Annotated in this window: 39 protein-coding genes (1 of these 39 running past the window's edge); 26 read left to right on the top strand and 13 right to left on the bottom strand. The window is 73.2% G+C overall.

All coding sequences use genetic code 11. From position 1 onward, the window contains the following. Together ACFYVJ_RS14275 and ACFYVJ_RS14270 are read right to left on the bottom strand one after the other, a co-directional pair. Positions 1-1,651, bottom strand: partial view of an FAD-binding and (Fe-S)-binding domain-containing protein gene (locus ACFYVJ_RS14275; RefSeq protein WP_388890556.1) — the 5' portion only. 1,295 nt of this gene lie to the left of the window's left edge; only the first 1,651 of its 2,946 coding nucleotides appear in the window; the start codon lies at positions 1,649-1,651; the stop codon falls past the left edge of the window. Continuing rightward, positions 1,648-2,808 carry a pyridoxal-phosphate-dependent aminotransferase family protein gene (locus ACFYVJ_RS14270; RefSeq protein ID WP_388890554.1) on the bottom strand — a complete coding sequence of 387 codons (1,161 nt, stop codon included), beginning with the start codon at positions 2,806-2,808 and terminating at the stop codon, positions 1,648-1,650. The genes ACFYVJ_RS14275 and ACFYVJ_RS14270 overlap by 4 nt, the downstream gene beginning before the upstream one ends. A 106-nt stretch (positions 2,809-2,914) precedes the next feature. Here ACFYVJ_RS14270 and ACFYVJ_RS14265 point away from each other — a divergent pair, with 106 nt between their 5' ends. Together ACFYVJ_RS14265 and ACFYVJ_RS14260 are read left to right on the top strand one after the other, a co-directional pair. Next, positions 2,915-3,703, top strand: coding sequence for an IclR family transcriptional regulator (locus ACFYVJ_RS14265; protein ID WP_388890551.1), 789 nt, complete (start codon positions 2,915-2,917; stop codon positions 3,701-3,703). Positions 3,704-3,997: 294 nt separating this feature from the next. After that, a complete protein-coding gene (locus tag ACFYVJ_RS14260) occupies positions 3,998-5,401 on the top strand; it encodes an SLC13 family permease (RefSeq protein WP_388890549.1) in 1,404 nt (467 codons plus the stop codon). A gap of 68 nt (positions 5,402-5,469) precedes the next feature. Here the strand turns inward: ACFYVJ_RS14260 and ACFYVJ_RS14255 are convergent, their stop codons facing one another. From ACFYVJ_RS14255 to ACFYVJ_RS14235, 5 genes are read right to left on the bottom strand one after another with little or no spacing between them, the layout of a single operon-like run. Then, positions 5,470-7,278, bottom strand: a complete 1,809-nt coding sequence (locus tag ACFYVJ_RS14255; RefSeq protein ID WP_388890546.1) for a hypothetical protein — start codon at positions 7,276-7,278, stop codon at positions 5,470-5,472. Between the two features lie 43 nt (positions 7,279-7,321). Then, a complete protein-coding gene (locus ACFYVJ_RS14250; protein ID WP_388890543.1) occupies positions 7,322-8,311 on the bottom strand; it encodes a hypothetical protein in 990 nt (329 codons plus the stop codon). After that, positions 8,308-10,803 carry an Hsp70 family protein gene (locus ACFYVJ_RS14245; RefSeq protein ID WP_388890540.1) on the bottom strand — a complete coding sequence of 832 codons (2,496 nt, stop codon included), beginning with the start codon at positions 10,801-10,803 and terminating at the stop codon, positions 8,308-8,310. Before ACFYVJ_RS14245 ends, ACFYVJ_RS14250 begins: the two co-directional genes overlap by 4 nt. A gap of 41 nt (positions 10,804-10,844) precedes the next feature. After that, positions 10,845-11,405: a hypothetical protein gene (locus ACFYVJ_RS14240; protein WP_388890537.1), complete on the bottom strand. Its 561-nt coding sequence runs from the start codon at positions 11,403-11,405 to the stop codon at positions 10,845-10,847. A gap of 46 nt (positions 11,406-11,451) precedes the next feature. Beyond that, on the bottom strand, positions 11,452-12,915 hold the full coding sequence (locus ACFYVJ_RS14235; protein ID WP_388890535.1) for an Hsp70 family protein: 1,464 nt from the start codon (positions 12,913-12,915) through the stop codon (positions 11,452-11,454). Between the two features lie 154 nt (positions 12,916-13,069). Between ACFYVJ_RS14235 and ACFYVJ_RS14230 the strand changes: the two genes are divergently transcribed. The 12 genes from ACFYVJ_RS14230 (at position 13,070) to ACFYVJ_RS14175 (ending at position 30,678) form a co-directional block, all read left to right on the top strand. Further along, complete coding sequence (locus ACFYVJ_RS14230) at positions 13,070-15,025, top strand: AAA family ATPase (protein ID WP_388890532.1); 1,956 nt, start codon at positions 13,070-13,072, stop codon at positions 15,023-15,025. Then, positions 15,018-16,238: a serine/threonine-protein kinase gene (locus ACFYVJ_RS14225; RefSeq protein WP_388890529.1), complete on the top strand. Its 1,221-nt coding sequence runs from the start codon at positions 15,018-15,020 to the stop codon at positions 16,236-16,238. Before ACFYVJ_RS14230 ends, ACFYVJ_RS14225 begins: the two co-directional genes overlap by 8 nt. Next, the gene (locus tag ACFYVJ_RS14220; protein ID WP_388890526.1) at positions 16,235-17,494 is read left to right on the top strand and encodes a hypothetical protein; all 1,260 of its coding nucleotides are present in this window, start codon (positions 16,235-16,237) and stop codon (positions 17,492-17,494) included. The genes ACFYVJ_RS14225 and ACFYVJ_RS14220 overlap by 4 nt, the downstream gene beginning before the upstream one ends. Beyond that, a complete protein-coding gene (locus tag ACFYVJ_RS14215) occupies positions 17,491-17,799 on the top strand; it encodes a hypothetical protein (protein WP_388890524.1) in 309 nt (102 codons plus the stop codon). The genes ACFYVJ_RS14220 and ACFYVJ_RS14215 overlap by 4 nt, the downstream gene beginning before the upstream one ends. Beyond that, complete coding sequence (locus tag ACFYVJ_RS14210) at positions 17,783-18,352, top strand: hypothetical protein (RefSeq protein WP_388890521.1); 570 nt, start codon at positions 17,783-17,785, stop codon at positions 18,350-18,352. Before ACFYVJ_RS14215 ends, ACFYVJ_RS14210 begins: the two co-directional genes overlap by 17 nt. Continuing rightward, the gene (locus ACFYVJ_RS14205; protein WP_388890518.1) at positions 18,349-20,898 is read left to right on the top strand and encodes an Hsp70 family protein; all 2,550 of its coding nucleotides are present in this window, start codon (positions 18,349-18,351) and stop codon (positions 20,896-20,898) included. The genes ACFYVJ_RS14210 and ACFYVJ_RS14205 overlap by 4 nt, the downstream gene beginning before the upstream one ends. Positions 20,899-20,901: 3 nt before the next feature. Beyond that, a complete protein-coding gene (locus ACFYVJ_RS14200) occupies positions 20,902-21,300 on the top strand; it encodes a hypothetical protein (RefSeq protein WP_388890515.1) in 399 nt (132 codons plus the stop codon). Between the two features lie 24 nt (positions 21,301-21,324). Next, positions 21,325-23,547, top strand: a complete 2,223-nt coding sequence (locus ACFYVJ_RS14195; RefSeq protein ID WP_388890512.1) for a protein kinase — start codon at positions 21,325-21,327, stop codon at positions 23,545-23,547. After that, positions 23,544-25,598 carry a protein kinase gene (locus ACFYVJ_RS14190; protein ID WP_388890510.1) on the top strand — a complete coding sequence of 685 codons (2,055 nt, stop codon included), beginning with the start codon at positions 23,544-23,546 and terminating at the stop codon, positions 25,596-25,598. Before ACFYVJ_RS14195 ends, ACFYVJ_RS14190 begins: the two co-directional genes overlap by 4 nt. 78 nt (positions 25,599-25,676) lie before the next feature. Then, positions 25,677-26,528, top strand: a complete 852-nt coding sequence (locus ACFYVJ_RS14185) for a DUF4132 domain-containing protein (RefSeq protein WP_388890507.1) — start codon at positions 25,677-25,679, stop codon at positions 26,526-26,528. Then, a complete protein-coding gene (locus ACFYVJ_RS14180) occupies positions 26,518-30,207 on the top strand; it encodes a hypothetical protein (protein WP_388890504.1) in 3,690 nt (1,229 codons plus the stop codon). The genes ACFYVJ_RS14185 and ACFYVJ_RS14180 overlap by 11 nt, the downstream gene beginning before the upstream one ends. Before the next feature lie 174 nt (positions 30,208-30,381). Further along, entirely contained in the window at positions 30,382-30,678 is a 297-nt protein-coding gene (locus ACFYVJ_RS14175; RefSeq protein WP_101420587.1) for a DUF1876 domain-containing protein, read from the top strand. A gap of 121 nt (positions 30,679-30,799) precedes the next feature. Here ACFYVJ_RS14175 and ACFYVJ_RS14170 read toward each other — a convergent pair whose 3' ends face one another. Next, positions 30,800-31,669 (bottom strand): universal stress protein, encoded by an 870-nt coding sequence (locus ACFYVJ_RS14170; RefSeq protein ID WP_388890501.1) that lies wholly within the window; start codon positions 31,667-31,669, stop codon positions 30,800-30,802. Between the two features lie 182 nt (positions 31,670-31,851). On the opposite strand from ACFYVJ_RS14170, the gene ACFYVJ_RS14165 reads away from it, so the two are divergent. Then, on the top strand, positions 31,852-33,039 hold the full coding sequence (locus ACFYVJ_RS14165; protein ID WP_388890498.1) for a GAF domain-containing sensor histidine kinase: 1,188 nt from the start codon (positions 31,852-31,854) through the stop codon (positions 33,037-33,039). Between the two features lie 27 nt (positions 33,040-33,066). On the opposite strand, the gene ACFYVJ_RS14160 is transcribed toward ACFYVJ_RS14165, so the two are convergent. The 3 genes from ACFYVJ_RS14160 to ACFYVJ_RS14150 are packed head-to-tail and all read right to left on the bottom strand — an operon-like array spanning position 33,067 to position 35,471. Then, positions 33,067-33,774 carry a response regulator gene (locus ACFYVJ_RS14160; RefSeq protein ID WP_388890496.1) on the bottom strand — a complete coding sequence of 236 codons (708 nt, stop codon included), beginning with the start codon at positions 33,772-33,774 and terminating at the stop codon, positions 33,067-33,069. Then, positions 33,771-34,529: a CBS domain-containing protein gene (locus ACFYVJ_RS14155; protein ID WP_388890493.1), complete on the bottom strand. Its 759-nt coding sequence runs from the start codon at positions 34,527-34,529 to the stop codon at positions 33,771-33,773. The genes ACFYVJ_RS14160 and ACFYVJ_RS14155 overlap by 4 nt, the downstream gene beginning before the upstream one ends. Positions 34,530-34,565: 36 nt before the next feature. Next, on the bottom strand, positions 34,566-35,471 hold the full coding sequence (locus ACFYVJ_RS14150; RefSeq protein ID WP_388890490.1) for a peptidoglycan recognition protein: 906 nt from the start codon (positions 35,469-35,471) through the stop codon (positions 34,566-34,568). A gap of 163 nt (positions 35,472-35,634) precedes the next feature. On the opposite strand from ACFYVJ_RS14150, the gene ACFYVJ_RS14145 reads away from it, so the two are divergent. The 6 genes from ACFYVJ_RS14145 to ACFYVJ_RS14120 all read left to right on the top strand — a co-directional run bounded on the left by ACFYVJ_RS14145 (position 35,635) and on the right by ACFYVJ_RS14120 (position 47,692). Next, complete coding sequence (locus tag ACFYVJ_RS14145; RefSeq protein WP_388890488.1) at positions 35,635-39,069, top strand: S8 family serine peptidase; 3,435 nt, start codon at positions 35,635-35,637, stop codon at positions 39,067-39,069. 155 nt (positions 39,070-39,224) lie between these two features. Beyond that, the gene (locus ACFYVJ_RS14140) at positions 39,225-39,797 is read left to right on the top strand and encodes a GNAT family N-acetyltransferase (RefSeq protein WP_388890485.1); all 573 of its coding nucleotides are present in this window, start codon (positions 39,225-39,227) and stop codon (positions 39,795-39,797) included. A gap of 234 nt (positions 39,798-40,031) precedes the next feature. Then, the gene (locus tag ACFYVJ_RS14135) at positions 40,032-42,953 is read left to right on the top strand and encodes a glycoside hydrolase family 95-like protein (protein ID WP_388890483.1); all 2,922 of its coding nucleotides are present in this window, start codon (positions 40,032-40,034) and stop codon (positions 42,951-42,953) included. A gap of 107 nt (positions 42,954-43,060) precedes the next feature. Beyond that, positions 43,061-45,319 carry an alpha-L-fucosidase gene (locus ACFYVJ_RS14130; RefSeq protein WP_388890480.1) on the top strand — a complete coding sequence of 753 codons (2,259 nt, stop codon included), beginning with the start codon at positions 43,061-43,063 and terminating at the stop codon, positions 45,317-45,319. Positions 45,320-45,452: 133 nt separating this feature from the next. Next, positions 45,453-46,997: an alpha-L-fucosidase gene (locus ACFYVJ_RS14125; protein WP_388890477.1), complete on the top strand. Its 1,545-nt coding sequence runs from the start codon at positions 45,453-45,455 to the stop codon at positions 46,995-46,997. Continuing rightward, entirely contained in the window at positions 46,994-47,692 is a 699-nt protein-coding gene (locus ACFYVJ_RS14120) for a discoidin domain-containing protein (protein WP_388890475.1), read from the top strand. The genes ACFYVJ_RS14125 and ACFYVJ_RS14120 overlap by 4 nt, the downstream gene beginning before the upstream one ends. Positions 47,693-47,753: 61 nt before the next feature. Here ACFYVJ_RS14120 and ACFYVJ_RS14115 read toward each other — a convergent pair whose 3' ends face one another. Together ACFYVJ_RS14115 and ACFYVJ_RS14110 are read right to left on the bottom strand one after the other, a co-directional pair. After that, entirely contained in the window at positions 47,754-49,736 is a 1,983-nt protein-coding gene (locus ACFYVJ_RS14115; protein WP_388890473.1) for a DUF5107 domain-containing protein, read from the bottom strand. An 81-nt stretch (positions 49,737-49,817) separates the two neighbouring features. After that, on the bottom strand, positions 49,818-51,086 hold the full coding sequence (locus ACFYVJ_RS14110; protein ID WP_388890471.1) for an ROK family protein: 1,269 nt from the start codon (positions 51,084-51,086) through the stop codon (positions 49,818-49,820). A gap of 244 nt (positions 51,087-51,330) precedes the next feature. Between ACFYVJ_RS14110 and ACFYVJ_RS14105 the strand changes: the two genes are divergently transcribed. From ACFYVJ_RS14105 to ACFYVJ_RS14085, 5 genes are all read left to right on the top strand, one after another. Continuing rightward, positions 51,331-52,653 (top strand): ABC transporter substrate-binding protein, encoded by a 1,323-nt coding sequence (locus tag ACFYVJ_RS14105; protein ID WP_388890469.1) that lies wholly within the window; start codon positions 51,331-51,333, stop codon positions 52,651-52,653. Positions 52,654-52,658: 5 nt separating this feature from the next. Next, a complete protein-coding gene (locus ACFYVJ_RS14100; RefSeq protein ID WP_388890466.1) occupies positions 52,659-53,618 on the top strand; it encodes a carbohydrate ABC transporter permease in 960 nt (319 codons plus the stop codon). A gap of 9 nt (positions 53,619-53,627) precedes the next feature. After that, on the top strand, positions 53,628-54,500 hold the full coding sequence (locus ACFYVJ_RS14095; RefSeq protein ID WP_388890464.1) for a carbohydrate ABC transporter permease: 873 nt from the start codon (positions 53,628-53,630) through the stop codon (positions 54,498-54,500). Positions 54,501-54,568: 68 nt separating this feature from the next. Continuing rightward, positions 54,569-56,512 (top strand): hypothetical protein, encoded by a 1,944-nt coding sequence (locus ACFYVJ_RS14090; protein ID WP_388890460.1) that lies wholly within the window; start codon positions 54,569-54,571, stop codon positions 56,510-56,512. A 15-nt stretch (positions 56,513-56,527) separates the two neighbouring features. Beyond that, positions 56,528-57,421, top strand: coding sequence for a family 16 glycosylhydrolase (locus ACFYVJ_RS14085; protein ID WP_388890457.1), 894 nt, complete (start codon positions 56,528-56,530; stop codon positions 57,419-57,421). Positions 57,422-57,671: the final 250 nt, after the last annotated feature.

Below are 57,671 nucleotides of genomic sequence, written 5' to 3'. Positions count from 1 at the left end.
GCGGCGCGGGGGGCAGGGCGGCGTCGCGCAGGTTCTCGGTCATCGGCGGGGCGTCCACGATCTTGCCGGGATTGAGCACGTTGCCGGGGTCGAAGAGCTGTTTGACCTCGCGCATGGCCTCGTACAGCTCGTCGCCGAACAGCGACCGGTTGAACTCGCTACGGGCCAGCCCGTCGCCGTGCTCGCTGGAGTTGACGCCGCCGTACTCCGTCACCAGGTCCTTGATCTCCTCCGCGACGGCCCGCATCTTCGTCACCTCGGCGGGATCGGCGACGTCCACGAAGGGGCGGATGTGCAGGCAGCCGACCGAACAGTGCCCGTAGAAACCGGCGTTGAGCCCGTGCCGGTCCAGCACGTCCTTGAACCGGCGGGTGTAGTCGGCGAGCTGCGCCGGGTGGACGGCGGTGTCCTCGACGAACGCCAGCGGGCGCCGCGTGCCCTCGCTCGCGGCCATCAGCAGGCCCAGGCTCGACTTGCGCACCTTGAGCAGCGCGTGCTGCTGCTCAGGCGTGACGGCTTGCAGGACGTGGTAGCCGTGGCCGTGCTCCGCCCACAGCGTGACGAGCTCGTCGAGCCGGGCGTGCAGTTCGGCCTCGTCGTCCCCGGAGAAGTTCACGAAGAGCAGCGCGCCGGGGTCGCCGGCCAGCAGGGTGCCGAGGGCGGCGTACTCGATCTTCCGGCGCGAGAGGTCGAGGATGGTGCGGTCCATCAGCTCGACCGCGGCCGGGTCGCAGGCCAGGGCGTCCTCGGTGGCGGCGATCGCCGCGGGTGTCGAGGTGAAGTGCCCCACGGCGATGACCGTGCGGCGCGGCTTGGGCACGAGGTCGACCAGGGCGCGGGTGGTCACCACCAGCGTGCCCTCGGAGCCGACGACGAACTTCGCCAGGTCGGGCCGCTCCTGCCCGGCGGCGCGGTCCAGCCGGTAGCCGCAGGCCCGGCGCCAGAACGGGGGAAAGCCGTCCGCGACGGCGCCGGCGTGGGCCCGTACGATCTCCGGGAGGCGCCGGTGGATCTCGCCCGCCAGCGTGGGCAGGGCCGCGCGGCGGGACCACTCCGCCGGGTCGAGCGGCCCCAGCCGGGTCCCGGTGCCGTCGGAGAGCACCACGTCCAGCTCCCGGACGTGGTCGATCGTCATTCCGTAGCGGAGCGAGCCGCTGCCGGCCGAGTTGTTGCCGATCATCCCGCCGATCGTGGCGCGGTTGCTGGTCGAGGTGTCGGGCCCGAAGACGAGGCCGTGCGCGGCCGCCGCACGGTTCAACTGGTCCTGGACGACACCGGGTTCGACCAGGGCGGTGCGCCGCTCGGCGTCGATCGCCACGATGCGGTTCAGGTGCCGGGACAGGTCCAGCACCAGCCCGGGCCCCACCGTCTGCCCGGCCAGGCTCGTTCCGGCGCCGCGCGGGACCAGCGGCACGCCGTGGCCGGCCGCGACCCGTACCGCCGCCGCCACGTCCTCGGCGTGCCGCGGGAAGACGACGCCGACCGGGGTGATGGCGTACATGCTGGCGTCCCGCGAGAACACGTGCCGCGTGTAGTCGTCGAACCTGACCTCGCCTTCGAGGCCGGCCCGCAGGTCCCGCTCCAGCTCGCGGTGCGAGGTGCTCGCCCCCTGGGCCGGGGCGGCCCGGGGCCCGCTGTCCTGGGCGGTCATCGCAGCACGTCCAGCGCGGCGGTGAGACCGGCGGGATCGACGGGGACGCCGGCCAGTTCGAGCCCCATCTGCACGCCGGCGAGGGTGCCGGCCAGGGTCAGGTCGTTGAAGTGGCCCAGGTGCCCGATCCGGAAGACCCGGCCGCCGAGCCTGCCGAGGCCGGTGCCCAGCGACATGTCGAAGCGCTCCAGGATGATCTTCCGTACGGCGTCGGCGTCGCGGTCCTCCGGCATGAGCACCGCGGTGAGGGAACCGGAGTGCTCGCGTTCGTCCGCGCAGAGCACCTCGAGGCCCCAGCCGCGCACGGCGGCCCGGGTCGCGGCGGCGTGCCGGGCGTGGCGGGCGAAGACCTGCGGCAGCCCTTCCGTCCGGAGCATGTCCAGCGCTTCCGCCAGCCCGTAGAGGAGGTTGGTGGCCGGTGTGTACGGGAAGAACCCCCGCTCGTTCGCCGCGATCACCGGCTGCCAGTCCCAGAAGGACCTGGGCAGGGCGGCCGTCCGCGCGGCCTGGAGTGCCTTGGCGCTGACGGCGTTGAAGCCCAGCCCGGGCGGCAGCATCAGGCCCTTCTGCGATCCGGCGACGGTGACGTCCACCCCCCACTCGTCGTGCCGGTAGTCGATCGAGCCGAGCGAGGAGACGGTGTCGACGAGCAGCAGCGCCGGATGGCCCGCCGCGTCGATCGCCCGCCGCACGTCGGCCACGCGGCTGGTGACGCCGGTCGACGTCTCGTTGTGGACGACGCAGACGGCTTTGACGGAGTGGGAGGTATCGGCGGACAGCCGGCTCTCGACGGTCGCCGGATCCACTCCGTGCCGCCAGTCGCCGGGGACGAAGTCGACGTCGAGGCCCAGACCGCGGGCCATGTCCCGCCAGAGCACGGCGAAGTGGCCGGTCTCGAAGCCGAGCACGCGGTCACCGGGGCCGAGTGTGTTCACCAGCGCGGCCTCCCACGCCCCGGTGCCCGACGAGGGATAGATCACCACGGGGCCCGAGGTGCCGAACACCGGGCCGAGCGCCTTGAGCAGCCGCCGCGTCAGGGCGGCGAACTCGGGGCCGCGGTGGTCGATCGTGGGCGCGGCCATCGCGCGAAGCACCCGGTCGGGGACGTTCGTCGGCCCCGGGATCTGGAGGAAGTGGCGGCCGGTGCGCAGGGTCACGGTCGGGCTCCCGTCGGATTGCCGTCCTCGGTTGTGCCGCATCGTGGCACGCTGTACCGTCATGCGACACGGGGAGCATAGGAGCGGCCGGGAGGGGCGTCAACGGATGCAGAGCGTGCTCAATGCGCTGCGGGTGCTGGAGGAGGTCGCCGTCCGGCAGCCGGCCGGTGTCGCCGACCTGGCCAGGGCGCTGGGGATGCCCAAGAGTTCGGTGCAGCGCGCGCTCGTCACACTGCACACCGCGGGCTGGATCCGGCAGGTCGGGGAGGCGTCCACGCGCTGGGCGGTCACCACCAAGGCGCTGCACGTCGGGCGGCGCGCCACCAGCGAGTTGAGCCTCCGGGACACGGCCGTGCCGATCATGGAGGAACTGCGCCGCCGCACCGACGAGACGGTCCATCTCACGATCCCGGAGGGCGGCGACAAGGTGGTGCTGCTCGAACGGCTCCAGACGTCCAAGCCGGTGCGCATCGTCATGCCGCTGGGGATGAACCTCTCGCTCCACGCCTCGGCCAACGGCAAGGCCGTACTCGCCGCCAGCCCCGCGGACGTGATCGAAAGCTACGTCGGCAAGGGGCTGACCCGCTACACGGACGCGACGATCGTCGATCCGGCCCGCCTGCTGGCGGAGTTGCGCGACATCCGCGAGCGGGGTTACGCGGTCAACGGCGGCGAGTGGCGCGCCGACGTGTCCGCCGTCGCGGCGGCCGTCACCGGCGACTCCGGGCTGCCCGTCGCGAGCATCAGCGTCAACGTGCCGACCAGCAGGATGACCGGCGAACTGCGGGCCGGGTACGGCGCGCTCGTGCGTGACGCCGCACGGCAGGTGGCTGCGGAACTGGGCTCTCCCGGGCGCCCGGAGGCGGCGGGCGGGCCGGGCACCGACGGGGTGTGACGTCTTTCGGCGGCCGGGCGGCCTCACGTCCGGCGTCAAAAGCCCTGGCGGGAGCGGTGGTCGGCGTCCGGCGCGACGGCGGGAGCCCGTAACGGCGCGTGACGCGGACCTTGACCCCCGGCTGTGATGCAGCTCATACTCACCGCCAGCCGGAGGGCAGTAATGAAACCTTGATCTCGCATGGCGGAAACCTCGACCTGATCCGTGCGAGCCGTGGGTGGCGCGTTGGGCCCGGCGCACAGCCGTCCGGTGGAACGGAACAGACCCCTGCCATCCCCGTATCGGGAGGTTTCCTTGTCTGTTGAACTCGTCTCCATCCTGGTCCTCGCGGGCATCTTCCTCGTCGCCACCGTGCGGCCGGTGAACCTCGGGGTCCTCGCCATCGTCGCCGCCTTCGTCCTGGGCCTGTCCGTCCTCGACGGGGCGGATGCGGAAGAGAAGACCGACGCGGTCTTCGCCGGCTTCCCCGGCGACCTGTTCGTCATCCTGACCGGTGTCACCTTCCTGTTCGCGATTGCCAAGAACAACGGCACGGTCGACTGGCTCGTGCACGGCGCGATCCGGGCGGTTGGCGGGCGCATCGGCCTGATCCCCTGGGTGATGTTCCTGGTCACCGCCTGCCTCACGGCCATCGGCGCCGTGGTGCCGGCGGCGGTTGCGATCATCGCCCCGATCGGCATGGGCTTTGCCGTTCGCTATCGCATCAACCCACTGCTGATGGGCCTGCTCATCATCAACGGGGCCAGCGCCGGGGGCTTCTCACCCATGAGCATCTTCGGCGGCATCACCAACGGCGTCGTCGAGAAGGCCGATCTGCCCGGGAACCCCACGCTGCTGTTCCTGGCCTCCTTCGCGTTCAACCTCGTCATCAGCCTGGTCGCCTTCGCCCTGTGGGGCGGCCGGGAGTTGCTCGGCCGCCGCGCGGGAGACGGCGAGGACCCCGGTACGGAGCCCGGGGCGAACCCCGGGGGCACAGCCGCCGCCGGTCCCCGCGCCCCCGGCGCCACTGCCTCCGCCGGGCCGGACGGCACCGGCACGGCGACCGTCACCGCACCCGCGCCCGCCACGCCGGGTGTCGCACCGGATCCGGTCCTGACTCTGGACCGCGACCGGATCCTCACCCTGACCGGGCTGCTGTGCCTGGCGGTCGGCGCCCTGTTCTTCGACCTCAACGTCGGCATGGTCGCCATCACCGTGGCCGCGGTCCTGACCCTGCTGTCGCCTGCCTCGGCCAAGGGCTGCGTGAACGAGATCGCCTGGCCGACGGTCCTGCTGGTCTGCGGCATCGTGCTGTACGTCAGCCTGATGGAGAACATCGGCACGATCGAATGGCTCGGCAACGAGGTCACCGGGATCGGCGCACCCCTCGTGGCCGCCCTCGTCATCTGCCTCATCGGCGGCGCGGTGTCCGCCTTCGCCTCCACCACCGGCATCCTCGGCGCGCTCATCCCGCTCGCCGTGCCCTTCCTCACCGGTGTCGACGCCGTCGGCGCGGTCGGGCTCATCACCGCCCTCGCCATCTCGTCCTCGGTCGTCGACTCCAGTCCCTTCTCCACCAGCGGGGCGCTCACCGTCGCCAACGCGACGGAGGAGACGCGGGACGCGGTCTACAAGGGGCTCATGCGCTGGGGGTTCAGCATGGTGCTCGTAGCACCGGCCGCCACGTGGCTCATCCTCGTGGTCCCCGGCTGGCTCTGATCACCGTGCCGGGACGCCTGCTCCGTGCGCAGGGCTCACGGGGCAGGCGTCCAGCGGCACGGGCCCCTTCACCAGGGCTTCCGGAGTCGCGACAGGTACTCGGCCTGCTTCTCCGGCGGCATCCGCCGGATGATCTGCTGGATGGACGGGGGGAGGCTGCTCAGCCGGTGGTCCGTGTACCTGTGGAGGGACGCGGCGCGGTTCCTCATGATGAGCGCGCGCGTCTTCCGCTTCCTGGCCACCCGGTGCGCCACGGACAGGAGCCGCCTGCTCTCCTCCGGGGACGTTCTGACCGGGTCGAGCGCCAGGGCGCAGTTGTTGAGCAGGATCGCCGTCTGGTCGACGAGCCTGGCGGAGGGGCGCCGGAGCTTGCGGGCACGGTAGCCGGCCAGCTTGTCGATGTGCGGCACCACGTGGCTCTCGATCTCCGCGGCGGCGCGGGCCGGCTTGTTGTCGCGCAGCAGCCGCTGCGCGCGCTCCACGCCGGACACGGCGAGCCTGAACGCGTCGGAGTACGGGGCGATGCGTGCCTGCTTGGCGGCCTGGCGGCGGTGTTTCCTGACGAGCTTGAGGGTCCCGCGGGTCTCCGCCAGCTCCCATGCCTCGTCGAGGAACTCGGCACGCGTACGCACGGCGGCGGACGAGCTGTCGCCGGCGAGCGCCAGGGCGCAGTGGTCGAGCAGGATCGCGACCACGTCGGTGAACTTGGCCGCGTTGTCCCGCGTCTCCTTGTCGTCGCTCATCCGCAGCTCCATGAGCAGCGGCAGGACCTCCTTCCGCAGCGCTTCCGCGGCCTTCCAGCTCTCGGCCTCCTCCAGGAGCGAGTACACCCTGTCGATGGCCGGCAGGAGCGCCAGGTACTCCACATGCTCCCGGTTGTCCGCGACGAGTGCGCGCGTCTCCTCGGTCTCGGTCAGCCCGAGTGCCAGGTCGAGCAGCCGGGCCGCCTCCGCCGCGGGCAGCGGCGTGCCGCCGTCGGTGGAGATGGCGCAGTTGTTGAGCGTCAGGGCCGTCCGCTCCCGCAGCTTGGCGACGGAGCGGCGGACGCCCTCGCCGTCGAAGTCGCGCAGGCTGTCCAGCCGCGGCAGCACGTCTTTCTCGACGATCGCGGCGGCGGCCGCGGGGTCCTCGGTGTGCAGCGCGCGGGCGCGGTCCAGCGCGGTCCGCACGGACTCCATGACCGGCTCCACCCGGCCCTCGACCGCCTGCCCGAGCAGGTTGCCGCCGGCCCAGGACCAGGCGCCGAAGAGCGCCGTCACCCGCTGCGGCGCGCTTCCCCCGGTGGCGAGTTCCGCCATGGGGGCGACCAGGGTGCGGCGGACCTCGCCTTCGAGGACGGGCACGGCCGCGAGGCCGACCCTGACGTCGTCGAGCGCGGTGATGCGGTGCTTCACGTGACCCCAGAAGCCCGGGTGTGCGAGCGCCCGCCGCCAGCCCGCGGCGGCGGCCCCCCAGCTCGGCTCGCCCGTGGGGGGCGCCGCCCGGCCGTCCAGCTCCTCGTCCAGGGCCCAGGCGTGGGCCCGTACCGCGGAGTCGTGCGCCTCGTGCAGCGCGGGGTCGCAGCCGCAGCCGCCGTCCGGGGCGTCCCAGATCCAGAACAGCTCGTCGACTATCCGGCGCTGCGGATGGTCGATGACGTCGAACACCGCACCGTACCGCTCCGCGCTCCGGCGGCCGGGCACGGGAAGCTCGCCCGCGGCGGGGATGTCCACCCCGGCGCGTACGGCCGTGTTGATCCGCTGCCGGCACCGGCGGATCGCCTGGCGCGTGGCGGTGGTCGGGAGACCGGTCAGCCTGAACGCGTTGCGCCGGTAGAGCTCCAGGCCGGTGAGCTCGTGAAGGCGCTCGATGGCCACCGGTGCGGTGCCGCTCTGCAAGGCAACCTCCTCGGGCTGCTGGGTGGACGGCGCGGGCGCCGTGTCACGGGGCGGTGCGGGGGGTGAGGACGACCGTGACCGTGCGGTTCCGCGCGTCGGTCGCGTACGGGGCGTCCCGCTGCTCGGCGCTGGCGATTGTGAAGGCCGTCAGCGGCCGGCCGCTGGCGTCGCTGAGCGCGCGGGCGGCGACCATGGCCCGCCACACGGAGGTGTCGGAACCGCCGCTCGGGGGCGCCTCGCTGACGTCGGCGATGTGCCCGAACACCTCGATGCGCGTGTCCTCGTCCCGGCCGAGTACCGTGCCGAGCCGGGCCAGGTCCGCGGCGCCGGCGTCGGTCAGCTCCGCCGCCCGGGAGAACAGGCCCTGCTCGAAGACCACTTCCACCGAGTCCTCGTGCCGCACGGGCCGGATCCCGGGCGTACGGACCGCGTCGGCGAGGGCGTCGAGCGCTTCCTCCCGGCGGGCTTCCGCGGCGGCCGCGGTGCGCTCCCGCTCCGCGGCCAGCTCCTGCCGTGCGTCCTTCTCCGCACGCTGCTCCGCCCCGGCCACCGACGCCGAGACGTCGGCCGGCCGGTCGCCGGAGCCGTCGGCGGAGTCGCCGGGGAGCACCCAGGCCGCCGCCGTGACGGCTCCGGCGCACAGGACGACGGCCGCGGCGGGCAGGAGCCGGTGGCGCCTGCGGTCGAACGCGGCCATCGGGCCCGTCCGGCGGAACCGCCGGATCCGCTCCAGCCCGGCCGTGGCCGACGAGTCGTCCGGATGGTCGTCGAGCAGGCGCCGCCAGCAGCGTTCCGCTTCGTCCAGCTCGCCGCGCTGGGCGTGGATACGGGCCCGCAGGTCCGCCACCTCCCGGTGGCCGGTGACCGCCGGGTCGTCGTTCCCGGCCAGCTCCCGCAGCGCCGCGTCCAGATCGCCGGCCCTGGCCGCCGCGGTGGCGCGGGCCACGGTCAGCTCGACCCGCAGCGCGGTGTCGCCGGCCGGCTCCCGCCGGGGCCCGGGCAGCGGCTGCCGGGCGGGTTCCGTGGTGGTCACCGGAGCCCACCGCCCCGGGGGTCCAGCCCCTTGTGGGCCTGCGCTTCTCTGGCCTCCGCGGGCAGCATCGCGATGAGCCGGCGGTTCACGTCCGACAGGGCGGACTGGTCCCGCCCGGCATAGGCGCGCTCGCCCTCGGCGAGCAGGGCCTTCGCCTTGGCGCGCGGCTGCATCAGGTCGCTGGCGGCCGACAGATCCTCGAAGAGCGTGTACTCGAACTGGCCGGTGGTGTGGAGGATCTCCATGTACAGCTCCTTCGCCCGCTGCAGCAGCCGCTCCAACTCGGCGACGCGGTGGCTGTCGCCGCCCTGCATGGCCCGGTTCACCAGGCCGCGCAGCCGCTCCAGTTCCTGCCGCTCGGCCGCGCCGCCGCCGCGCCTGAGCCGCCCTTCGCACTCCTTGAGCACGTCTCCCAGCTCCAGCATCAGCCGCGGGACCTCGATGGACTCGCGCTCGATGTCGTCGAGCTGCGCGTGCAGGTTCCGCAGCCACTGGTCGCACTCCAGTGCCGTGCCCGGGTCGGTGCGCGCGTTGTCGACCTGCTTACGGAGCCGCCCCATGTCCTCGGCGATCTCCCGGAGGACTTCCCCGGCACCCGGGGACCCGGACTCCCGGGCCCGTACCCCGAGATCGGGCACCCGCTGCTCCAGCCGGTCCAGGCCGGCCACCAGTTCCCCGTGCTCCGGCCGGCCGCCCTGGAGCCGCACGTCGGCCTCGAACTCCGTGTCCATCGTCTCCACGATGGCCTTGGCCTGCCCGATGGTGCGGACCTCGTAGGTCACCTCGACCTCGCTGCCCTCCGGGAGGTCGTAGCGCAGGTCGCCGCGGCGGAACGAGACCTCGCCGACCTCCTTGTTGTTCTTGGCGTCGGGGTCCTCGCCCTCCAGGAGGGGGATGCGGATGACCGCGTCCGGGTCGGACCGGGTCAGGGCGATGGTCGTGCGGTACTTGTTGCTGCCGTTGACCGGCAGGGTCGCCCCCTTCCGCACGATCGGGCCGTAGGTGCCGTCGTACTTGCCGATGCCGAGCGAGTGCGTGAGGACGGGACCCGCCGGCAGGGTGCGGGTGTGGGTCAGGGACAGCGTGTCCGGCGTGAGCTGCTGGCGGACTCCGGCGGCGTCGGTCAGCTCCAGTGTGAAGCGGGTCGTGGTCTCCGACTCGATGGCGACGGTGGTGAAGAAGCCGCCGTTCGCGTCGAGGGAGACCTGCGCGCCCTCGAAGCCGCCTCCCGGGCTGCGCAAGGTGACGCTGTACCGCGTCCAGTCCACCGGGTCGGCGCTGCGCAGCTTGCCGGCGACGGGGACCCCGGTGGTGTCCAGCGACTGCGGTTCGTAGATCAGCTCGGCGGTGAACGCGCCGGCGGTGGGGCGCTGCGGCCGGGCCGGCAGGCGTACGCTGCCCGCGAAGATCGCGGCGCCGCGGGCGACCACGGTGGTGGGGTCCTGGCTGTGGTCGATGCCGATGCCGAGGCCCTCGCGCGGGTCGGCCAGCAGCTCGCGCAGCCCGGGCGCGAGGGTGGCGCCGCCGACCAGCAGCAGTTGGTCGATGTGGTCGGGACGCAGCGAACCTTGGGTCAGCGCCTCCCGGCAGAGTTTGACGGCCTGGGTGTAGAAGGGGAGGGCGAGGTCGTCCAGGGCGCCGCGGGTCAGGGTGTACGAGAACGTCTCCTCGTCGCCGTCGACCTTGAGGTCGACGAACAGCTCCGCCTCGCCGGCCCGCGACAGCTCGATCTTGGCCGCTTCGGCGGCGGCCTTGAGCTTGGCGAAGTTCGTGCGCCAGCGCGCGTTGCCGCGGGTGAAGTCCCGTAGCCCCAGCTCGCGTACGACGGCGGGGGCGAGCAGGTCGTCGACGATGGCCCAGTCGATGTTCTTGCCGCCCAGGTGCGGGTCGCCGGCGTGCTGGAGCAGTTGCAGCTCCCCGTCCCGCTTGCTCATCACCGCCGCGTCGAAGGTGCCCCCGCCCAGGTCGAAGACCATCCAGTACGCGGACTCCGCGGCGTTGTCCACGCCGTAGGCGAGCGCGGCGGCGTTCGGCTCGTGGATCAGCGGGCACTCCTCGCCGAGCCCGGCCAGCGCGGCCGCCTTGCCGGTGGCGTTGGACTGGTTCAGCGCGAACGACGCGGGGACGGTGATCACGGCCGCCGTCGGCGGCTCCCCCAAGTCGTGGGCGGCGTCCCGGCGCAGCGACTTCAGCACCTCGGCCGAGAGCTGCTCGGGCGCCAGGGAGACGCCCGCCCGGCGGAAGGCGAAGGCGGCGTCCGCGAGGCCCATCTGGAGCTTGAACTCGGCGTGCGCGTCGTCCGGGTCGGCCTCCACCCGCTCGCGGGCCCGCCGGCCGACGTGGATCATCCCCGGCTTGGGCATCCACACCGCGGACGGCGTGTAGTCCCAGTTCTCGTTGTTCTTGATGATCCGGGATCTGCCGTTCTCGAAGACCGCGATCTCACTGTTCGTGGTCCCGAGGTCGATCCCGAAGTCGATGGTTTCACGCATCTGTTCTCCCTGCCGGTCCGGCGGCCGGCGGCGCATGCGAGTCAGTGACGAGGCGGCCTGCCGACGACGACCTCGCCCATCTGGATGCGGTCGCCGCGGAAGTGGATCGTGGGCTTGAAGGTTTCGAGGACGACCTCGCGGGTGAGCGACGGGTCCTCCTCGAAGGAGAGGACCTTCAGCGGAAGACCGGGGTCGTAGTCCTCCCCGTCGTGGTCCTTGATCTTGAGCTCGATGCCGTCCTGCAGCGCCTCGCGCGCCGTGCGCACGCTCTTGCTGATCTGCCTGGAGGACTTCTGCGGCGCGGCGTCCTGCTGGTCCAGCTTGCGCTGCGCCTTCCACACCCCGGTGGCAGCCTCCGCGAGCCGGCCGGTGTCGAACTGCGCCGCGGGGTCCGGCGCGGCGACGGCGGCCTCGCGGGCGGCGGTTCTGGCGGCGGCGAGATCCGCGAGCGCGGCGTCGAGCGACGTGAGGTGGGCGGCGACCTGCTCGCGCTGGTCGGCGTCGAGCCGCTCCGGGGCGACGCGGAACTCCCGCGGGTGCTTCCACTGCCGCCACCAGTCGGCCACGCGGTCCCGCGGGTAGCGCTGTTGCACGATCCTCACCCACTCGTGTCTGCTGAAGGGGCCCCGTCGGTCGGGCGGGGCATGACTATGGCAGGACCGGTCCGGGACCGGTCCCAAGGGGTCCCGGTCTCCCGCTCTTACCGCAGGCGTCCCCGGTCAGCGCGTCGTGGAGTTCAGCCAGCCGGTCCCGTAGCCGGCGCAGCAGCGCGAGGGCACGGGTGCGGGAGGCGGGGGCGGTGTGCCACTCGGCGGCGGCACCGCGGCGGAGGTCGTCGTCGAGCCGGCCGACCGTCTCCCGCAACAGGGCCACCGCGGCCCGGAGTCGGTCCGGCAGGCCGGGACCGGCGTGGTCGAGCAGGCCCGTGCAGCGGCCGAGCGCGTCCCGGGTCTCGCGCAGCAGACCGGCGACCTCGTCCCGGGCGGGCGCCGGCGAAGCCGCGGGCAGGGGTACGGTGCCGGCGTGCAGGGCGGCGCCGCGGGCGACCACGGTGGTGGGGTCCTGGCTGTGGTCGACCCGGATGCCGAGGCCGTCGCGCGGATCGGCCAGCAGCTCGCGCAGCCCCGGGGCGAGGGTGGCGCCACCGGCCAGCAGCAGCCGGTCGACGTCCTCGGGGCGCAGCGAGTGCTCGGCCAGCAGGTGCCGGCAGAGCCTGACGGCCTGGGCGTAGAAGGGGCGGGCGAGGTCGTCCAGGGCCCCGCGGGTCAGGGTGTACGAGAACGTCTCCTCGCCGCCGTCGGTCCTGAGGTCGACGAACAGCGCCGTCTCCCCGGCCCGCGACAGCTCGGTCCTGGCCGCCTCCACGGCTGCCCTGAGCTTGGCGAAGTTCGTCCGCCACCGCACGTTGCCGCGGGCGAAGTCCGGGAGCGCGAAATCGCATGCGACGGCTGGCGCGAGCAGTTCGTCGACGATGGCCCAGCCGATGTTCCTGTCGCCCAGGTGCGGGTCACCGGTGTGTCCCACGAGCCGGAGTTCCCCGTCCCGCTCTCCGACGAGCGAGGCGGTGAAGCCGCTGCTGCCCAGGCTGAAGACCATCCGGTGGCCGCGGGGAGCGGTGCCGTCCGTACCGTACGCGAGCGCGACCGCGACCGGCTCGGGGAGCAGGGGGCAGTCCTCGCTCAGCCCGGCGAGCACCGCCGCCGCGCGGGTGGCGTCGTGCTGCTCCGGCGTGAACGACGGGGGCACGGTGATCACGGCCGCGGCCGGCGGCTCGCCCAGCTCGTGGAAGGCGTCCCGGCACAGCGACTTCAGCACTTCGGCGGTCAGTTGCCCGGCGGTACGGGTGACGCCCGCCCGGTGGAAACGGTACTCGCCGCCCGCCGTGCCCAGCGTGTCCACGAACCCGGCGTAGGCGTCATCCGGAGACGCCGCCAGCCGCTCGCGGGCCACGCGGCCGACGACGGTCCTTCCCGGGCGCGGCATGAACACCGCGGACGGCGTCCGTTCCCGGTTCTCGTTGTTCCTCAGGACCCGGACACCGCCGTCCTCGGCCACGGCGATGGCGCCGGCCGTGTTGCCCAACTCGATCCCGATGTCGATGGTTCCGCGCATCCCACCCGCCCTGACTCGATTGGTGCTCCGACCGGACTACCGGGTCCGCTCCGGGAAGGGTCCCGAGATGGCGCAGGTATAACTGGGTGTCACTAGATATAACACTGTCGGGAGCCCGACCGGGCCGTATGGACGAGGCGCTTCACTCGGGTAAGTGCTCTGGGAAGGCGTGGCGTTGGAGAACCTGGGGATCGACCGGCTGGACCCGGCGCTGCTGGCGGCGGCCGACGGCCTCGCCGGTGCCGTCGCCGCGGCCGTCGAGACCGGTGCCGCCCGGGTCGAGCCGTCCCACCTGGTGATCGCGCTCGCCCGGATGCCGGGCAGCGAGGCGGCGCGGCTCTTCGACCGGAGCGGGATCCCCGTGGAGGCGTTCGTCGAGGCGCTGCGCGCGAAGAGCCCGCCGCGCACCGGGCTGCCGCCGATGGCGCTGACCGCGGCGACGGCCGCCCCTGCGACCCGGGAACTCCTCGCCGCGCTGCCGGCCGGGGCGGGCGAGCGGCAACTGCTGGCCGCCGCCCTCTCCGGCTTGGAGCCCGCCGCCGCCGAACTGCTCGTCGAGTACGGCCGGGTGGACCTCGACCGGGCGATCGCCGGGCTGCGCGCCGAACCGGCCGCGCCGCGCGAGGTGTTCGGCGACGACGGCCGCCTGCTGCCCGATCGCTTCAGCCCGGGAGCACGGCGGGTGCTGGCCGTGCTGGCAGAACTGGCGGCGCAGGGCAGCGGCGCGGAGGCCGCCCCGCTGCCCACCACGCTCCTGTTGCAGGCCATGGCCGCCGTGCCCAACGGCCTGGTCGAGCAGGGGTGCGCCTTCCTGGGCCACGACGTGCGCGCGCTGCGCACGCAGCTCGTGTCCCTCACCGGCAACGGCGCCGGTCCCTCCGGCGTACCCGGCCCGGCCGGCGCCCGGCCGGCGCTGTCCCGCGACGGCGTCCACGAACCGCTCGCGCGCACGCTGGAGAAGGCGGCCGCGGTCGCCGCGCAGCGCCGCGGCGAACCGGTCGCCGAACGCGACCTGCTCGCCGCGCTGCTCGACACCCCCGTCGGCCTGGCCGCCGGGTTCCTGCGCGGCACCCGTATCGACCTCACCCGGCTGCGCCGCTTCGCCGACACCCTCTACCAGGAGCACGTGCCGCAGGAATCGGAAGGGGACTCCCGGGCGGACATGCCGCCCCTGCACGAGTCGCTCGCCTGGATGCACGAGCGCCTCGTCGGGCGCGAGTCGGTCATCGAGCGCCTCACCCCGTCCCTCGAAATGATCACCAGGTCGCTCAGACGCGGCCTGCGGCTCCAGGACCGGCCCCTGGCCAGGTTCCTGTTCTGCGGCCGGAGCGGCACCGGCAAGACCCTGGCCGCCCGCGTGCTCGCCAAGGTCGTGTACGGGTCGGAGGACGACGTGCTCTTCTTCGAGATGGGCCAGTTCAACACCAAGGAGTCGATGAACAACTTCATCGGCGCCGCGCCCGGCTACGTCGGCTTCGGCGAGGGCAAGCTCACCAACGGGCTCCGCGACAACCCCCGCCGGGTGCTGCTCTTCGACGAGGTCGAGAAGGCGGACGGCAGGGTGCTCGACGCGCTCCTGCGGCTGCTGGACGAGGGGCAGATCAGCGACCCGGCGGGACCCGTGCGCGACGCCCGGGACTCGGTGATCGTGCTCACCTCGAACCTCGGCACCACCGGCCCCGCGGGCGGCCCGGGGCCGTACGGTGCCGGCGAAGACCCGGACGACGCCGCCCACATGCGGCGGATCATGGAGGGGTTCTTCCGGCCCGAGTTCCTCAACCGGATCGACGAGGTGATCCTCTTCGAGGCGTTCCGGCAGGACCAGCTCGAAGCCATCGCGCTCGGCGGGCTGCGCCGCCAGGCCGCCCAGGTGGGCACCCAGCTCGGCGTGGAGCTGTACTGGCAGCAGGACGTGCCGGCGCGGATCGCGGAACTGGCGGTCACCCGCCGCGGCCAGGAGGCCGCCCGCGGCGTGAACCGTTACATCGACGGCGTCTTTCCCCCGCTGCTGCGGCTGCTGGACGAGGCCGACGCCCGCGGCGAGTCCGTCGAGCGGGCGCGGATCGTGGTGGACGGCGAGCGGCTGTCGGTGGTGAACGCCGGTGGCTGAGCTGCTCGACGGTCGCTACCTGCTGCACGAGAAGCTCGGCCGGGGCATGTTCGGCACGGTCCACCGGGCCGAACTCCGCGTCCTCGGGCACACGCTCCGGCAGGTGGGCGTCAAGCTCTTCCATGCCGAGCGTGCGGTCCCGGTGCCCGAACTGCTGGGCGAGGCACTGCGGTTGATCGAGGTGGTGGAGAAGTGCCCGGATCCGGTGGTCCGCGACCGCTTCCTCACCTGCCTCGACGCCGGCGTCGAGGGCGGCGCGACCGGACGCCCGTACATGGTGACGGAGCTGGCCAGGGGCGACCTGGGCTGGCGGCTGCGCGGCGGCCAGCTCCCCGTCGAGACCGTGCGCGACTACGCCCGCCAGCTCTGCCAGGGCCTCGCTTTCCTGCACGGGCGGGGCGTCGTCCACCTGGACCTGAAGCCGGGAAACATCCTCGTCTCCGCGGCGGGATCGCTGAAGATCGGCGACTTCGGGCTCGCCCGCCGTGTGAGCGCGCTGCTGCGCCGCGCCCCCGCCACCGGCGGCACGGTGTGGTACGTACCGGCCGAGGTGCTGCAGTTGCAGGAGGCGGGCCCCGAGGCCGACGTCTACGCGCTCGGCCTCATCTGCTACCAGATGCTCACCGGCCGCCTCCCGCACCAGGACCAGCTCCGCGCCGCCGCGCCGGACGAGGTCACCGCCCCCGACACCGACACGCTCGTACGGCTGAAGCTGCGCGAGGCGGAGCCGCCGGGCACCCGCAACCCGGAGGTGCGGGACCACCCCTTCGAGGCGGTCGTCATGCGGGCGCTCAGCCCGCTGGCCACCGACCGGTACCCGGACGCCGGCGCCCTCCTGCGTGCGCTGGACGCCCCGGCGGGGGCGCCCCAGCCCCGTACCCCGACGCCGAGGCAGCGGCTGGAGACGCTGACGGACCACCTCCGCGGGGCGCTGCGGCGCGGCGACCTCGATCTCGCGGACGAACTGCGCCGGGAGGCGCTCGACCTCAACCGGGCGCTGCCGGACACCGCGATGGTCCCCGAGGTCTACGCCCTCGCGACCGAGGCGGCGCTGCGCCGCGACGACGACGGCGGCGAGGCCCGCGCGCTGGCGATGGAGGGTCTGGGCAGGCGCCGCTGCCCGGCGACCTTCCGGGCGATGGCGGCGGCCTTCGCCGGCACCGAGCTGGGACGCGGCTTCGCCCGCCGGAGCGGGGAGGGGGCCGGCGGATGACGGCGGAGCCCGAGCTGGAGCGGCTGGCCGGCGAACTGGAGCGGTTGCAGGAGGAGTTGTCCGGGCTGGTCGCCGCCGCGGCGCCCACGTCCGCGGCCGCGTACGAGGCGCTGCGGCGGGACGGGGAGCTGCAGCCCTGGACGAGCACGGCCGTCCGGCTCTGGGAGGAGGCGCTGGCGGCCGGCGCGGACACCGGGGTCGTCCACCACCTCGCCATCGCCCACCACGCCCGCGCGTACGACCTGGAGGCGGCCGGCGACGACGCCGCTTTCGGCCATTTCGAGGAGGCCCTGCGGCACTGGGCCTCGCTGTACGCGGACCCGGACTTCTGGCGGCGGGCGCACGAGCGGCTCAACGGTGGGATGGGAGTCGCGGTGCCCGGCGAGGTCGTCGAGGAGGCGCGTGCCCGGCTGCCGCGCAACCTGCTGGAGCCCCATCTGACCCTCGCCGCCCGGTTCCGGCTCACCGACCCGCGCCGCGCACGCGCGCACGTGCGGCTCGTGACCGGCTCCGCGTTCCCCGCCGCGATCGTCGCGGAGGCCCGCGTGGACCTGGTGCGCGACGTGCTCGGCGGCGTCCCGCGGGCCGTCGCCGAGGGCAGGTTCGCGGAGACGCTCGACATCCTGGAGACCTGGCTGCTCCTGGACCCGGCCGGCCACGACCTCCTGCGTGCCGTGCTCTTCACCGGCAGGAGCTGGATGGAGCGGCTGCGGGAGGAGCGGTACGCGACGCGGCGGATGGACGACCTGCTCGTCCGTGTGGACCGGCTCGTCGGGCCCGGACTCGCCTCCGCCGGGACGCCCTCGGGAGAGCTGGCGAAGGAGCTGGCGCGGCACGAATTCCTGCTCGCGCTCCGGTCGTTCGGAGCACTCGGTACGGCCCCGCCGTCGCCGGACGCGCTGGGCTCGCGGGCGGAGGTGGAAGAGGCCCTGCGTGCTGCCTGGTCGGCGAGCCGGCACGTGGAGAGGGCACTCGAGCTGTATCCGGAGATGGCCGACGACCCCCGCTACGCGGAGGTCGGGGAGCTGCGGAACACCGTGCTGCCGCGGTACCGGGCGTGGCTGGGCGCGCTGTCGGCGCAGTTCCTGCTCACCGCCTTCGGCATCGGCGACCGGGAGCTGGCCCGGGCCCGTCAGCTCCTCGACGAGGCGGGGGAGTACACGGCGGCCGATCCGGAGCTGGAGAGTTTCGTCCGGTCCCTCGAGAACCTGCTCTCGATCCGGGAACCTCAGCCGACCAGGGGAGATGAGGTATGACCGACAATCCGTGGGCATGGCGCGACGGGCACAACCCCTATCGCGCCACCCCCTTCCAGGTACTCGCGCTCGGCCCGGAGGTGAGTGGGCGGGCGCAGATCCGCAACCACATCAGGAAGCGGCGGCAGCGCATCGAGCGCCGCGCCGACCGCTACCCGCTCTTCGGCCGCACCCTGCGGGTCGCCGAGGTGAACGCCGCGGAGGAACGCATCAAGGACCCGGCCGCGCGCCTCCTCGCCGAGTTGTGCACCCACCGGCCCGAGCAGCCGGCGGAGCGGGAGCGGTCCGATGACGCAGCCCGCTGACCCCATGCGCATCGACGAGCAGGAGCGCCTCCTCGCAGCCCGGCCCGAGCCCCCGCAGGGCGTCGTGTGGCGGCTGCTGCGGGAGCGGGCGCAGGCCGCCGACGCGGCGGTGGCGGAGACCCACCGTCGGGTCGGGGAGCACAAGAGCGTGTTCGAGCACTTCGCACGGGACGTCGCCAACGCGCTGCACGGGCTGCACGGCGTCACCCCGGCCACCGCGGCCGACGCCTTGCCGTCTCTCACCGCCAAGCTGGCGAAGGCCCTGGAGGGTGCGGGCGCGCGCTTCCTCGACCCGGCGGGCGAGCCCTACGAGGACGTCGAGATGTGGGCCGACGTGGTGGGTTCCGAGCAGCGGCCGGGCCTGGAGCGGGCGGTGGTGGCCGAGACGCTCCAGCCGGGACTGCTGATGGCCGACGGGAAGCTGGCCCAGCGGGCGCGGGTGTACCTGGCCGTCCCCGAACGGCAGGACGGGCAGGGCGAGCGGAAAGAACCGAGAGAACCGAAGGAACCGGAAGAACCGGAAGAGCAGGAGAGGAAGGGGGAGCAGGAGTGAGCCTCACCATCGGAATCGACCTCGGCACCACGAACAGCCTCGTCGCCGTGCCCGCCGACGCGGACATCCCGGGCAAGCAGGAGCTGATCAGGACCGGGCGGCTGAAGCCGGTCGGCGGCGCCCTGATCATCACCGACGCGTACCAGGCGCCCCTCACCCCTTCGGTGGTGTGGCTGGAGGAGGACGGCACGCCGGTCGTCGGCAGCCTGGCCAAGAGCAAGGTCAAGTACGACGGGCAGCCGCCGCCCGCGATGTTCTTCAAACGCACCATGGGCACCGACCAGCGGGTCACCGCGGGACACGCCTCCCTGACGCCGCAGCAGGCGTCCACGCACGTGCTGCGCCGGCTCAGGGAACTCGCCGAGGAAGTCCTTCAGGTCCCGGTGGGCCGGGCGGTCGTCACCGTGCCCGCGTACTTCGAGATGCGGGCGAAGAACGAGACGGTGCAGGCCGGCCTCGACGCCGGCCTGGCGAAGGTGGAGACCCTCATCGAGCCCTTCGCCGCCGCCCTGATGTCCACCCACGAGCAGCAGCCGGACGGGCCGCGGACCTTCCTCGTGTACGACCTGGGCGGCGGGACGTTCGACGTGTCCGTCGTGACCTGGAGCCCGGAGGCCGGTTTCGAGCACCTCGCCTTCGAGGGCGACCGCTATCTGGGCGGCTACGAGTTCGACAAGGCCGTCGTGCGCTGGATGGCCGAGCAGCGGCCCGCGTACGACCTCCGGCTCGACCCGGAGGAACCGGAGGAGGCCAGGCTGCTCGCCCGGCTGCTGGTCCGGGTGGAGTCCGAGAAGCACTTCCTCTCCCGGGAGACGCAGACCGAGATCTACGTGGAGGGGGAGGCGGACCGCGCCGGCATCCCCATGACCATCAAGCTGCCCTTCTCCCGCGCCGAGTTCGAGGACCTGATCCGGCAGGACGTGCAGCGCACCTTCGACCACTGCGACGCCGCGCTGCAGCGGGCGGGCCTCGGCCCCGCGGACCTCGACGAGATCGTCCTGGTCGGCGGCTCGTCGCGGGTGCCGATGATCAGCCGGCTGCTGCGGGAGAGGTTCGGCCGCGAGCCGCGGCTGATCGACCCCGACCTGTGCGTCGCGGTCGGCGCCGGTATCAAGGCGGGCGCCGCCGGGGTCCGGCAGGGCGTCCTCGAAATCGACCAGGTGACGGCCACCCTGCCCGCGACCGACGTCACCGGCCGGGTCCACCCGGGCGAGCACACCCCCGCGCCGGGGGACGTGCACGTCCTGCTGCGCTCCGCAGACGGCGTCCAGAGCCACCGGCAGGAGACCGACGCCGAGGGCAGGTTCGTCTTCGACGACGTCGCGCTGCACGACGGGGAGAACGAGCTGACGGTCACGGTCGTCGCGGGCGGGAAGGAGGTCGAGAGCCGGCAGATCACCGTCTCGCCCGGCCACGAGCCGCCGCCCACCGACGAGGGCGACGTGCTGGCGCACGACTTCTTCGTGGAGCTGGCCGAAGGCCCGTACCGGATCGCCGAGGCGGGGACCAAGCTGCCCCACCACACCGACTTCCTGCTGGAGACCGCGGGGCAGGGGGTGCTGCTGCGGGTCCGGCTGCACGAAGGGCTCATCCCCATCGGCCAGGTGGACGTCGACGGCCTGCCCAGCACGCTGCCCGCCGGGACACCGCTGGAACTGGAGCTGGAGTTCCGGCCCGACTGGTCGATCGAGGCGGAGGTACGGATCCCCTCGGTCGGCGCGCAGGGCCGCGCGGTGATCTCCGTACCGCGAGAACACGTGCCCTCCTGGGACGAACTGCAGCAGCAGTTCCTGGAGGTCAGGTCCGGCTGGCAGGAGCGGCGGGCGGTCGCCAGGCCGGAGGACGCCATGCGGTACGGACCGCGCCTGGACGCGCTCCTCCAGGAGTGCACGGCCCTGCTCAACCAGCGCCAGGACCGGGCCAAGAGCCACCACAAGCTGCGCGAGGCCGAGACCCTGCTCGGCAACATCCGGCTCCCGGGCGCGGACCCGATGCACCCGCCGATGCCGGAGTTCGAGAACAAGCTGGTCGAGCTGGCCGCCCTCTGCGACGACCTGGCGCGCGTCGACGCCAGGGAGGCGCAGCAGCACCGGGAGAGCATCCCCGGGCTGCGCGCCGCGGGGCTCGCGGCGTACCAGTCGGGCAACAGCATGGACTGGCACAGCATCAACCAGGCGGTCGAGGACCGGTGCGCGGCCGTACGTGCCAGGTTCCAGGCCGACCAGCCGCCCCCGAGCCCGGCGAACATCCAGCTCATGCTCTACCGGGAGCTGGAGGAGCTGGACCGCGCGCTCCAGGACATCGACCAGCTCACCGAGGGGCGCTACCGGGGCCGCACCGAGGAGTTCCGCGGCGAGGTGGCGGGGGTCGTCGCGGCGGTGGGCAGCGTCGCCACGGAGGACCCGCAGGCCGCCGGCCGCTTCGCGGGGATCTACCGCAGCCAACTGCAGCCGCTGGCCGCCCGGATCGAGCGCTGGATGGAAGAGATCAGGGTCGGCGAACCCGGAGTGATCTGGCCCCGGCTGCCCCAGGCCGGCGGGAGGTAGCCGGTGGCCGTCATCGACTGCCCGCTCTGCGGCCGGGCACTGGCCGCGCCGGCGCCCGAGTGCCCGGCGTGCCGCGGCGACCTGCGTCCGCTGGCGCAGGTCGCCGCCCTCGCCGACGAGTACTTCAACCGGGCGGTCGCGCAGGCCCGCGCGCAGCAGTGGCAGAGTGCCGCCGAGCACCTGGCGGTCACGCGCGCGCTCCGCCCGAACGACGTGGACGCCATCGTCCTGCTCGCGAAGATTCGCTACCGTCAGCGGGGCGGGCAACGCGCCGAGGCCACGGGGCTGCTGCGGCGCGCCCTCGAACTGGCCCCGGACCGCGAGGACGTCCGCTCGGCGCTCGAGCAGTCCCCCAGAACCCGGCGGCAGCCCCGCCAGGAGCGGCAGCGGCGCCGCCGATGAACCGTGTGAGGCAGGTGAACGCGCGTGCGCGACGGGCCTTCTTCCGGGGACGGCTACGGGCGTCTCCACGACCGAGGCACCTGCGCCCTGGCGGCGGGAAACGTCCAGGAGGCGATCGAGGCCCTCGGTGAGGCCGTGTGCCTGCGCCCGGAGCTGGTGGCCGCGCACCTCGCGCTGGGCGAGTGCTTCGAGCGGAGCGGCAGGCCCGAGGTCGCCCGCCGCATCTACGAGTACGCGGGCCGGCTCGACCCGACCTCGCCGCTGGCCGCGGCCGCGCTCGCGGGTCTGCCCGCCAGACCGGCGTTACGGCACGCCTTCGAGCTGGGGCAGGTCGTGCGCAGCGCGGACAACAAGTACCGCGTGCTGGAGCGCAGGATGGGCGCGCACGGTGCGGTGTCGATCGTGGAGCCGGCCGGGCGCAGCAGCTTCTTCGACCGCGTCGGGTACCGGCGGTACGTACTCAAGACCTTCAACATCCCGCGGCCGTGGAGCGAGGACGACCGGGAGCGCTTCGCCAACGAGGCGAAGACCTGGATGATGCTGGACCGGCACCCCCACATCGTCACCGCGCTGTGGGTCGAACGGGTCGAGCGCCACCACTGCCTGCTGCTGGAGTACGTCTCCGGCGGCGACCTGGGCGCCGCCCTCGCCGCGGGCCCGCTCGACCTGGCGCGGGCGCTCCGCTTCGGCCTGCAGTTCTGCGACGCGATGGAGTACGCCGCACGCACCCTCGGCATCGTGCACGGCGACGTGAAGGCCGCCAACTGCCTCGTCACCGCCGACGACACGCTCAAGGTCACCGACTTCGGGCTGGCCCAGGTGTTCGGCCCGGCACAGGCGATGGGCGGCCGGCTGCCGGAGCTGAAGCCGGCGGTGCGCGCCATCTACATGGTGCCGGGCGGCACCCGCAACTACCGGGCGCCCGAGCAGTCCAGGTACGGCGCGCGGGTGGACGTGCGCACCGACGTCTACGGGTTCGGGGTGCTGCTCTACCAGATGGTCACCGGCGACCTGCCCGTCAGCGGGAGCGTCGCGGCCGAGCACATCAGGGCGCGATCGGACACGGACGACCTCCCGGCGGGGCTGCGCGAGCTGCTGCTCGCCTGCGTGGAACCGGAACCGCAGCGGCGGCCGCGCAGCTTCCGCAGCGTGCGGGGCGAGTTGCAGGCCGTGTACGAGATCGTCACCCGCCGGGTGGCGCCGGAGCCGGCGAAGTCCCTGCCCGGCGACCGGGACCTGTACATCCGCAGAGGCGTGGTGCTGGACGAACTCGACCGGCACGAGGAGGCGCTGACGTGGTTCGACAAGGCGCTGACCGTGGCCCCGGGCGACGGCTGGGCGCTGCTCAACAAGGCGCTGACGCTGAGTTCGCTCGGCCGCCGGGAGGAGGCGCTGGCCTGCCTGGACGAGGCCCTCGCACGCTACCCGGGCTACCACCAGGCGCTCACGGCCAAGGCGAGGGTGCTCACCACCCTGGGCCGGTACCAGGAGGCGCTGGAGTGCGCGGCCCAGATCCAGCAGGGCCCCCTGCCGGGTCCCGGCTACCTCGCGGACGCCCTGGGCGGTCTCGGGGGTGCGATGGGCGGCCCCGGGGAGCGCCACAAGGACGCCGCGCGCCGACCAGGCGAGCGGGCCGGCGCCCGCCCCGGCCATGCGGACGGCGTACGCCGGCGCCCGCAGGACGGCGTGCGCCCGGGCGGCCCCGCCGGCGAACCCCGTACGGCGACGGGACCCGCCCCCCTGCATTCGCCCGGAGTCATGCTCGCCTGGCAGCTCGCCGCCGCCGAGGCCGCGTTGGGGCACGCGCCCGGGATCGAGCCGGCGCACCTGCTGCTCGGGGTGTGCAAGCTGGGCGACGGAGAGCTGCCGGGACCCGCCGCCGCCCTGATCCGTACCCTGCCGCCGCTGCTCGACGAACTCGACGAGCTGCGCGGCCGGTTCCGCCGGGCCGGGCTGGAGGTCACCCGCTTCCGCCGCCGGCTGCGTACGAGCCTCGCCCGCCCCGCGGCGCGCCCGGCCGGCTCCGGTGACGGCGTCATGCACCGGACCCCGGCCGCGCGCGCGGTCTTCCGCCGGGCCGAGGAGCTGGGGGAGCGGTCCCCGGGCGCGGACGCGGTGGTGGGCCTGGCCGAACTCCTGCGGGCCCTGCTGGAGTTGCCCGCCCCGCCCTGGCGTGAGCTGGCCGCGGAGCTGGGCGTGGCCGGCGGGCTCAGGGCGCTGGCGTACGACGACGGGAGTGCCCGGTGACCACTGCCCCCTACAGCGGCGGCGTCGGCCTGGCCCTGATGCTCGCCCTGAGCGAAGCCGCCATGGGCGGGGCGGACGAGGCGGAGCCGGTGCACTTCCTGCTGGGGATCTGCAAGGCGTGCGAGATGCCGGTGGCCGACGCCGAGCCCGACCCCGCCGCGGACCTGGCCGCGGAACTGGCCGGACTCAGGGCCGCCTTCGAGCGGGCCGGGCTGGACACCGCGGCCTTCCGGCGCCGGCTCCGCGCCCTGGTGGCGCGGCCGGACCGGAGCCCCCGGGCCGACGGCATGCCGGACAGCGGTGCCGCCGCACGCGAACTGTTCTACCGGGCGGAGGAACTGGCGGAGGAGCAGCGCGACGATGCGGTGCGTCTGCCCCACCTCCTGGCGGCCGTCCTGGAGATCCCGTCACCGCCGTGGGCGGCGCTCGCCGCCGAGATGGGGGTCGCCGACCTGCCCGGCGCGCTGCTTCCCGACCGGCCGCAGGACGGCGGGGACCCGGAGGGTTCGCCCAGGGTGGCGTTCACGGTGCTCCAGGGATCCCTCCAGGGCAGGACGTACGAGTTCCACGAGCGCACGACATGCGTCGTCGGCCGGGCGGACGGCTGCACGCTCCGGCTTCCCGAGGACGAGGAGTACTCGGGGATCTCCCGGCACCACTGCCTGCTGGACATCAACCCGCCCGACGTGCGGGTGCGGGACCTCGGCAGCGTCAACGGCACCTATGTGAACGGCGAGAAGATCGGCCAGCGGGACGCCGGCCGCCCGCCGCCCGGTGCGGACCGGCTGCTGTCGTCCGAGCGGGCGCTGAAGGACGAGGACGAGATCGGGCTCGGCGACGTCCGGCTGCGCGTCGGCATCCGCCTCCCCGCCCGCTGCGCCACCTGCGGCAAGGAGATCGGCGCGGAACAGGACGGCGACCGCTGCGTGATGTGCCGTACGACGCGGCCGACGTCGGTGCACGAAACCACGCCGGGACCGGAGCCGGAGCCCGGGCCGGCGTCGCGGCCGGCGCCGGAACCGCAGCCGCAGCCGGGCGAGAACAGGAACTGCGCCGCCTGCGGCAGCCGGCTCGCGGCCGAACGCACCGCCCAGCCCGCCGTGGACGAGCTCTGCGGCGCGTGCCAGGGCGACCCGGAACGGGTGATGGAGCAGCTCCTCCAGGTCGCGGACGACGGCACCAGGAGGCTGCACCTGTTCGGCGGCTACACCGTCCAGCGGCAACTGGGCCGGGGCGGCATGGGCGCCGTGTACCTCGCCAGGGACCACCAGACCGACGAGCTGTGCGCGCTCAAGGTGATGCTGCCGCGGGCCGCGGGCAGCGAGACGGCCAGGGCGCGGTTCCTGCGCGAGATGTCGACGGTCGAGATGCTGCGCCACCCCCATCTCGTACGGCTTCAGGACCACGGCTGCTGGAACGGGATCTACTTCTTCGTCATGGACTACTGCGACGGCGGCGACGTCGCCGGGCTCGTCCACCGGCGGGGCGGCCGGCTGCCGGACTACCAGGCGGTCGGGATCACCCTCCAGGTGCTGGACGGCCTGGCATACGCGCACCAGGCGGACGTCCGCGCGTACGACCGGGAGGGCCGCCCGCTCGCGGTCCGCGGGCTCGTCCACCGGGACCTCAGCCTGCGCAACATCTTCCTGCACGGCGGTGGCGCGAAGGTCGGCGACTTCGGGCTGGCGAAGGCGTTCGACGCCGCCGGGCTGAGCGGGCTGACGCACACGGGCACCAGCGCGGGCAGCCCGTCGTTCGTCTCCCGGCAGCAGGTGCTCCAGTTCAAGCGCGCCCGCCCGGAGGTCGACGTGTGGTCCGCGGCGGCCTGCCTCTACTACATGCTCACCGGCTCCACCCCGCGCGACTTCCCGGCGGGCGCCGACCGGTGGCGGGTGGTCCTGGACAGCCCCGCCGTCCCGGTCCGCCACCGGAGCCCGGAGGTGCCGGAGCGGCTGGCGAAGGTGATCGACCACGCCCTCACCGAGGACCCGGCGATCGGCTTCGGCACCGCGGCGGAGTTCCGCGGCGCGCTCCTGGAAGCCCGGGGCTGAGCGCGTACCCGGCCCCCGCCACCGCTGATCGTCACGGTCCCCGCATGGTTGTCAGAGGCGGCTGGCACGATGCGGGGCATGTCGACTCCACTCGTGTGGCATCCCGCCACCCACGACCACGAACTGGCTCTGGACGGAACCACCCTCAGATGCCGCAAGTCCGACGGCCGCCTGCTGCCGTCGGTCCCCAGAGCCGTGCGCGGCAGCTCGACGGGCGGGAGACTGTCCGAGTTGCGCGACCGGTTGGTGCGGCACGAGGAGGAGTGCCGGGCGACCGTGGAGTCCTGGCTGCTGGCCGGCATACCGGTGCCCGCCGCCCTGCTGGCCCGCGTGTGGCCCGACCCGGGCTGGCGGTCCGCGCTGGAGCACCTCGTGGTGGCCGCCGGCGGGCGGACTGGCCTGCTGACGGAGGTGGGTGAGGACGGACGCACCGGCTTAGTCACCGGGGACGGTACGCCGCACACCCCACCGGTGGGCCCCGTGTCCCTGCCGCATCCCGTGCTGCTGTCCGACGCGGAGCGGTGGCGGCGCCTGCTCGACGACCGCGGGGAGGCCCAGGGCATCCCGCAGCTCGCCCGCGAGATCCACCACCGGCCGGACGGCGCCGAGCCGGGCGCCACCGGCCTCGACGACTACGCCGGGGGCGAGTTCGCGGAGCTGAGGCACGCCACCGCCCGCGCCGCCCGGTACGGCTTCGTCATGCGCGGCGGGTTCGCGACGGTGCGCATCGCCGACGGCGGCGTCGGTCTCCAGGCCCGCTACTGGCTGGGGGCGGACGACCCCGGCCTGCCCGCGAACACCGGACGCCTGCTGTGGGTGGACGCCTCGGAACGGCCCGTCGCCCTGGCCGGAGTCGGTCCCGTGGCCTGGTCGGAGGGCGTACGCATGGCAGAGCTGATCCACGCGGGAAGGACGACCGATGACCGCTGACCCGATCGCGCTGGACACGGGCCTGGCCCCCGCCGGCACCCCCGGCGGCGAGCCGGTCACCGCTCGCCGCTACACCCATCCGCTCCTCGGCGCCCGCCCCGTGGTCCGGCTGAGCGGGCAGGCCGCCGCGCCCGGCGAGGACCGGGTGCTGGCCGCCGCCGGGTTCTCCGCACCCGACACCGGCCCACCGGTGTCGGCCGGATACCGGCGCGAGCCCGGCTACCCGGCGTGGGCCGTGCTCCACGACCCCGCCCACGCCGGTGCGGCCCTCGCCGCGGCGCCCGAGATGGCCCGCGCCGAGCGGCTCGCCCGGCCCAAGCCGGGCCCCGCGCTCGACCTTTACGGCGACATCGCCACCACGCTGCCGGACTCCCACCTCCCGGCCTACTGGGAGCAGGTCGGCCGGGCGTTCGTCGCCGCCGGCCGGCACCGGCAGGCCGCGATGATGTTCGGCCGGGCCCGCCAGGCCGACCGGCACCTGCCGGCCGTCGACCCGGCCCGGCAGCGCGCGGTCTTCCTGGAGTTCGCCCTCGCCGGGGCCCTGTCGGTCAAGGACATCAAGACGTACGTCGCGGACCTCGGCAAGCGCCCGGGCGACCCCGTCGCCGCGTACCGGGAGCTGCGCGAGCTGGCCGTACGCCGCACGCTCGGCGGCCTGCCGCCCTGGCCCGACATGCTCAAGCAGCTCACCAAACTCGCCAGGGCCGCCGGGCTCGACGTGGCGGCGGAACACGGGTCCGTATTGGAGGCCCTCGTGGAGGCGCCCGCGCTCTGGCGCGCCTCGGACGGCTTCTGGACCTCGCAGCGCAAGGCGTGGCTGGCCGCGGTCGCCACCTCGGAGACGGTGCGGCGGCGGCTCGTCTGGCAACTTGCCGACCTTCCGTACTCCGAGATGGACGCCTGGTGGGTCGCCTTCCTCGACGAGGCGGGCGCCTTCGGCCACCTCGGTGAGGACACCGGCCGGTGGCTGACCGCGATGCTCCGCCGCTACCGCGGATCCGACGAACGTCCCCCCAGGGCGCCCGAGGAGCTGCTGGACCTGCTGCCCCGGCTGGCCGCGCGGCTCGGCCGGGACGAGGGCCCGCTGCGTCTCGGCGACGGCACCGCCGCGGAGTACCGCATCGACGCCGGGGTCGTCGGCGGCTGCCTGGCGGCGGGCATCCCGGTGCCGGACCCGGATCCGAAGCTGCTGCTGGGGCACTGGTGGGAGCACGGCCGCGTCGACCTGGCGGCGCTGACCGCCGACGAGCGGTTCGACGGCCCGCTGATCCGCTCCCTCCTCCAGGACAAGTGGTCCGACGAACGCTGGCAGCGGGCCTGGTCGATCGAGCCGCTGCGGCCCTTCCTGCGCAGGATCGTCGAAGACCGGCTGGACTGCGCCGCGTCCGGCGCCCTGCAGAGCGCCCTCGACGCGTTCGACTGGCTCTACGGCACGCTGTCCCGGCGGGCGGTGGCGGAAGTGCCCGGCCTGCTGGACCGGCTCGCCGCCGTCGACCTCGTGGCCCCGCTGACCAGGACGCTCCGCGCGGGCATCCTGGACGAACTGGGCTGGGACGCCCTGGACATCGCCGCCGCCGAGCTGAAGGGCGAGGACAACTGGTGCCGGGCGAGCTGGCCCATCCTGTCCGTGCACGACCGCCGCAAGGCCATCGCGATCGGCCCCGGCGGCCGGATCGCGGAGCACCGGCTGGTGGTGCCGAAGGGCGCCGCCCAGTTCAACTACGACGTCCGGGCGCTCTTCTCGCAGGGTGAGTTCCAGGTCTTCCACGCCGTCAACCAGGACCAGAGCGTGTACTGGTCGGGCGCGCCGGCCGAGATCCACACCGAGCACGAAACCTCGTGGAAGTGGCGGTACGGCGAGAAGACCCGCGCCGGCTACACGTTCCTGGGGCCCCGCGCCCGGCGGTTCACCGGCCACCGCCGGCTGACCGTGGGCGAACGCCGGGTCGGCCCCGAGGGGCACATGTTCCACGACGGCCGCACGTACTGGTGGTACACCGGCGTGGACAAGGAGTCCCGGGTGGTGCGCCCCATCGACCCGGCCACCGAGGAGCTGGGCGAGCCCGGCCTGCCCGAGTTCCTCGATCCGTCCCTGCTGGGCGGGAACGAGGGCTGGCTGATCGAGCACTCCTCGCTGGCCCCGGTCGCCACCGGCACCGCCGCCACCCCGCTCGGCACCGACGGCACGCACCTGGGCTTCCGGGTCGCCTACGACCGCGTGACCGGACAGGTCCGCTACCACCGCGTCGACGGCGCCCACGGCACCGCGCTCCCGATGACCGGTTCGCTGCCGCACGGCCGCTGGTCCTCCGGGCCGCCCTTCCCCTGGGGGCTCCTCGACGTGCCGGAATCGGACCGGCGGCTGCTGCTGGACGGCGGCTACGACGTCACCGCGCGCGACCCGGAGACCGGCACGGCCCACTGGCGGGTCTACATGATGGACCAGGACTGGATCGTCAACAGCCCGTCCCCGATGGCCGCGGGCACGCGGCGCATGCCGCCGAAGGCGTTCTGGCACTTCCTGACGCCCCGTGACCTGCCGGGCTCACGGGCGCTGCGGGAGGTCTCCGAGGACACCGTACGGGCCCTGCTGGCGGCGGCCGCCACCTCCGCGGCGGAGCTGCGGAAGGCCCTCGGCGCCCTGCTGCCCGAGGTCCGGCACGAGCTGCTTCTGGACGGCCTCACCGGGTTCTTCCAGGAGACCGACCGCCGGATACAGCACCGCGACCGGCTGCTGACAGTGCTCGGCCGGCAGACCCCCAGGGTGCTGGAGGTGCCGGAGCCCGACCTGGAAGGCGCCCTGGACGGGCTGGTCAGCTACTACCACGAGGGCACCGGCGGCACGGTCCGGCAGATCGAGCTGGCCGCGGCGTTCCTCGCCGGCTCGATCGACGGCGAGACGGTCATGGCCCACTGGGCGGTGCACGGCAGCCACTACGACTGGACGGAGCTGGCCGGCCGCATCGGCGGCCTCGGCGTCCGCGCCGCCAGCGCCGTCACCCCGGCCGCGTACCGCGCGGCGGTGATCGCGCTGCTGCGCTTCTGGGCCGCCTCGCCGCTGACCGATCCGGCGCTGCACCGCGGCCTGCTGGACCCGGGGGAGGACGGGGACGAGGACCCCCCGGTGGCGCAGTCCACCGCGGCGGGCACGGTGCTGCCGCTGGACATCGCCATGCACTTCGGCGAGTGGTCCAGGGCCGAGGCGGACGGGAACTACCGGATCAAGGCGTTCCTGCAGCGGGGCGACATGCCCCGGCCGGAGGGGTTCGTCGGCATCCGGCCGGTGACCAGGGGCTGGGGCACGGTCAAGCGGCTGCGCCGGCTGGCCGACGAGCTGGAGCGGCGCGCACCGCTGCCGTTCGACCCCGACGCGGCGGCCCACCTCGCCAAGGCCGCCGGCATCGACCGCGCGGAGGCGGCCCTGTGGCTGACCGGCTTGCCCGGTGTCGACGCCGGAGGTGTCCGTACGGGCAAGAGCCTGTCGCCGGACACCCGCGCCGCCCTGGGGCTGAAGGTGACCGAGGCGGCTGAGGCGTGCGACAGGGTGTGGCGGGTGCCCACGGAGGCCCGGCTGGCGCTGTACGACGCGGCGATGCCCAACGACGCCGGACAGCTCTGGAACCAGCACCTGATGGCCGAGCGGCTGGCGGAGGCGTACCGCCGGCGGCCGCCCGGCTGACGGCCCCGGTGTGATCACAGGGCCGGGTGGTCCGGCGGCGGGGACCTTCGGCCCTGTGATCGGGTGCGGCCACCGGCACACGGTGGAAGGAGAGGTGCTTTCCCACCGGAGGCGAGAGCACGAGCGGAGCGCGCCGCGATTCCGCGCTCCGCGCCGAGACGCGGAGGGAAGACGATGACGCACAGCGTGAAATGGAACGTCGGCCTCCATCTCTTCGAGGAGGCGGGGACGACGAGGGCGCGCGTGGTGCTGGACACCTCGACCGGGCGTTTCACCGGGCACGGGGACGCGCACAGGAACCCCGCGGACCCGGACGTGCCCGAGATCGGTGACGAACTGGCCGCCGGCCGGGCGCTGGACGATCTCGGCCGGCAACTGGTGGACGTCGCACGGCGCGACGTCGAGGCGGTCGAGGCGTCCGGGCGGGACGCACGCCCGGGCGACGGCTGGCCGTCCCCCGACCGCATGTGAGGAGGCCGGCCGGCGGCGCGGCCCGTCCGCCGGCACAAGCGCGGCCTTCGGGCCGTAACGGGCGCTGACGACATGCCGCGTCAGGGCTGAGCCTGTGCTGTTGCCCGCCCTCCGGGCGGGGTCACTCGTGCGGGACGACGGCGACCGGCGCAATGGCGTGGTGCATTAGGGCGTGCGTCACCGGGCCGATCAGCGTCGGGAACATCCGGTGCTTGTGCATACGGCGCCCCCCGACCAGCAGCCGCGCGCCTGCGCCCTGTTCGAGCAGCCGGGGCGCCACCTCGCCGTCCAGCAGGATGCGCTCCGCCTCCACCTCCGGATAGCGGGCCCGCCAGCCGGCGAGGGCGGAGTCGAGGTTCTCCTGTGCCACGGCCTTCAGATCGGCGCCGACCTTCGGGTCCGGCAGCGCCGACGGGTAGGCGTAGATGGACGAGCGCCGCCACATGTGGACGACGCGGAGCCGGCTGCCCGTCCGGTGGGCGGCGGCGAAGGCGAACTCCAGCACGGGGTCGTACCCGTGGTCGAGATCCACGCCCACCACCACCGGGAGTTCGCCGTCCGCGGTGTCCGGGTGCCAGTCCTGCCGTACGAGCACGGTGGGCCCCGTGACGTGCGCGACCACCGGCAAGGACACGCTGCCGGTGAAGAAGCCCGAAGCCGCCCCGATGCCCCGTGACCCCAGGACGAGGAGTTCTCCGTCCCGCGCCGCGTCCAGCAGGGCCTTCACCGCCGATTCCGTCGTCGCGCCGCCGGTGATCTCCACCTCCGGGTAGCGCTCCGCCGTCTCCCGGCATGCGGTGGCGATCCGGTCCCGCACCCAGTCCTCGTGCGGCGAGCCGCCGGGGGCGGCCTGCCGGCTGTCCGTGGCCGACGCCCTGGCGTGGATGATGCGCAGCGGGATCCGCCGCGCGGCCGCCTCCGCCGCCGCCCACCGGACGGCCGCCATGCTCGGATCCGACCCGTCCACGCCGACCACCACGTGCGTTGTCATTGCTGCCTCCCCGGGGGGAATCGACCGGACCATCGGCTACACCGACCTGCCCGGCGGGGTGGCCGGGCCGACCCGGGGTGGGGTGAGTGTTACGTATCGTGACCTTCCTGCTCCGGAAGCAGGCCGCGAAAACTGGCGCTAATGTGAGAGAAAGGGCACGAATGGGGGATCACGGAGGGCCGGTGAGTGAACGGAGCGTGAGACCGTACGGGCACCGGGCGGGCGAGCCGACACGCCGGCCGGACCCGCCGGAGTTCACCGAACGGTGGCTCGCGGCCACCGCGGACATCACCGCGGGACTGCTCTCCGGGCTGGAGGAACCCGCCGTCCTGGAGATGATCGTCGATCGGGCCCGCCGCATCCTGCGGACGGACCTCGGGGTCCTCGCCCTGGCCGAGGAAGGCTCGGCACGACTGCGGGTGGCACTGGCCTCCGGCAGGGAGGCGGAGACGTACGAAGGAGTGCTCCTGCCCCGCCGCGGATCGTTCGCCGGAGCCGCCGCCGAGGCGGCGAGACCGATCACGAGCACCGACCTCTCCCGCGATCCGCGGATCACCGCGGGGTCGCCCGGGGCGCGGACGCCGGGACCGGCGGTCGCGGTCCCCATGGTCGCCGAGGAGGGGGTCAGGGGCGTGCTCCTGCTCGCCCGCGGCGACCCGCTCGACGTGTTCACCGAGGTCGAGACCGGCCCGCTGCTCGCGTTCGCCGGGCATGCCGCGATCGCCATGGAGCTCGCCGACCGCCGCCGCGACGCCGAACGGATCGCCCTGCTGAAGGACCGCGACCGCATCGCGCGGGACCTGCACGACCTCGCGATCCAGCGGCTGTTCGCCACCGGGATCTCGGTGCAGAGCGCGCTGCGCTTCGTCGAGCACGAGGAGGCGAGGGCCCGCCTGCTGCGCGCCGTGGACGATCTGGACGAGACCACCCGGATCATCCGCTCGACGATCTTCGGTCTCCGCACCGGCCGGGGGACGGCGGGCGGCGGCCTGCGGGCCGACGTCGTGCGGGCCGTGGAGGACACGGTGCCGGTGCTCGGCTTCACCCCCTCCCTCCGCCTGGAGGGCCTCATCGACACGGACGTGCCCGGGGAGGTCGCCGACGCCGTCCGGGCGGTGCTGGGGGAGGCGCTCACCAACGTCGGCCGGCACGCGCGGGCGAGTGCCGCGGAGGTGGTCCTGACCGTGACCGACGGCGCGGCCACGCTGTCGGTACGGGACGACGGGGTGGGCATGCCGCGCGGCGGCCGGCGCAGCGGGCTCGCCAACCTCGCCGACCGCGCGGAGAAGCTCGGCGGACGGCTCTCGGTCACGGCTCCGCGGGAGGGCGGCACGCGCGTCAGGTGGTCGGTGCCCCTCACCCGCCGATGACCGGGCCGGCACCCGCCCGGGCCCAGGTCAGCGGTCCCGCGGGTCGTCGCCGTCCGGCCGTACGCCCGCCTCCGAGGCGATCACGGCGGCCTGGATGCGGCGTTCCACACCGAGCTTGCCCAGCAGCCGGGAGACGGTGTTCTTGACCGTCTTCTCCGCGAGATAGAGCCGCTCGCCGATCTCCCGGTTGGTGAGTCCTTCGCCGATCAGGCCGAGGATCTCGCGCTCCCGGGGCGCCAGATCGGCGAGCGGGCCTTCCGCCCCGGCGCCCCCGGGCTCTCCCCTGAGGGTGGCCAGCAGCCGGCCGGTCGTGGCCGGATCCAGCATCGACTGCCCGGAGGCGACCGTGCGCACGGCCGCGACCAGGTCGGAGTCCTTGATCTGCTTGAGTACGTAGCCCGCGGCCCCGGCGAGGATCGCGTCCAGCAGTGCCTCGTCGTCGTCGAAGGAGGTGAGCATCAGGCAGGGGAGGTCCGGCGTCAGGGAGCGCAGCTCCCGGCATACCGCGATGCCGTCGCCGTCCGGGAGCCGGACGTCGAGGACCGCCACGTCGGGCCGGAGCGCCGGGCCGCGGGCCACGGCCTGGCCGGCCGTCGACGCCTCTCCCACCACACGGATGTCCGGCTCGTCCTCCAGCAGGTCCCGTAGCCCGCGCCGCACCACGTCGTGGTCGTCCAGCAGGAAGACCCGGATCGGTGCCGCGGCGGAGGCGGCGAATCCGCCCGGTCCGGTCACGCCGGCTCCCCGGGCGGCGGCGCGGCCGCGTCCCCCGCGCCGTCGTCTCCTCCGTCCTCCGGGGAGGCCGGCCCCCGCCGGCCCCGCTGCCCGTCCTCGCCGGGCGCGCCGTCGGGTCGCTCCAGCCGGAACCCGACGTCCACGACGCCTTCGACCGCGCGCGCCATCCGTGCCGCCAGCGGCACGAGCGAGGTGTTGCGGAACCAGCCCGTGAGCGTCACGACACCCTTGTCGACCTGTGCGTGCACGGTGGCCCCGCCGAGCGGGAACAGGGGGTCGAGGACCTGCCGTTGCACGTCCTCCGCGATGTCCTGATCGGACCGGAGGAAGACCTTCAGCAGGTCGCCGCGGCTGACGACGCCGGTCAGGTGCCCCTCACCGTCCACGACCGGAAGCCGCTTCAGGCGCCGCACCGCCATGGCCCGCGCGGCCTCCGCGAGGGTGGCGTCGGCCCGTACGGAGACGGCGGGCGTGGTCATGAGGTCACGCGCGACGACCGCACCGGCCTTCACGATGCCCTCCGGCCACCGGTCCCGGTCCGCCACCGACAGCGCGCTGTCGCGGTACTCCTCCTTGGGCAGCAGGTCGGCTTCCGACACCACTCCGGTGACCCGGCCGTCGCCCTCCAGCACGGGCAGCGCGCTGACCTGCCACTTCCGCATCGCTTCTGCGATCTCCTTGAAGGAAGCCTCCGGCCCGACCGCGACGACCGTCCGTGTCATGACGTCACTGACCAGGTACGGCGAATGGTTCATGACGATCCTTCCGGGGCCCGCGGCCCGTTCTGCGGTTCAGGCGCCTCCGCCGGCGCCCCCGAGGCGGGCGTGGCCGCCGGGGGCGCGCCGCGCCTGGCCCTTCGCCTTCTTGCTTCCGGTCCGGCCGCCGTCCTTCTTGACCAGCACCTTCGCCTTGCTCTGCACCTGGGCCGCCGACTTTCTGAGGGCGGGCAGCAGTTGTACGAGCGACTCACCCGGGCAGCTCGTCTCGTACGCGTCGATGTGGCCGAGGACGGCCGGCACCGAGACCGAGCCCTCCTCGGCGAACCGGGTGTTGCGGTTGGTGGAGACGACCCGGGTGCGGGCGGTGGGGGCGATCCCGGTGAGGCCGAGCTTCCAGGCGATGAGCACCGCGAGGGACTTCTGCAGCGGCTTCGGTACGGGCACCCCCTCCGGGTACGTGCCGATCACGGCGATTCCGGTCGTGCCCCGGTTGAGGCCGAGGGTGTGCGCCCCGACCACCGCGCGGCCCGCACCGCCGAGCCGGCCCTCATAGACCGTGCCGCACCGGTCGACCAGGAAGTTGTAGCCGAGGTCTCCCCAGCCCTTGCCGACGGCGTGTGCCTCGTACATGTCGCGTACGAAGCCAGGGCTCTCCGCGCAGTCGTAGTCGTTGAAGTGGCCGGTGTGGTGGATGACCACGGCGTGCACGGAGTCCGCGTACCGCGGCTTCTGGTCGAGGAGCCGCGGATCGGCACCCCACTGCCTGCGGCCGACGATGGCGGGCCGCAGCGCCTTGGCCGGGGCGTACGGATCGGCCGCGGCCTTCGGCTTCCGCTCGCCGGCATCCGGGGCGGCGGCGAAGGGCAGGGTCCCGGTGAGAGCCAGCACGGTGAGGACGGCGGCGACCACGGCTCCGGCGCCGGTGACCGCCCAGCGCAGGGGGCGCCGGGGGGTGTGGGAACCGCACACGCCTCTCATATCTTTCCAGCCTGACGGCTCTCTGCCCGGCGCGCCCGCTGGACTGCTCTGTACGGAGACTCCGGGCCGTGGGCCACCGCGCCGTGGCCAGTAGCGGCCATGGCCAGAAGTAGTCAGCGGAAACGGCTTCCGCGGCTCCGGATGCCGGGCTACAACCCTGCTCATGCATCCCTCGCCCCGGCGTCACCTGCGGCGCCGTGCCGCCCTGCTCGGCTGTGCCGGCATGCTGCTGGCCGCCGTGCCTTCGGCAGCCACAGCGCTTCCGGAGCCGTCCGCGTCCCAGCGGACGGCCTCCACCACCGCGGCGGGAGCGGCACCCGCCGCCCCCGCCGCCTCCGCCTCCGCCTCCCCGGCCGTGACCGGCGCCCCGGAGGGCACCGCGATCACCCTGCTCACCGGCGACACGGTGACCTTCGGCCCGGTCGTGGCCGGCCGGCCGACCTTCGGCTTCACGCCGGCCGGGGAGTCCGGCGGCAGCTCGTACACCACCTTCAGCCGGCGGGGCGGCCTGTACGTGGTGCCCGACGACGTGGCGGGCCTGGTGCCCCGCGTCCTCGACCCCGAACTGTTCAACGTCAGCGCGCTGGCCGCGATGGACTACGACGACGCCGCCACCGGCAGCCTGCCGCTGATCGTCAGCGGCCCCCGCCCGCTGGCGGCGCTGGACGGGGCCGGTGACACCCGGGCCCTGCCGAGCATCGACGCCACCGCGGTCGAGATGCCGAAGGACCGGGCCGCGGACTTCGCGGACCGGCTCACCGACCCCGCCGGGCCGCGGGCTGCGGCCGGGGTGACGAAGGTCTGGCTCGACGGCCGCCTCGAAGCCGACGAACTCGACTGGAACCTGGGCATGATCGGCGCCCCCGAGGCGTGGGGCGCCGGGCTGAGCGGCGCGGGCGTCGACGTCGCCGTGCTCGACTCGGGCGTCGACGCCGACCACCCCGATCTACGCGGACAGGTCGCCGCCGCCGCGGACTTCACCGGCAGCGGCTCCACCGGCGACCCCCACGGCCACGGCACGCATGTGGCCTCGATCGTCGCCGGCACCGGCGCGGCGGCGGACGGCGCCCGGCGCGGCGTCGCCCACGGCGCCCGGCTGCTCGACGCGCGGGTGCTCGACGACCAGGGCAGGGGCCGGGCCTCCTGGGTCATCGCGGGCATGGAGTGGGCCACGGAGCAGGGCGCCGAGGTGGCCAATCTCAGCCTCGGCATACGGGCCGGCGAAGGCGACGACCCGGTGGCGCAGGCGCTCGACGCGCTCACCGCCGACACCGGCACCCTGTTCGTCGTCGCGGCGGGCAACTCGGGCCCGGTCACCGGCTCCGTGGAGTCGCCGGGCATCGCCCGCAGCGCGCTGACCGTGGGCGCCGCCGAGCCGGATGGCCGGCCGGCGTTCTACTCCAGCGCCGGCCCGACCCTCGGCACGTACCGGGCCAAGCCCGATCTGATGGCGCCCGGCAGCGACATCACCGCCGCCCGCAGCGGCGGCGGCACGGCCGAGCCGTACACGACGATGACCGGCACCTCGCAGGCCACGCCGCATGTCGCGGGCGCCGCCGCGCTGCTGCGGGAGAAGCACCCCGGCTGGAGCTGGCAGCGGGTGAAGTCCGCGCTGATGACGACGGCGGACGGCAACCCCGCCGAGTCGCCGTCGCAGTACGCGGGCGCCGGCCTGCTCGACCTGCCGGGCGCGCTCGGGGACACCCTCGAAGTCGGCCGCACGGACGCCGACTTCGGCTACCTCCGGCACCCGTACGGCAAGGAGCCGCGGACCGTCGAGGTCCCCGTCACCAACAACGGCACCGAGCCGGAGCAGGTCACCTTCACCGACAACGCCCGCGACATCCACGGCGCGCAGGCGCCGGCCGGTCTCGTCACCGTCAGCCCCGCACAGGTCACCGTGGCGCCAGGCGAGACCCGCCGGGTGGCGGTCACCCTCACGCCGTCCGCGGCGAAGCCGCAGTTGTACTCCGGCGGGGTCGTGCTCAACCGCGCGGGCGGCGACGCCGTCACCCTGCCGTTCAACGCCTACCTGGAGCCGCCGCGGCACGACGTGCGGCTGACCGTCCTCGACCGGCGCGGCGAGCCGTGGGCAGGCGGCACCGTCTGGCTCGGCAACATGGACGACTTCACCCCGGCCGACGGCGGCGGCTTCCAGACCGTGCAGTTGGACGGGAACGGGCAGGGCACCGCCCGGATGCTCCCGGGGCCGATCAGCATGATGGCGAAGGTGGACACCCCCGCGGCCGGCGGCGCCCCGGCGTCGGTGGCGCTCGCCGGGTCGCCCGAGGTCATGCTCGACGGGGACCTCGAGTACACCATCGACGCGCGGCGGGCCAAGCCGCTTGACGGCGCCGAGGTCGCGGGCGCGAAGACCCGCGTCGGGCACGTCTCCCTGCACTACGAACGCCTCGACGCCAGGTCGGGCCTCGGCCTCGGCGACGGCATCTACCTCACCGGCGAGGAGTTCGCCGCCGGCCGGGTGTTCCTCCAGCCGACGAAGGCGGTGCGGCACGGCACCGTGGGGTTCGAGAGCCGCTGGCGGCTGGACGCGACCGGTCCGCGGCACGGCCGGCAGGCGGACGCGTACGAACTCGTCCTCGGCGGCGGGCCGGTGATCCCCGACCGGCGGGTGTACGAGGTCTCCCGCGCCGAAATCCGCGAGCTGGCCCGGTTCACGTCCGACTACCGCTCGCTGCTCGGCCGCCCCGACGGCTACGAGGAGGGGCGCACCATGTACAGCTCGCGGATCTCCTCCTCCTTCGTCATGCCCGAGCCGCTGGACGTGCCGCAGCGCAGGACGGAGCTGGTCTCGGGCGGCTCCGAGCTGCTGTGGCGGCACTGCGTCGCCGCACCGCAGGCGGCGGGCACCGAACTGTGCACGCCGTACGAGTCGTACGGGCGCGGGGAGCGGCGTGCGCCCGTGTGGTTCCGCGGCGCCGCACCTGCGGTGATCGCGGGCGTCCACTACGCCGGCAGCCTGGCGCTTCCCGTCCGCTCCCTCAGCGACGGCGAGCACCACGGCGTCGTACGGGATGGCGACGCGCTGGGCACCGAGAGCCTGCGCCTGTACCGCGACGGAGAGGAGATCCGGCCGCGCGACCCGGGCGGCTGGTTCTTCGACGTCGCGCCGGAGCCGGCCACCTACCGCCTGGAGCACACCGGGCGCCCGGACACCGCGAGGCTGCCGATCGGCACCGGGACGGAGACCAGTTGGACCTTCCCGTCCCGCGGCCCAGGGGACGGGACGGATCAGACGAAGCCGCGGCTCCTCTCCGTCGACTACCGCCCGGCCACCACCGCCGACGGCTCGCTGCGCGCCGGGCGCCCGCTCGTGATGGGGGCGCGGCTGGTCTCGGCCGACGACCCGGGCGACTGGCGCCCGGAGCGCGGCACGCTGCGGCTGTGGTTCTCCACCGACGGCGGCGGGCAGTGGCACCGGGCGAAGGCCGTGAGCCGCCCGGACGGCTCCATCGTCGCCGCCGCCCCGGGGGTGCGGCTGCGCGCGGGTGACTCCGTGTCCGTACGGGCCGAGGGGTCGGCCGCCGGGGGCCGGGCGATCGACCAGACGATCATCGGCGCCTACCCCGTGCGCTGAGGCGCGCCGGGTACGGCGACGGTGGCGGGGGCCGCTGCGTGACCGGTGGGGCGCAGCGGCCCCGGACGCCCCGTGGGCGTCCGCGGGGACGTGCGCCCGGCCGCCCGCGGAAATTCGGTGCGCTGCCCGCCCCGTGAGGACGCAAGATGGTCCGCATGACTCTGGCCACTCCCACCCTGCACACGTCCCGGCTGCGCCTGCGCCCCTTCGCCGACGCCGACGCGGATCCCCTCTTCGCGCTGCACAGCAGCACCCACGTGATGCGCTACTGGGACTCCCCGCCGTGGACCGAACCCGCCCGCGCCGGGGTCTTCCTCGCGAGGTGCCGGACGATAGCGGAGGAGGGCACCGGGGCGCGGGTGGCCATCGACCGCGCTGCCGACGGCGCCTTCGTCGGCTGGTGCGGTCTGACCGCATTCGACGCGGACCACCGCAGTGCGTCGTTGGGCTACTGCCTCGACCCGGCGATGTGGGGCCACGGCTACGCGACGGAAGCGGCGCACGCCGTGCTGCGGTGGGCGTTCGACACCCTGGACCTGAACCGGGTCCAGGCCGAGGCCGATACGCGCAACGACGCTTCCGCCCGGGTGCTGGAGAAGGTCGGTTTCGTCCGTGAAGGGACGCTGCGGGAGGACTGCGTCGTGAACGGCGAGGTCTCGGACTCCTGGGTGTTCGGTCTGATCAGACGGGACTGGCGGCCGGCAGCCGGGCCGCCCCCGGCCGGCTGACAGGACGCCGAAGAACGCGTCCCCGTGCCGGGCAACGCGGAACGGGCTCCCGGGACTCTGTGAGGGGTGAAGGGAGTGCCCATGACTGCCGAGCAGAGAGAGCGGGAGGCGAGACATCGGATAACTGGAGGAGTGAAGCGCGGCGTTAGCCGGAATTTACCGAGCGCCCAGCCCATTGACATCCGATGTCTCCCTCCCTAGCTTCCGGGAATCATCCGATCTCTGGGAGCTCCCATGCGTGAAGTGCATGATCCACCCGGCCCGGTCGTACCCGGCAGACGAACCTTCCTCGGCGGCGTCACCGCCGGTGTCGCCGCCCTCGGGCTGCCCGCCCTGCCTGCCGCCGCTGCCGCGGACGGCGGCGGGCAGGCGACCTCCGTGCTCGTCGACCGCATGGCGAGGGCTGAGGCGTGGCGGGCGTACATGCGGGCGCAGGACATGGTGTGGAGCGAGGTGCCCGACGGGTTCTACCAGGCGCCGTTCCTCGGCAACGGCGGGCTCGGCGTCGCGCTCTTCCGGGACACCGGCAGCAAGCGGCTCAAGATCGAGGTCGGCGACACCCGCGTACGCGACCACCAGCGCAACGGCGACGTACGCTTCGGCACCGCCCGGCTCCGCGTCGGCTACTTCCTCGTCGAGACCGAAGGCGACGTGATCGAGGCCGATCTGCGGCTGTCGCTCTGGGACGCCGAACTCTCCGGCACGATCGTCACCACCCGCGGCACCCTCGCGGTTTCCGCGTTCGTGCATGCCACCCGCGATCTGCTGGTCTGCTCGTTGACCCCGGCGGGCGGTGAGCGCGCCGCCGGGTTCCGCTTCACCCCGTACCCCGCCGAAAGCACCGTGCTGCAGCACCAGAACGGCCCCGGCAACCTGCGCAAGAACCCGCCCCCCGACCTGGCGCAGACGGCCGAAGGCGGCCTGTGCGACCAGCCGCTGGACGCCGGAGGCGGGCACGCCACCGCGTGGCGGGTCGTCGCCGGCGACGGCGGGGTCCGGCACCTGGTGGCCGGAGTCGCCAGCGCGTTCCCGGAGCCGACCGCGCCCGGCACCGCGGCGGAGACCGTCGCGCAGGCAGCGCGGCAGCCCGTGCCGCGGCTGCGCGGGGAACACCGCCGCTGGTGGCACGACTTCTACCCGAAGAGCTTCGTCTCCGTACCCGACGCCCGGCTGCAGAGCTTCTACTGGATCCAGCTCTACAAGATGGCCTGCATCACCCGGCGCGACCGGCCGGTGAGCACCACCGCGGCCCAGTGGCTGGAGGTCACCCCCTGGCCGGCCGCCTGGTGGAACCTCAACATCCAGCTCACCTACTGGTTCCTCAACCCCACCAACCACCCCGAACTCGACTCGCTGACGCGCTCGCTCGACGAGTGCCGCGACGCGCTGACGGACAACGTCCCGGCCGGCTACCGGTCCGACTCCGCGGCGATCAACCGCGCCAGCCAGGAGGACCTGGTCACCTCGCCCGTCGGCATCCCCGGACAGGGCACCCCCGAGGTCGGGAACCTCACCTGGGCCCTGCACAACGTCTGGCTCACCTACCGGCACACCATGGACGACGCCCTGCTGCGCGACGTCCTCTACCCGCTGCTGCGCCGGGCCGTGAACTACTACCTGCACTTCCTGTACGAGGGCCCGGAAGGCCGGCTGCACCTGCCCACCACGATGTCCCCCGAGTACGGCGGCGCCAAGGACTGCAACTACGACCTCGCCCTGCTGTACTGGGGCTGCCAGACGCTCGTCGAGGCCACCGAGCGGCTGCGGACCGACGACGAACTGCTGCCGAAGTGGCGCGACGTCCTGGACCGGCTGACCGCCCCGCCGCAGGGCGCCGAGGGCATGTGGATCGGCTCCGACCTGAGGCTCACCAGCTCCCACCGGCACTACTCGCACCTGCTGTGGTTCTACCCGCTGTACCTGCTCGACCCCGGCGTGCCGGAGAACCGCCGCCTGCTGGAGCGCTCGCTCAGCCACTGGGTCGGCTTCACCGGTGCGCTGCAGGGCTACACCTTCACCGGCGCCGCCTCGATGAGCGCGTCGCTGGGCAAGGGCGACGACGCGCTGGACTACCTCAACACCCTGCTGGACAAGTTCGTCCAGCCCAACACCATGTACCGCGAGTCGGGCCCGGTGCTGGAGACGCCGCTGTCCGGCGCGCAGTCGATGCACGACATGCTGCTGCAGAGCTGGGGCGGCACCGTGCGGATCTTCCCGGCCGTGCCGGACGCCTGGCAGGACGCGCAGATCCACAACCTCCGCACCGAAGGCGCGTTCCTGGTCTCCGCGCGGCGCAGCGGCGGGACGACCCGGTACGTACGGGTCCGCAGCCTCGCCGGCGAGCCGCTCAAGCTGGCGCACGGCCTGTCCGGCGAGATCGACGTGCACCGCGTACGGGTCGTGCCCGGCCGCGCGGCGCCCGTGGAACGGCCCGTGGCCTGGCGCGATCTGGGCGACGGGGTCATCGCACTCGACCTGGACAAGGACGACGACGTCATCGTCGCGCCCGCCGGCTCCTCCGGGCACACCGTCGAGCCCGCCGCCGTCAGCGTGCCCGCCAAGCCGTGGGGCTTCGCCAGCGTGCTGCCCCGCCCCGAGGGCGAGGTGGTGCCGGTCGACCTCGCGGCCGCGTACGACAACGACGGCATCGCGACCGCCGCCGCGCCCGCCGACGGGAACTTCGACGGCTCCGGCTACACCTATCCCGCCGCCGAACTGCCCGCCGCGGGCCCCTTCCGCCACGGCGGCGTGACCTTCGCCTTCCCCGGCTCCGGGGACGGCGAGAAGAACAACGTCGCCGCGGGCGGCACCCGGATCGACGTGCCCCGCGGCGCGTACCGGCGGCTGCGCGTGCTGGGCGCGTGCAGCGGCGGCGACCTGACCAGCGCCCTCGTCGCCACCTACGCCGACGGCACGACCGGCACCGTCAGGCTGCCGCTCACCGACTGGGGCAGGCAGCCGGCGTACGGCGAGGCCGTCGCCGTGCAGACCACGCACCGGCTCGGCGCCGCGGGCCCGCACACCCTCCAGGTGCGCATCTTCCACCAGCTCGCCGACGTCGACCCGGCCCGTGAGCTGGTGTCGCTGACGCTGCCGGCGCAGAGCCGCCCGGCCCTGCACCTGTTCGCGCTGAGCCTGGAGAAGCCCTCCGCCTGAGCCGCGCGCCGCGCCGCCGGTCCCCTTCCCGGCGTACGCGCCCACCCGCCCTGTCCGCGTTCCCGCGGCCGGCACCCGCCGGCCGCCACCAGAGAAACGGAGTACCTGTGAGCAGGAAACGAACCGCCGCCGCCCTCGCGGCAGTTCTGGGCGCGGTGGCGCTGGGGATCCCCCCGGTCTCCGCCACCGCCGCACCCGAGCCGCCCGCCGCGCCCGCCGCACCCGCGGCGGGGGTGACGGACGACTACGAGCCGACCAGGGAGTCCCTGGAGCGGCACGAGTCGCCGCGCTGGTTCAACGACGCCAAGCTCGGCTACTTCATCCACTGGGGTCCGTACTCGGTGCCGGCCTGGGCGACGAAGGGCTCGTACGCCGAGTGGTACTGGAAGCACATGAACGAGACCGGCGGCCCCTGGTACCAGCACCACCGCCAGACGTACGGCGAGGACTTCTCCTACGACGACTTCGTCGAGCAGTGGAAGCCGGACAAGTTCGATCCGGAGGAGTGGCTGAAGCTCTTCGAGGACGGCGGCGCCAAGTACTTCAACCTCGTGTCCAAGCACCATGACGGCGTGGCGCTGTGGGACACGAAGACCACCGACCGCTCGACGGTGGCGCTCGGCCCGAAGCGCGACCTGGTCAGGGAACTCTTCGACGCGGCCGAGGACTCGCCGCTGAAGAAGGGCCTCTACTACTCGATGCCGGAGTGGTTCCACCCGGCGGGCGGCTGGACCCGCAACGGGCCCGTCAACCCGTACACCGGCGAGGAGATCCCGTACACCGGCTACAAGCCGGTCGGGGACTACGTCAAGGACCACCAGTACCCGCAGATGCGGGAGCTCATGAACGAGTTCGACCCCGACATCATGTGGTGCGACATCGGCGGCAAGAACAACAGCAACGAGTTCATGGCCGAGTACTTCAACCGGGCCAAGAACCGCGAGAACCCGAAGGAGGTGACCGTCAACGACCGCTGCGGCAACGGGGTCTCGGACTTCTCCACCCCGGAGTACCGCGTGGAGCCCGACATCAACCCGGAGAAGTGGGAGGCCACCCGCGGCATCGGCCGCTCCTTCGGCTACAACCAGCAGGAGGGCCCCGCCGACTACCTCACCTCGGACGCGCTCGTCGACGGTTTCGTCGACATCGTCAGCAAGAACGGCAACCTGCTGCTGAACGTCGGCCCCCGGGCCGACGGCTCCATCCCGGAGATCCAGGCCGAGCGGGTCCGCGACCTCGGCGCCTGGCTGAAGATCAACGGCGAGGCGGTCTACGGCACCACCTACTGGAGCCGCGCCGAGGACAAGGCCGCGAACGTGCCGGTGCGCTACACGGTCAAGGACGGCACGCTGTACGCCACCGCCCTGAAGTGGCCGGGTGCGAAGCTGACGCTCACCGGGGGCCTTCCGGTCACCGACGACACCACCGTCACGCTGCTGGGATCCGACGGCGCGCCACTGCCGTGGCAGCGTACGGACGACGGTTCCGTCGCCATCACCATGCCCGCGGCGGGGGAGTCCGCCACCGCGAGCAAGAACGCGTACACGTTCAAGATCAGCACGCCCGGGGTGCAGCAGGTCATGCGGACCAAGCTGAAGCTCCCGGAAGGGCCCGCGGAAGGCGTCCCGTTCGTCGCCGAGGCGGGTACGCCGTTCACGGCGAAGGCCGAGGTCACCAACCCCTCCGACCACCGGACGCGCGGCGGGAAGCTCTCCTTCGACACCCCGCCCGGCTGGACGGTGAGCACCCGGGAGGCACAGGTCAAGCCGCTGCCGCCGAACTCGACCCGGACCGTCGAGGTCTCGGTCACCGCCCCGCAGGACGTCGCGCCCGACCGCTACGACCTCGGCGCCACCTTCCGGACCGGACCCGTCGCGTACTCCTCGTCCGAGCAGTTGTGGGCCGGGATCACCTCGATCGAGAACGTCGCCAAGGGCAGGCCGGCCACGCAGAAGAGCACCCGCCTGGACGCCGCCGCCGGGCGGGCGGTCGACGGCAACACCAACGGCGCGTTCTTCGCGGGGTCCGTGACCCACACCGCGGAAGGCGGCGGTGCCGGGCCGTGGTGGCAGGTCGACCTGGAGAACCGGCAGAAGATCAGCGACGTCGCCGTGTGGAACCGCACCGACTGCTGCTCGGAACGGCTCGGAAAGTACTACGTGTTCGTCTCCGACACCCCGTTCACCGGGAACTCCGTTCAGGAGACCCTCGCCCAGCCGGGGGTGAAGGCGTACTACCGGGAGGACGTCGCGGGCGCCCCGACCCGCATTCCGGTGGACACCGAGGGACGCCACGTCCGCGTCCAGCTCACCTCGGGTGAGCCGCTGTCCCTGGCCGAAGTCCAGGTGTTCAGCCCCCGTTCCTGACCGCTCGCCCCTCCCCGCGAGCGGTATCCGAAGGCCCCGCCGGTACCTGCCCGTGCGCCCCCGCGCGGGCGGGGTGCCGGCGGGGCCAGGAGCCCGGGCACGACCCCTACCGACCGGAAGGAAAAGGAGCAGCATGACCGTACGCAGAGGAAGGCGGCACCGGCTCGTATGGCTGGGTGCCCTGAGCGCGCTGCTGGTGCAGGGAGCCGCGGTGCCGGCCGTGACGGCGGCACCCGCCCCCGTCGGCGGCGCGGCCGCGGAGGACGACTACGAGCCCACGCCCGAGTCGCTGAAGCAGCACCCGACACCGGGCTGGTTCGACGACGCCAAGCTGGGCTTCTTCATCCACTGGGGGCCGTACTCCGTACCGGCGTACGCCCCGAACAAGCACGGCGCGCCCTCGTACGCGGAGCACTACGTCCGCCTGCTGAACGAGAAGGGCAGCGACACCCACAACCGCCACAAGGAGGTCTACGGCCAGGACTACCCGTACGACCGCTTCATCGAGGACTGGAAGCCCGACAAGTTCGACCCCGAGGAGTGGCTGAAGCTCTTCGAGGACGGCGGCGGCAAGTACTTCAACCTCGTCACCAAGCACCACGACGGCGTCGCGCTGTGGGACACGAAGACCACCGGCCGCTCGACGGCCGCCCTCGGCCCGAAGCGCGACCTGGTCCGCGAACTGATGGACGCGGCCGAGGACTCGCCGCTGAAGAAGGGTCTCTACTACTCGATGATCGAGTGGTTCCACCCGGTCGGCGGCCAGATCCGCAAGGGGATGGCCAACCCGTACACCGGCGAGGAGATCCCGTACACCGGCTACAAGCCGGTCGGGGACTACGTCAAGGACCACCAGTACCCGCAGATGCGGGAGCTGATGAACGACTTCGACCCGGACATCGTCTGGTGCGACAGCAACGGTCCCAACATGGCCAACGAGTTCATGGCCGAGTACTACAACCGGGCCAAGAACCGGCCGGATCCGAAAGAAGTGGCCGTCAACGACCGCTGCGGCAACTGGATCGGTGACTTCGACACCCCCGAGTACACCGTCGAGCCGGACATCAACCCGGAGAAGTGGGAGGCGACCCGCGGCCTGGGCGGCTCCTTCGGCTACAACGCCGAGGAGACCCCCGAGGACCTGCTCTCCTCCGACGAACTCGTCGACAGCTTCGTCGACATCGTCAGCAAGAACGGCAACCTGCTGCTCAACCTCGGCCCCAAGGCCGACGGCTCCATCCCCGAGATGCAGGCGGAGCGGGTCCGCGACCTCGGTGCCTGGCTGGACGTCAACGGCGAGGCGGTCTACGGCACCACCTACTGGAACCACGCCGAGGACGACGGCAGCAACGTCCCCGTCCGCTACACCATGAAGGACGGTGCGCTCTACGCCACCGCCCTCGCCTGGCCGGGGGAGCGGCTGACCCTCTCCGGCGATCTGCCGCTGGAGCGGAACAGCTCGGTCCGGCTGCTGGGCTCCGCCGGCGGCAAGCTGGACTTCCGGCGCGCCGACGGGAAGGTGGACATCACCATGCCGGCGGGGGGCGCCGCGGCGACGACGAGCAAGCACGCCTACATCTTCAAGATCACCACACCGGGGGTCAACCACCTCCAGCGCATGAAGCTGGAGATGCCCCGGCCGAGCAGGGCGAGCCCGTCACCGCGAGCGTCACCGTGACGAACCCCGCGGGCAAGCCGGCCCCCGACGGCCGGATCAGCCTCGACGTGCCGGACGGATGGACCACGGAGCCGCGGCGCCAGACGGTCGGCGAGCTGGCGCCGCACGAGTCCCGTACGGTGAAGTTCACCGTACGGGCGCCGCAGGACGTCGATCCCCGGCGCTACCGCTTCACCGCACGCGCCCTCTTCGGGCGCGCCGCCTACGAGACCTCGGCGGTCATGTGGGGCGGGGTCGGCAGCTTCAAGAACGTCGCCCGCGGCAGGCCGGCCACGCAGAAGTCCGTCGCGTACGACGGGGTGCCCGCACGCGCCGTCGACGGCAACACCGACGGCGTCTGGGGCCGGCGGTCGGTCACCCACACCAGGGAGCCCGAGTCCCAGGCGTGGTGGCAGGTCGACCTGGGCGAGAGCCGCGACATCGCCGACGTCAACGTCTGGAACCGCACGGACTGCTGCGGCAGCCGGCTCAGCGCGTACTACGTGTTCGTCTCCGACACCCCGTTCACGGGCACGTCCGTCGAGGAGACCCTCGCCCAGCCGGGGGTGCGGGCGTACTACCAGCCGAAGGACGCTGGCACCCCGACCCGTATTTCGGCGGACACCTCGGGACGGTACGTCAGGGTCCAGTTGACCTCGCAGGACGCCCCGCTGTCGCTGGCGGAGGTGGAGGTCATGTCGGCCGTCCCCCGCTGATCAGAGTCCTGGGCGGTACGACGTCCTCCCCCGCCGCCGACGGGCGGCGGGGGAGGACCCTTCAGTCCGCCGCCGGGTGCAGCGTGAAGTCGTACGCCGGCGGGATCGCGGGAATCGGCACGCCGCGCGCCCGGCCCGCCACGTCCGTCGCCGCCTGCTGCTCCTGGTACTCCCGCCACAGGTCGCCGAGCGAGGTCTCGCCCTCCTGGATCGTGGGCACCTCGATCCCCTCGTCGAGCAGCGCGCCGCACCGGTCCGTCTCGCCCGCCGCCAGCGCGGCGCGCGCCTCCAGCAGCCGTACCCGGCCCGCCGCGCGCTGCCCGGCGCCGAGGGCGTCGACCACCGACAGGGCCAGCGCCGGCAGCCCGCCGCGGATCAGCACGTCCAGCAACTCACAGACGAGCGGCACGACATGGGGAGCGAGTTCGTGCGCCCGCAGATAGGAGTGGACGGCCGCGTCGGTCGCGCCCCTGCGGTCGGCGAGCGCGCCCAGGTTGCGGTACGCCCAGGCGTTCGGGCGCACCGCCACCGACGCCGACCACGCGGCCTCCGCGGCGACGAGGTCGCCCCCCGCCGTGTGCAGCACCCCCTGGTGCAGCAGCCCCAGCCAGTCCCTGGCCCCCGCGAGCAGCGGCGCCCAGCCCTGATCGGTCTCGTACGACACCGGGGGGACGGCCGGCGGGGTGTCAGGCATGGCGCCCACGGTGAGCAGGGCGAGCCACGGCGCCTGCTCGGGGCCGAGGGTGCCGTCGGGGAAGGGGGTGGCCGGCAGGCTCAGCGAGTCGTCGTCCGCTGCGAGCCGGCGGCGGCGCTCCAGCGCGCCCCAGCCGGAGCCGTGCGCCAGGATCTCGCGGGGCGGGGCGTCGATCCAGGCTGCGGCGCCGGCCAGCTCCGCCTCCAGCGCCTCCCGGGTGATCAGCGCGTCGAGGCCCGCCTCGGCCGCGGTCCTGGCGCCGGCCCAGTCGCCGTGCACCCGGGCGGGGTCCGCGCCGAGCAGCCCGTACGCCTCCACCCAGGTCCACTCCGCCCCGGCGGGCAGCGGCACGTGCTCCAACTGCGTACGGGCCAGGCCCGCCTGGATCTCCAGATAGGCCGTGTCCGGCCCGGAGAGCCACTCCTGCCAGCGCCGGCCGCCCGCGTGCCGGCCCCACAGGAACAGCTTCCGGCCGCGCAGCCGGTCGGTCGAGGTCTGCACCAGACCCTCGCCGCGCCCGTCCAGGGCGGCGATCCAGCGCCGCTGCCCGGGGGCGAGGTCGAAGAAGTAGTCCGCGGCGGCCTGCGCGCGGGCCGTCCGGGACCGGTCGAGCCCTTCGTGCTCCGGCACCGGGACGTGCCGCAGCACCTGGTCGTAGGAGAACTGCCAGGCACCGTCGGCCGGGGCCAGGACGCGGACGTCGGGCGCCTCCGCCACGGCGATGTTCGACCACCAGTACAGGGGCACTTCGTGGCTGTTGGGGTTGACGATCCGTACGTGGACGAGCAGTGTCTCGGAGTCGTCGGGCAGCGAGGCGTCGATCTGGAAGACGACGCGGCGCAGCCGCTCGAACTCGTACATGCGCAGCACCGGCGTGCCGTCCGGCCGCTCGGCGCGGACCGCATGCAGGGGCGCGCAGGTGGTGGGGGAGTGGCCGATCGTGCCGATGTTCCACTCCACCCCGCCGGCGACCCAGGCATTGCGCAGCGCGAGGTTCGCGGGCTGGAAGACCGGGTTGCGGAAGAGCAGTTCGCGGTCCGACGGCTTGTGGACCAGCGACCAGAGCCGGCCGCCGGTGTGTGGCAGGAAGGTGGCCCGCAGGATGTCGTTCTCCAGGATCGCGACCTGGTGTGCACGGGGTTCGCGGGCGCGGCCGTACCCGTCCTGGACGGTGTACGGCAGCACAGAGGAGAGCCTGCCGTAGGAGATGTTCCGCCGCATCTCGTCGTCCGCCGCGGACGCGTCGGCGACGGCGTGGGTGTCGAACCCGGTGAAGAGCGGCGGCAGCGGGTTCGCCGGCCCGGTCTCGGCGGTGGGCATCACCAGGGTGGACAGGCGCAGTTCACTCATATCGTCCCACTCGGGGTCATCGGAAGTCCTTACGTGGAGGGCCTTGCCGGGGAAAGGAGGATCTTCTGCGGATCACCGCGGTCACGCGGTGGTGACCGGCTCGGGCGCGTCCACCAGGGTGGGGTCCTGGAAGACGGAGTCCAGCACGAAGCGGGCGGCGCCCAGCGCCGCGGCGGAGAACCCCATGGGGGAGCGGACGACTTCGATCCCCGGGAACGTCGGCAGCATCGCGCGCTCGTCGAGCCGCTGCTTGACCACTGGGACGAAGTAGTCGCCGAAGAAGGCGAAGTACCCGCCCAGCACGATGATTTCGGGGTTGAGGATGTCGGCCAGGATGCTCACGCCGTGCGCGGCGCTCGCGGCGGTCTCCTCCAGCGCCGCCAGCGTGCGCGGGTCGCCGGCGCGGGCGCGGGCGAGCACGTCGGACATCCGCTCCTCCAGGTCGCCGGCGGCGTCCCGGACGGGGTCGCCCTCGTCGGCGACGCGCTCCAGCAGCGCGCCGAGACCGACGACGGTCTCCCAGCAGCCGGTCCGTCCGCAGCGGCACTGCCGGCCGGGGATGCCGAGGGCGGCGTGCCCGATCTCGCCCGCGAGGCTGGCATTGCCGCGCAGGAGCCGGCCGCGGGTGATGACGCTGCCGGCCACCCCCGCCTCGCCGGTGAGCAGCAGCAGTTCGGAGACGCCGCGCGCGGCGTACCTGGCGTGCTCGGCCACGGCGGCCAGCCGCGCGTCGTTGTCCACCTGGACCGCGGGCAGGGCCGCGGGGAGACGCTCGCCGAGCCGCCGGGGGACGTGGACGTCCTGCCAGCCGATGTTCGGCGCGAAGACCACGGTCCCCGCCTCGGCGTCGACCACGCCGGGGGTGGCCAGGCACATGCCGATCACCTGCACGCCCTGCGCCGCGACGGCCGCGGCGGCCTCCCGGATCACCCGGGCCAGGGCGTCCAGGGCGGCGTCCGCGCTCAGCTCCCGTACATCCACGGCGACGCGGGTGGTGAAGACCTCCGTGCCCCGGAGGTCCAAGGCCACCACGCCGATGTAGTCGGCGTTGACCTCGAGCCCGAGGGCGCAGATGGCGCTGCCGGCGACCTCCAGCGACTGCCCCGGGCGCCCGACGCCCTTGCTGCGGTCGGCCGCGCCCTCGCGGACGAGCCCGCGTTCGACCAGCTCGCCGATCAGGCTGGTCACGGTCGCCTTCGGCAGGCCGCTCTCCGCGGCGATCTGAGCGCGCGACCGGGCTCCGTGATCGCGCAGCAGCCGGAGCACCAGGCCCAGGTTGTTCCGCCGGACGGTCGCGATCTTGCTCGCGTCGACCGTCACGGTGGTCTTGGGACCCCCACTGACCTTCATGTACGTCCCTTCTTGCCTGCGAAAGGGTGCGGCCCGCCCGCTGATCAGGGCGGGTTCACCGGTGCGGCGCGCCTTCCGGCGATCCTCTCGCGCCGACCCTCTTGACTTCCACCAGGTTAGTTCAGACACTGCTCGAACTAACTTTGTTCAGCGTACAGCCGAATGAAGTCAGCACGCCAGGCAGGATTCGAGAGTCATCACGAGAGTGATCATCACCATGCCAAGAGTGTTCAGTTCGCGTCGTATGCCCGCTCTTCTCTCCGGGGCGTGCGCCCTCGCGGCGGCCGGGCTCCTGGGGGGCTGTCTCCCCGGCGGCTCCGGGGGAGACGGCGACAAGCTCGTCTACTGGTCCATGTGGAAGGAGGGCGAGCCGCAGCAGAAGGTGCTGCAGACCGCGCTCGACGCCTTCTCCGAGGACACCGGCATCGAGGTCGAGGTCCAGTGGTCGGGGCGCCAGGTGCTCCAGCAGGTCGTGCCCCGGCTGAACTCCGGCAACCCGCCGGACCTGACCGACCAGGACGGCAGCTCCCTGCACGCCATTCTGGGCGACGGCGCGCTCGGACTGGAGGACGTCTACGACTCGAAGGTCACCGGCGAGGCGAAGAAGGTCTCCGAGGTGATCCCCGCGGCCCTGGTGGGGTCCGCGCGGACCGAGGAGGGCCAGCCGATGGTCGTCCCGTACGAGGTCATCGGCTCGACCCTGTGGTTCAACGGCAAGAACCACCCCGATCTGCAGGGCGGCACCCAGCAGAGCTGGGGCGAGTTCACCGGGAACCTCGACCGGCTCAAGGACGAGGGCCGTACGCCGCTCGCCCTGGACGGGGACATCGCGGGATACGACGCGTACTGGATGACGTGGAGCATCGTCCGGCACGGCGGCGTCGGGCTGCTCAACGAGGCGTGCCGGGACGAGACCGGGAAGACCTGGGACGACCCCGCGTTCCTCGCGGCGGCCGAGGACATCGTCGAGCTGATCGAAGGGGGCTACTTCCCCCGGGACTTCAACGCCACCAAGTTCCCCGCGCAGCAGACCGCCTGGGCGGCGGGCACCGGCAAGACCGACTTCCTGCTCATGGGCACCTGGGCGCCCGGCGAGACCGGCGGCGCGCTGAAGAAGTCCGGCAAGGACGTGGCGTCCGTCATCGACTACCGCTCCATGAAGTACCCGGAGGTCGAGGGAGGCAAGGGCAACGACGCCACCCAGGCCGGGGTCATCGGGTTCTCCGTACCCGCGAAGGCCAGGAACGCCGACGCGGCCAAGGAGTTCATCCGGTACTTCCTCAACAAGGACCGGCTCACCCCCATCTCCACCGAGGCGGAGAACCTGACGCCGCGCACCGACATACCGGCGCCCCCGGCGCTCGCCGACTACAGCAAGGAGTACGCCGCGGCGGACGGGCAGTACTTCCAGCCCAACGACAACTGCGGCAGTGGCGCCGCCAGGTGGACGACCGACGTCTGGGAGCCCACCGTCGTCGACCTCTTCAACGGCAAGATCAAGGGCGCGGAGGAGTTCGTCGGCACGGTCCGGGACAAGACCGTCGAACTGTACGAGAACGACGGCTGACGCCCGTGGCGATCGTCACCGCACCCCCCGCGCGCCCCCGGCAGGCCGCAGCCGCCGCCCCGGCGGGCCGGAGCGCCCTGGGCACCCAGCAGCGCCGTCTCTACTGGGTCTTCCTGCTCCCCGCCCTCGCCGTCTATCTGGCCCTGTTCATCGCCCCCGCCGTCGTCGGCGTCTACGTGAGCTTCCAGCGCTGGCGCGGCACGGGCGACGAGATGAAGCCCGTCGGGTTCGACAACTACCGGCGGCTGTGGTCCGACGACGTCTTCAGGACCGCGTTCACCAACACGCTCCAGATCGTCGTCCTGTGCGGCATCGGCATCTTCACCCTCGCCTTCGCCATCACGGTCCTGCTGCGGCAGGCGAGGGCGAGGCGGACGCTGCGCACGCTGCTGTTCTTTCCGCACATCGTCTCGCCCATCGCCATCGGCGTGGCGCTCGGCCTGCTCCTCGCCCCCGAGGGCCTGGTCAACTCCACGCTCCGCGCGGTGGGGCTGGACGCCGCGGCGGCCAACTGGCTCAACCCCGACAACATCTTCCGCACCATCATGGTCGGCATCGTCTGGGTGACCACGGGCTTCTACGTGATCCTCCTGATGGCCGGCGTGGACCGGATCCCGCCCTACTACTACGAGGAGAGCGAACTCGCCGGCGCGAACGAGTTCCAGAAGTTCTGGCACGTGACCCTGCCGATGACCTGGGACGTGGTGTCCGTTGCCGCCGTCCTGTGGGTGATCAGCTCCGTGAAGATCTTCGAGTTCATCTACGCGTTCAGCGGCACCGGCGACGCGCCGCCGGTGTCCTCCCGGACCCTGACCATCCAGCAGTTCCTGGTCTCCACCGGCGGCCGTAACCCGTCGTACGAGCTCGGCTACGCCTGCGCCATGGGCGTGGTGATGGTCGTGCTCATCCTGCTGCTCGTGACCCTCCTGCGCCGCGTCATGCGCCGGGACCCGATCCAGTTCTGAGGGCCTTGAATGACCACCTCCCGCTCCCGCCGGGCCAACGGCCCGTTCCGGATCCTCGGCGTACCCGCCGTCTGGATCTGGGCGTGCTTCAACGTCTTCCTGCTCCTGTGGGTCGTGCTGACAGCCTTCAGGAACGGCTCGGAGATCTTCACCGAGCCCTTTGAACTGCCCCGCTCCCTCAGCCCGGAGAACTTCCGGGACGCCTGGAGTGCGTCGGACCTCGGCAGCGGGTTCGTCAACTCGGTCGTGGTGGTCGCCGCCGCCTCGCTGACCGTGATCGTGCTCAGCGCACCGGCCGCCTACGTCCTGGCCCGCGGCCGGCAGCGATCCAGCGAGTTCATCACGATGGTCTTTGTCATGGGCATGGGTATGCCGATGCAGTCCGTGATCATCCCGATCTTCGTGTGGATGCAGGAGATCAGCACCTACATGTACTCGGCCTTCGGCTGGTGGGACGAGCGGATCAGCCTCTACCTCATCTACGTCGCGTCCTCGCTGCCGTTCACCGTGTTCCTGCTCACCGGCTTCTTCCGGTCGCTGCCCGCGGAGCTGGAGGAGGCCGCCGCCCTGGACGGCTGCACCGGGTTCCGCACCTTCTACGCGGTCATGCTCCCGCTGGCCCGCCCCGGCATCACCACCGCGCTCATCCTGCTGGTCATCTCGCTGTGGAACGAGACCCTGCTGGCGCTGGTGCTCATCACGGACACGGAGATGTACACGCTGCCCCAGGCGCTGCTCGGCCTCTACGGAACCATGCAGTACACCTCCAACTGGGGCGGCCTCTTCGCCGGGATCGTGATCGTCGTCCTGCCCATCCTCGCCATCTACATATGGCTCGGCCGCCGCATCGTCGAAGGGCTGACCCTCGGCGTCGGCAAGTGAACCCTCACGAATTCGTTCATTCCCAACTGCCTTTTGCCTTTTGCGACTTGTGCAAGGAGATACCTCTCATGAACGACGCGTCCCGCAGATCCCTGCTCGTCGGCGGCGCAGCCCTCGCCTCCGCCGGTCTGGTCGGCACGGCCGGCGGCCAGGCGCAGGCCGCCGCGCCCGCCGGTACCGCGGTGGGCGGCCTGAAGGAACTCGCCGCCGCTCCCGCCTCGACGTCGAGGGTCGTGTTCACGTCCTCGTTCGAGGACTCCGACGAGGAGTGGTTCAACGGGTTCACCTCGTACGACAAGGCCGAGCACCGCACCGGCACCCAGTCGCTCAGGTACACCCGCGAGAACCCGTCGACCTACGTCTTCGCGACCAAGAAGATCCCGCACACCACCGACGACTACACGCCCGTCACCGTGTCGGCCTGGGTGAAGACCGCGGGGCTGGCGAACGGCGGCGCGTCCATCGCCATGGAGTGGTACGCCGAGGACGGCTGCTTCCTCGGCGGCGGCTACACCGGCGCGACGACCTCCGCGGACTGGACGCAGCTCGTCTGCGGCCCGCAGGCCGCCCCCGCGCGCGCCGCGTACATGAAGGCGGTCTTCTACCTCCAGCGCGGGACCACCGGCTCCGCGTGGATCGACGAGATGGTGGTCACCCGGCACGACCCGAAGCTGCTCCGCGCCACGCTCGCCTCCCCGGCGTACCGCGGGCTGCTGATGCCCGGCGAGCACCGCGAGATCGAGCTGCGGCTCGGCCTGTACCCGCCGGCCGGCACCGCGGCCGACGACTACCGCGTACGGATCGAGCTGACGGACGCCGCGGGCGAGCGGGTGCACACCCGGACCCTCTCGGGCGCGGCGGAACTCCGCTACACGTATCCGGCGGCACGGCTCGCCCACGGGGCGTACGAGCTGCGGATCAGTGCCCTCGGGCGTGGCGGTGAGCTGCTCCAGGAGAAGAAGATCGCGCTGCGCAGGCTCCGCGCCGCCGAGATGCCGAGCACCTACATCGACGCGCGCGGCCGCACCCGGCACAACGGCGAGCTGATCTTCCCCCTGGGCGCCTACAACGGCCCGACGACACTGCAGAACCTCGACGACCTGAAGTACGCCGCGTTCAACACCGTGCTGTCCTACCACGTCCCCAGCGCGGCGATCCTCGACGCGACCGCGGCGCGGGGGATGAAGACCCTCTTCACCCACCGCAACGCCGACGCGGCCGAGGTCGACAAGTACAAGGGCCACCCCTCCCTGCTCGGCTGGTACATCAACGACGAGACGCCGCCCGACACCGAGGGTCCCGTCGTCCGCCCCCGCTACGCCTCGGTCGTCGAGAACGACCACGACCACCCCGCGTACTCCGTCGACTACCGCGTCTGGGCCGGGGACGACACCCAGGAGGTCACCGACGTCTTCGGCACCGACAACTACCCCGTCAAGGGCAACCCGACCGACCTGACCGCCTCGGCGGTCTACACCTCCACCGCGGCGGCGCTGCGGGAGCGGCCGAACAGCGCGGTCTGGACCGTCATCCAGTTGCACAACCTCGGCAACTACGGCCACTTCGGCAACCGCGCCCCCAGCCTCGCCGAGGTGCGCAGCATGTCCTGGCAGGCCATCGTCGCCGGCGCGCAGGGCCTGACCTTCTACTCGCGCTTCGACATGGAGCGCGACGCCGCCGGCGAGACCTACCGGACCCTGCTCGACCGGGCCAAGGCCGTCGTCGAGCAGATCGGCGAACTCTCCCCGGTGATCCTCGCCGCCGAACGGGCGCCGCGGATCCGGGTGTTCCACCACGACGACCTGCGCTGGACGACCCGCCGCCACCGCGGCAGCGACTACCTGTTCGTCGTCAACGTCTCGACGGAGCCCCGGCCGGTGTCCTTCACCGCGCCCGGCGGCGACCACGCAGAGGTGCTCTTCGCCGGCCGCCGGGTCGACAGGACCAACGGCCGCTACAGCGACCGGCTCGACGGCATGGGAGTGGGGCTCTACCGCATCGGCAACGACTGAGAAGGAGTGGGAACCATGACCGGCAGAACCGTACGACGCACGCTCCGGCCCGCCTGGGTGCTGATCCCGGCGCTCGGCGTGACCACCGCGCTGCTGACCGCACCGGCAGCCCAGTCCGCACCGCAGGACCCGCGCAAGGCCGTGTGGCCGATGGTGGACCCGGCGACGCCGCACAACGCCAAGCCGGCCACCAAGAGCCGGGCGGAGACCCTGGTGTTCAGCGACGAGTTCAACAGCACCACGCTGAACTCCGCCAAGTGGACGGCACGGAACTGGCCTCGCAGCGGCGCCGTGGCGCCCGACACCTGGAGCTACGACCCGGCCAACGTCAGCATCAACAACACCGGGCAGCTCGAACTGAAGGTACGCAAGACCGGGGCGACCTCTTACACCGGCGCGCTCATCGACAGCGCCGGCAAGTTCGATTACGCCTTCGGCAGGCTCGAAGCCCGGGTCAGGTTCCCGCCCACCAACGGGCACCTGGGCGCGGTTTGGCTGCTGCCGAGCGGCGGCCTCGCGCCCGGCGGCCGATACGACGGCACCGCGCGCGACGGCGCCGAGATGGACCTCGCCGAGTCCAACTACCAGGCGGACAGGTACACGATCAGCCTGCACTGGGACAGCTTCAACCCGCCGCAGCACAGGCAGTCCTCGACGGTGGCCAACGCGCCGGGCATGCACTCCGGCTACCACAACATCGGCCTCGACTGGACCCCCACCCGGCTCCAGTTCACCTATGACGGCACGGTCGTGCGCACCGTCACCGACCCCAACCTGATCAGCCAGGTCAAGGAGTACCCGCTGCTGTCGCACGAGATCCTCGACCAGTGGGCCGACGGCTCCATCCACGACGAGATCTTCGACTCCAGGTCCAGCTACTGGGTCGACCACATCCGCATCTGGAAGTAAGGGACGACCCGACCCGATGGACAAGCCCACCGCGCATCCCCTCTCGCGCCGGAGGCTGGTCGCCTACGGCACCGCTCTCAGCGGTGCCGTAGGCATCCCCTCCCTCACGGCGCCCCCCGCGGCCGGGGCGCCGGCCCCCGCCCCGGGGCCCGGCCCCCCCCCCCCACAGGAAGAAAGCCCCCACGCGCGGCGGCCCCCCCCGGGGCGGGGGGCAAACCGGATCCCCCCCCACCAAACCGCGGGGGGAGGA

Origin of the sequence: Streptomyces sp. NPDC004134 (genome assembly GCF_042874195.1) — a bacterium.
Taxonomy (GTDB): domain Bacteria; phylum Actinomycetota; class Actinomycetes; order Streptomycetales; family Streptomycetaceae; genus Streptomyces.
The sequence above is the reverse complement of the archived record's forward strand: the minus strand, read 5'-3'. Positions and strand labels throughout refer to the sequence as shown.

Bases quoted from the DNA above. Each gene is read 5' to 3' on its own strand.
- ACFYVJ_RS14265 (WP_388890551.1), top strand. From the start codon at position 2,915: ATGCAGAGCGTGCTCAATGCGCTGCGGGTGCTGGAGGAGGTCGCCGTC.
- ACFYVJ_RS14245 (WP_388890540.1), bottom strand. From the start codon at position 10,803: ATGCGTGAAACCATCGACTTCGGGATCGACCTCGGGACCACGAACAGT.
- ACFYVJ_RS14235 (WP_388890535.1), bottom strand. From the start codon at position 12,915: ATGCGCGGAACCATCGACATCGGGATCGAGTTGGGCAACACGGCCGGC.
- ACFYVJ_RS14220 (WP_388890526.1), top strand. From the start codon at position 16,235: ATGACGGCGGAGCCCGAGCTGGAGCGGCTGGCCGGCGAACTGGAGCGG.
- ACFYVJ_RS14215 (WP_388890524.1), top strand. From the start codon at position 17,491: ATGACCGACAATCCGTGGGCATGGCGCGACGGGCACAACCCCTATCGC.
- ACFYVJ_RS14210 (WP_388890521.1), top strand. From the start codon at position 17,783: ATGACGCAGCCCGCTGACCCCATGCGCATCGACGAGCAGGAGCGCCTC.
- ACFYVJ_RS14185 (WP_388890507.1), top strand. From the start codon at position 25,677: ATGTCGACTCCACTCGTGTGGCATCCCGCCACCCACGACCACGAACTG.
- ACFYVJ_RS14180 (WP_388890504.1), top strand. From the start codon at position 26,518: ATGACCGCTGACCCGATCGCGCTGGACACGGGCCTGGCCCCCGCCGGC.
- ACFYVJ_RS14175 (WP_101420587.1), top strand. From the start codon at position 30,382: ATGACGCACAGCGTGAAATGGAACGTCGGCCTCCATCTCTTCGAGGAG.
- ACFYVJ_RS14170 (WP_388890501.1), bottom strand. From the start codon at position 31,669: ATGACAACGCACGTGGTGGTCGGCGTGGACGGGTCGGATCCGAGCATG.
- ACFYVJ_RS14155 (WP_388890493.1), bottom strand. From the start codon at position 34,529: ATGAACCATTCGCCGTACCTGGTCAGTGACGTCATGACACGGACGGTC.
- ACFYVJ_RS14150 (WP_388890490.1), bottom strand. From the start codon at position 35,471: ATGAGAGGCGTGTGCGGTTCCCACACCCCCCGGCGCCCCCTGCGCTGG.
- ACFYVJ_RS14145 (WP_388890488.1), top strand. From the start codon at position 35,635: ATGCATCCCTCGCCCCGGCGTCACCTGCGGCGCCGTGCCGCCCTGCTC.
- ACFYVJ_RS14140 (WP_388890485.1), top strand. From the start codon at position 39,225: ATGACTCTGGCCACTCCCACCCTGCACACGTCCCGGCTGCGCCTGCGC.
- ACFYVJ_RS14135 (WP_388890483.1), top strand. From the start codon at position 40,032: ATGCGTGAAGTGCATGATCCACCCGGCCCGGTCGTACCCGGCAGACGA.
- ACFYVJ_RS14125 (WP_388890477.1), top strand. From the start codon at position 45,453: ATGACCGTACGCAGAGGAAGGCGGCACCGGCTCGTATGGCTGGGTGCC.
- ACFYVJ_RS14115 (WP_388890473.1), bottom strand. From the start codon at position 49,736: ATGAGTGAACTGCGCCTGTCCACCCTGGTGATGCCCACCGCCGAGACC.
- ACFYVJ_RS14110 (WP_388890471.1), bottom strand. From the start codon at position 51,086: ATGAAGGTCAGTGGGGGTCCCAAGACCACCGTGACGGTCGACGCGAGC.
- ACFYVJ_RS14105 (WP_388890469.1), top strand. From the start codon at position 51,331: ATGCCCGCTCTTCTCTCCGGGGCGTGCGCCCTCGCGGCGGCCGGGCTC.
- ACFYVJ_RS14095 (WP_388890464.1), top strand. From the start codon at position 53,628: ATGACCACCTCCCGCTCCCGCCGGGCCAACGGCCCGTTCCGGATCCTC.
- ACFYVJ_RS14090 (WP_388890460.1), top strand. From the start codon at position 54,569: ATGAACGACGCGTCCCGCAGATCCCTGCTCGTCGGCGGCGCAGCCCTC.
- ACFYVJ_RS14085 (WP_388890457.1), top strand. From the start codon at position 56,528: ATGACCGGCAGAACCGTACGACGCACGCTCCGGCCCGCCTGGGTGCTG.